At 35.6% G+C, this 57,671-nt stretch carries 51 protein-coding genes, 9 tRNA genes, 1 rRNA gene, 6 pseudogenes and 1 riboswitch (1 of these 68 running past the window's edge); of the genes and pseudogenes, 18 read left to right on the top strand and 49 right to left on the bottom strand.

Annotated elements, in window-relative coordinates:
- Positions 1-821, bottom strand: partial view of an ABC transporter permease gene (locus tag U860_RS0127875; protein ID WP_025151083.1) — the 5' portion only. The gene continues 136 nt to the left of window position 1, outside the view; only the first 821 of its 957 coding nucleotides appear in the window; the start codon lies at positions 819-821; the stop codon falls past the left edge of the window.
- Between the two features lie 103 nt (positions 822-924).
- On the bottom strand, positions 925-2,652 hold the full coding sequence (locus U860_RS0127870; RefSeq protein WP_025151082.1) for an ABC transporter substrate-binding protein: 1,728 nt from the start codon (positions 2,650-2,652) through the stop codon (positions 925-927).
- Positions 2,653-3,002: 350 nt separating this feature from the next.
- Here U860_RS0127870 and U860_RS32135 point away from each other — a divergent pair, with 350 nt between their 5' ends.
- A complete protein-coding gene (locus U860_RS32135; RefSeq protein WP_033719971.1) occupies positions 3,003-3,200 on the top strand; it encodes a hypothetical protein in 198 nt (65 codons plus the stop codon).
- 15 nt (positions 3,201-3,215) lie between these two features.
- Here the strand turns inward: U860_RS32135 and U860_RS0127865 are convergent, their stop codons facing one another.
- The 7 genes from U860_RS0127865 to U860_RS36115 form a co-directional block, all read right to left on the bottom strand.
- A complete protein-coding gene (locus U860_RS0127865) occupies positions 3,216-4,361 on the bottom strand; it encodes an ABC transporter permease (RefSeq protein WP_025151081.1) in 1,146 nt (381 codons plus the stop codon).
- An 11-nt stretch (positions 4,362-4,372) separates the two neighbouring features.
- The gene (locus U860_RS0127860) at positions 4,373-5,569 is read right to left on the bottom strand and encodes an ABC transporter permease (RefSeq protein WP_025151080.1); all 1,197 of its coding nucleotides are present in this window, start codon (positions 5,567-5,569) and stop codon (positions 4,373-4,375) included.
- A 15-nt stretch (positions 5,570-5,584) separates the two neighbouring features.
- Positions 5,585-6,517, bottom strand: a complete 933-nt coding sequence (locus U860_RS0127855) for an ABC transporter ATP-binding protein (RefSeq protein WP_025151079.1) — start codon at positions 6,515-6,517, stop codon at positions 5,585-5,587.
- Positions 6,518-6,656: 139 nt separating this feature from the next.
- Entirely contained in the window at positions 6,657-7,313 is a 657-nt protein-coding gene (locus tag U860_RS0127845; protein WP_025151078.1) for a response regulator transcription factor, read from the bottom strand.
- The gene (locus U860_RS0127840) at positions 7,310-8,503 is read right to left on the bottom strand and encodes a sensor histidine kinase (protein WP_025151077.1); all 1,194 of its coding nucleotides are present in this window, start codon (positions 8,501-8,503) and stop codon (positions 7,310-7,312) included. Before U860_RS0127840 ends, U860_RS0127845 begins: the two co-directional genes overlap by 4 nt.
- Before the next feature lie 153 nt (positions 8,504-8,656).
- A complete protein-coding gene (abc-f, locus tag U860_RS0127835) occupies positions 8,657-10,588 on the bottom strand; it encodes a ribosomal protection-like ABC-F family protein (protein ID WP_115610360.1) in 1,932 nt (643 codons plus the stop codon).
- Between the two features lie 74 nt (positions 10,589-10,662).
- Positions 10,663-10,797, bottom strand: coding sequence for an RAxF-45 family protein (locus tag U860_RS36115; protein WP_002139888.1), 135 nt, complete (start codon positions 10,795-10,797; stop codon positions 10,663-10,665).
- 419 nt (positions 10,798-11,216) lie between these two features.
- Here U860_RS36115 and U860_RS35435 point away from each other — a divergent pair, with 419 nt between their 5' ends.
- The gene (locus U860_RS35435; RefSeq protein WP_002175366.1) at positions 11,217-11,345 is read left to right on the top strand and encodes a hypothetical protein; all 129 of its coding nucleotides are present in this window, start codon (positions 11,217-11,219) and stop codon (positions 11,343-11,345) included.
- 21 nt (positions 11,346-11,366) lie between these two features.
- Entirely contained in the window at positions 11,367-12,251 is an 885-nt protein-coding gene (locus U860_RS0127820) for a DUF4931 domain-containing protein (RefSeq protein WP_002175367.1), read from the top strand.
- A 34-nt stretch (positions 12,252-12,285) separates the two neighbouring features.
- Here U860_RS0127820 and U860_RS0127815 read toward each other — a convergent pair whose 3' ends face one another.
- Entirely contained in the window at positions 12,286-12,819 is a 534-nt protein-coding gene (locus U860_RS0127815; RefSeq protein WP_025151075.1) for a transglycosylase SLT domain-containing protein, read from the bottom strand.
- Between the two features lie 247 nt (positions 12,820-13,066).
- Here U860_RS0127815 and U860_RS0127810 point away from each other — a divergent pair, with 247 nt between their 5' ends.
- The gene (locus tag U860_RS0127810; protein WP_025151074.1) at positions 13,067-14,716 is read left to right on the top strand and encodes a polysaccharide deacetylase family protein; all 1,650 of its coding nucleotides are present in this window, start codon (positions 13,067-13,069) and stop codon (positions 14,714-14,716) included.
- Positions 14,717-14,750: 34 nt separating this feature from the next.
- Here the strand turns inward: U860_RS0127810 and U860_RS0127805 are convergent, their stop codons facing one another.
- From U860_RS0127805 to U860_RS0127780, 5 genes are all read right to left on the bottom strand, one after another.
- The gene (locus U860_RS0127805; RefSeq protein WP_025151073.1) at positions 14,751-15,521 is read right to left on the bottom strand and encodes a TatD family hydrolase; all 771 of its coding nucleotides are present in this window, start codon (positions 15,519-15,521) and stop codon (positions 14,751-14,753) included.
- 746 nt (positions 15,522-16,267) lie between these two features.
- On the bottom strand, positions 16,268-16,624 hold the full coding sequence (locus U860_RS0127795; protein WP_025151072.1) for a YxeA family protein: 357 nt from the start codon (positions 16,622-16,624) through the stop codon (positions 16,268-16,270).
- 130 nt (positions 16,625-16,754) lie between these two features.
- Positions 16,755-17,591 carry a YitT family protein gene (locus U860_RS0127790; RefSeq protein ID WP_025151071.1) on the bottom strand — a complete coding sequence of 279 codons (837 nt, stop codon included), beginning with the start codon at positions 17,589-17,591 and terminating at the stop codon, positions 16,755-16,757.
- A gap of 117 nt (positions 17,592-17,708) precedes the next feature.
- The gene (locus U860_RS0127785) at positions 17,709-18,038 is read right to left on the bottom strand and encodes a PH domain-containing protein (RefSeq protein WP_025151070.1); all 330 of its coding nucleotides are present in this window, start codon (positions 18,036-18,038) and stop codon (positions 17,709-17,711) included.
- Between the two features lie 163 nt (positions 18,039-18,201).
- A complete protein-coding gene (locus tag U860_RS0127780; protein ID WP_025151069.1) occupies positions 18,202-19,179 on the bottom strand; it encodes a LacI family DNA-binding transcriptional regulator in 978 nt (325 codons plus the stop codon).
- Between the two features lie 305 nt (positions 19,180-19,484).
- On the opposite strand from U860_RS0127780, the gene U860_RS35430 reads away from it, so the two are divergent.
- Positions 19,485-19,580, top strand: a complete 96-nt coding sequence (locus U860_RS35430; protein ID WP_002124767.1) for a DUF3948 family protein — start codon at positions 19,485-19,487, stop codon at positions 19,578-19,580.
- A 77-nt stretch (positions 19,581-19,657) separates the two neighbouring features.
- Here the strand turns inward: U860_RS35430 and U860_RS0127765 are convergent, their stop codons facing one another.
- Entirely contained in the window at positions 19,658-20,257 is a 600-nt protein-coding gene (locus tag U860_RS0127765) for a lysophospholipid acyltransferase family protein (RefSeq protein WP_002175384.1), read from the bottom strand.
- 336 nt (positions 20,258-20,593) lie between these two features.
- Between U860_RS0127765 and U860_RS34425 the strand changes: the two genes are divergently transcribed.
- Positions 20,594-20,689 (top strand): DUF3948 family protein, encoded by a 96-nt coding sequence (locus tag U860_RS34425; protein ID WP_081806955.1) that lies wholly within the window; start codon positions 20,594-20,596, stop codon positions 20,687-20,689.
- Positions 20,690-20,749: 60 nt separating this feature from the next.
- Here the strand turns inward: U860_RS34425 and U860_RS32130 are convergent, their stop codons facing one another.
- Positions 20,750-20,890 (bottom strand): YrzO family protein, encoded by a 141-nt coding sequence (locus U860_RS32130; protein ID WP_002175385.1) that lies wholly within the window; start codon positions 20,888-20,890, stop codon positions 20,750-20,752.
- Positions 20,891-20,911: 21 nt separating this feature from the next.
- On the bottom strand, positions 20,912-21,880 hold the full coding sequence (locus U860_RS0127745) for a DMT family transporter (protein WP_025151068.1): 969 nt from the start codon (positions 21,878-21,880) through the stop codon (positions 20,912-20,914).
- A gap of 127 nt (positions 21,881-22,007) precedes the next feature.
- On the opposite strand from U860_RS0127745, the gene U860_RS0127740 reads away from it, so the two are divergent.
- The gene (locus tag U860_RS0127740; RefSeq protein WP_025151067.1) at positions 22,008-22,874 is read left to right on the top strand and encodes a LysR family transcriptional regulator; all 867 of its coding nucleotides are present in this window, start codon (positions 22,008-22,010) and stop codon (positions 22,872-22,874) included.
- Positions 22,875-23,129: 255 nt separating this feature from the next.
- Positions 23,130-23,231, top strand: a complete 102-nt coding sequence (locus U860_RS34415) for a DUF3948 family protein (protein ID WP_002091422.1) — start codon at positions 23,130-23,132, stop codon at positions 23,229-23,231.
- A 65-nt stretch (positions 23,232-23,296) separates the two neighbouring features.
- Here U860_RS34415 and U860_RS0127725 read toward each other — a convergent pair whose 3' ends face one another.
- Positions 23,297-24,244: a helix-turn-helix transcriptional regulator gene (locus U860_RS0127725; protein ID WP_025151066.1), complete on the bottom strand. Its 948-nt coding sequence runs from the start codon at positions 24,242-24,244 to the stop codon at positions 23,297-23,299.
- Between the two features lie 132 nt (positions 24,245-24,376).
- On the opposite strand from U860_RS0127725, the gene modA reads away from it, so the two are divergent.
- From modA to U860_RS0127710, 3 genes are all read left to right on the top strand, one after another.
- Positions 24,377-25,183: a molybdate ABC transporter substrate-binding protein gene (gene modA / locus U860_RS0127720; RefSeq protein ID WP_025151065.1), complete on the top strand. Its 807-nt coding sequence runs from the start codon at positions 24,377-24,379 to the stop codon at positions 25,181-25,183.
- Between the two features lie 5 nt (positions 25,184-25,188).
- Complete coding sequence (gene modB / locus U860_RS0127715) at positions 25,189-25,863, top strand: molybdate ABC transporter permease subunit (RefSeq protein WP_025151064.1); 675 nt, start codon at positions 25,189-25,191, stop codon at positions 25,861-25,863.
- A gap of 301 nt (positions 25,864-26,164) precedes the next feature.
- Entirely contained in the window at positions 26,165-27,016 is an 852-nt protein-coding gene (locus tag U860_RS0127710; RefSeq protein ID WP_002175392.1) for a GRP family sugar transporter, read from the top strand.
- A 66-nt stretch (positions 27,017-27,082) separates the two neighbouring features.
- Here the strand turns inward: U860_RS0127710 and pnuC are convergent.
- A pseudogene (gene pnuC, locus U860_RS34410) lies at positions 27,083-27,277 on the bottom strand (nicotinamide riboside transporter PnuC); the annotation flags it as partial.
- Positions 27,278-27,357: 80 nt separating this feature from the next.
- On the opposite strand from pnuC, the gene proC reads away from it, so the two are divergent.
- The 4 genes and pseudogenes from proC to U860_RS34405 form a co-directional block, all read left to right on the top strand.
- Positions 27,358-28,161, top strand: a complete 804-nt coding sequence (gene proC, locus U860_RS0127705) for a pyrroline-5-carboxylate reductase (protein WP_025151063.1) — start codon at positions 27,358-27,360, stop codon at positions 28,159-28,161.
- 1 nt (position 28,162) lies between these two features.
- On the top strand, positions 28,163-28,996 hold the full coding sequence (locus tag U860_RS0127700; RefSeq protein WP_025151062.1) for an aldo/keto reductase: 834 nt from the start codon (positions 28,163-28,165) through the stop codon (positions 28,994-28,996).
- Between the two features lie 150 nt (positions 28,997-29,146).
- A riboswitch (SAM riboswitch) is annotated at positions 29,147-29,251 on the top strand.
- A gap of 134 nt (positions 29,252-29,385) precedes the next feature.
- Entirely contained in the window at positions 29,386-31,026 is a 1,641-nt protein-coding gene (locus tag U860_RS0127695) for a peptide ABC transporter substrate-binding protein (protein WP_025151061.1), read from the top strand.
- 4 nt (positions 31,027-31,030) lie between these two features.
- Positions 31,031-31,231, top strand: a pseudogene (locus U860_RS34405) (peptide ABC transporter substrate-binding protein); the annotation flags it as partial.
- A 46-nt stretch (positions 31,232-31,277) separates the two neighbouring features.
- Here U860_RS34405 and U860_RS36110 read toward each other — a convergent pair.
- Positions 31,278-31,539, bottom strand: a pseudogene (locus U860_RS36110) (hypothetical protein).
- A gap of 260 nt (positions 31,540-31,799) precedes the next feature.
- Positions 31,800-31,961, bottom strand: a pseudogene (locus tag U860_RS0127685) (AraC family transcriptional regulator); the annotation flags it as partial.
- Positions 31,962-32,134: 173 nt separating this feature from the next.
- Here U860_RS0127685 and U860_RS0127680 point away from each other — a divergent pair.
- On the top strand, positions 32,135-32,602 hold the full coding sequence (locus U860_RS0127680; RefSeq protein ID WP_025151059.1) for a YusW family protein: 468 nt from the start codon (positions 32,135-32,137) through the stop codon (positions 32,600-32,602).
- A gap of 16 nt (positions 32,603-32,618) precedes the next feature.
- Here U860_RS0127680 and U860_RS0127675 read toward each other — a convergent pair.
- From U860_RS0127675 to U860_RS0127645, 7 genes and pseudogenes are all read right to left on the bottom strand, one after another.
- Positions 32,619-32,915: pseudogene (locus U860_RS0127675) on the bottom strand (peptide ABC transporter substrate-binding protein); the annotation flags it as partial.
- A gap of 100 nt (positions 32,916-33,015) precedes the next feature.
- Complete coding sequence (locus tag U860_RS0127670) at positions 33,016-33,528, bottom strand: hypothetical protein (RefSeq protein ID WP_002175401.1); 513 nt, start codon at positions 33,526-33,528, stop codon at positions 33,016-33,018.
- A gap of 295 nt (positions 33,529-33,823) precedes the next feature.
- Positions 33,824-35,398 carry an LPXTG cell wall anchor domain-containing protein gene (locus tag U860_RS0127665; protein ID WP_025151057.1) on the bottom strand — a complete coding sequence of 525 codons (1,575 nt, stop codon included), beginning with the start codon at positions 35,396-35,398 and terminating at the stop codon, positions 33,824-33,826.
- Positions 35,399-35,588: 190 nt separating this feature from the next.
- On the bottom strand, positions 35,589-36,848 hold the full coding sequence (locus U860_RS0127660; RefSeq protein ID WP_029953135.1) for a multidrug effflux MFS transporter: 1,260 nt from the start codon (positions 36,846-36,848) through the stop codon (positions 35,589-35,591).
- A gap of 117 nt (positions 36,849-36,965) precedes the next feature.
- Entirely contained in the window at positions 36,966-38,684 is a 1,719-nt protein-coding gene (locus U860_RS0127655; protein WP_025151055.1) for a DUF3981 domain-containing protein, read from the bottom strand.
- Between the two features lie 78 nt (positions 38,685-38,762).
- Positions 38,763-39,296, bottom strand: a complete 534-nt coding sequence (locus tag U860_RS0127650) for an MFS transporter (protein WP_002175405.1) — start codon at positions 39,294-39,296, stop codon at positions 38,763-38,765.
- Positions 39,293-40,729, bottom strand: coding sequence for an FAD-binding oxidoreductase (locus tag U860_RS0127645; protein ID WP_025151054.1), 1,437 nt, complete (start codon positions 40,727-40,729; stop codon positions 39,293-39,295). Before U860_RS0127645 ends, U860_RS0127650 begins: the two co-directional genes overlap by 4 nt.
- 199 nt (positions 40,730-40,928) lie before the next feature.
- Between U860_RS0127645 and U860_RS0127640 the strand changes: the two genes are divergently transcribed.
- Complete coding sequence (locus U860_RS0127640) at positions 40,929-41,840, top strand: NAD(P)-dependent alcohol dehydrogenase (RefSeq protein ID WP_025151053.1); 912 nt, start codon at positions 40,929-40,931, stop codon at positions 41,838-41,840.
- A gap of 217 nt (positions 41,841-42,057) precedes the next feature.
- Here the strand turns inward: U860_RS0127640 and U860_RS0127635 are convergent, their stop codons facing one another.
- On the bottom strand, positions 42,058-42,831 hold the full coding sequence (locus U860_RS0127635; protein ID WP_081806952.1) for an SDR family oxidoreductase: 774 nt from the start codon (positions 42,829-42,831) through the stop codon (positions 42,058-42,060).
- Between the two features lie 529 nt (positions 42,832-43,360).
- Between U860_RS0127635 and U860_RS0127625 the strand changes: the two genes are divergently transcribed.
- Positions 43,361-44,662, top strand: coding sequence for a DUF5068 domain-containing protein (locus U860_RS0127625; protein WP_025151051.1), 1,302 nt, complete (start codon positions 43,361-43,363; stop codon positions 44,660-44,662).
- Between the two features lie 105 nt (positions 44,663-44,767).
- Here U860_RS0127625 and U860_RS0127620 read toward each other — a convergent pair whose 3' ends face one another.
- From U860_RS0127620 to rrf, 19 genes and pseudogenes are all read right to left on the bottom strand, one after another.
- A complete protein-coding gene (locus tag U860_RS0127620) occupies positions 44,768-45,334 on the bottom strand; it encodes a DUF4256 domain-containing protein (RefSeq protein WP_025151050.1) in 567 nt (188 codons plus the stop codon).
- A 180-nt stretch (positions 45,335-45,514) separates the two neighbouring features.
- Entirely contained in the window at positions 45,515-47,485 is a 1,971-nt protein-coding gene (locus U860_RS0127615) for a S9 family peptidase (protein ID WP_025151049.1), read from the bottom strand.
- Between the two features lie 191 nt (positions 47,486-47,676).
- A pseudogene (locus tag U860_RS37070) lies at positions 47,677-47,903 on the bottom strand (transposase); the annotation flags it as partial.
- Between the two features lie 111 nt (positions 47,904-48,014).
- Entirely contained in the window at positions 48,015-49,817 is a 1,803-nt protein-coding gene (gene glmS / locus U860_RS0127605; RefSeq protein ID WP_002175412.1) for a glutamine--fructose-6-phosphate transaminase (isomerizing), read from the bottom strand.
- A 483-nt stretch (positions 49,818-50,300) separates the two neighbouring features.
- Positions 50,301-51,647: a phosphoglucosamine mutase gene (gene glmM, locus U860_RS0127600; RefSeq protein ID WP_025151048.1), complete on the bottom strand. Its 1,347-nt coding sequence runs from the start codon at positions 51,645-51,647 to the stop codon at positions 50,301-50,303.
- Positions 51,640-53,127, bottom strand: a complete 1,488-nt coding sequence (locus U860_RS0127595) for a CdaR family protein (protein ID WP_025151047.1) — start codon at positions 53,125-53,127, stop codon at positions 51,640-51,642. Before U860_RS0127595 ends, glmM begins: the two co-directional genes overlap by 8 nt.
- Positions 53,120-53,941 (bottom strand): diadenylate cyclase CdaA, encoded by an 822-nt coding sequence (gene cdaA, locus U860_RS0127590; protein WP_002175415.1) that lies wholly within the window; start codon positions 53,939-53,941, stop codon positions 53,120-53,122. Before cdaA ends, U860_RS0127595 begins: the two co-directional genes overlap by 8 nt.
- 248 nt (positions 53,942-54,189) lie before the next feature.
- The gene (gene rocF / locus U860_RS0127585) at positions 54,190-55,083 is read right to left on the bottom strand and encodes an arginase (RefSeq protein WP_002175417.1); all 894 of its coding nucleotides are present in this window, start codon (positions 55,081-55,083) and stop codon (positions 54,190-54,192) included.
- A 300-nt stretch (positions 55,084-55,383) separates the two neighbouring features.
- Positions 55,384-56,529: a glycerate kinase gene (locus U860_RS0127580; protein WP_025151046.1), complete on the bottom strand. Its 1,146-nt coding sequence runs from the start codon at positions 56,527-56,529 to the stop codon at positions 55,384-55,386.
- Positions 56,530-56,657: 128 nt separating this feature from the next.
- A tRNA-Ala gene (locus U860_RS0127575) sits at positions 56,658-56,730 on the bottom strand.
- Positions 56,731-56,740: 10 nt separating this feature from the next.
- Positions 56,741-56,812, bottom strand: a tRNA-Gly gene (locus tag U860_RS0127570).
- A gap of 5 nt (positions 56,813-56,817) precedes the next feature.
- A tRNA-Lys gene (locus U860_RS0127565) sits at positions 56,818-56,893 on the bottom strand.
- A 5-nt stretch (positions 56,894-56,898) separates the two neighbouring features.
- A tRNA-Gln gene (locus U860_RS0127560) sits at positions 56,899-56,973 on the bottom strand.
- A 65-nt stretch (positions 56,974-57,038) separates the two neighbouring features.
- Positions 57,039-57,122 (bottom strand) — tRNA-Tyr (locus U860_RS0127555).
- Between the two features lie 16 nt (positions 57,123-57,138).
- Positions 57,139-57,214 (bottom strand) — tRNA-Val (locus U860_RS0127550).
- A gap of 5 nt (positions 57,215-57,219) precedes the next feature.
- Positions 57,220-57,294 (bottom strand) — tRNA-Glu (locus tag U860_RS0127545).
- A 22-nt stretch (positions 57,295-57,316) separates the two neighbouring features.
- A tRNA-Thr gene (locus tag U860_RS0127540) sits at positions 57,317-57,389 on the bottom strand.
- A gap of 4 nt (positions 57,390-57,393) precedes the next feature.
- A tRNA-Asn gene (locus U860_RS0127535) sits at positions 57,394-57,468 on the bottom strand.
- Positions 57,469-57,477: 9 nt separating this feature from the next.
- Positions 57,478-57,593: ribosomal RNA gene (rrf, locus tag U860_RS0127530) — 5S ribosomal RNA — on the bottom strand.
- Positions 57,594-57,671 lie beyond the last annotated feature (78 nt).

Below are 57,671 nucleotides of genomic sequence, written 5' to 3'. Positions count from 1 at the left end.
TGAATATTACCGATACCTGGCCAGTTGAAAATTTGTTCAATAATAATTGCCCCTGAAAACAATCCTGGTAACTCAAATGCAAGCAATGTAATAGCCGGTAAAATTGCATTTTTTAATGCATGTTTATAAATAACGGTCTTCTCCTTTAAACCTTTTGCTCTAGCCGTTCGAATGTAATCTTGTCTCACAACCTCTAACATACTCGTTCTAAAATAACGAGTTAATGAACCCACTCCAAGAAGAGTTAAAATAAACACTGGTAAAACCATATGCTTTGCAACTTCTATTACGTAAGTAATCCCAGTTGAGTTACTCCCAACATCAATCATTCCGCCTATCGGTAATAAATTAAAGTCAACCGCGAACACTTTAATTAAAAACAAACCGATAAAGAATGAAGGGAATGACATCGCTGCAAAGACACCAATTGTTACAAGCTTATCGAATAAGGAATGTTGCTTTGTCGCGGAAAATACACCGATAATAAGTGCAATTAGCCAAATAAAGAACAATGCAATAACCGCTACAATAAAAGAATTCCAAATAAATTTATTTAATAATGACGTTACAGGTTCTTGATATTGAAGCGAAAAACCAAAATCCCCATGCAATGCATTACCTAACCAATGAAAATAACGCTCAACGATTGGCTTATTTAATCCATATAATTCCCTAAGTTCAGCTGCCCTTTCTGGTGTAATCTTTGGATTTGAATCAATATAATCCCCTGGAAGAAGCGCGAACAAAAAAAAGATAATAATTGACGTACCCAACAGTGTAGGAATCATTTGTAACAACCTACGAACGATATATGTTTTCACCCTTTTTCTCTCCAATCTTATGCCTAAAATAGAAGAACATTTTTTCAAAGCGGTACATTACTAACCGAATGAAAAAATGTCTTCTACTTATACATTCTTATCGTTATTTTTCAATAGATAATACTGGTAAGTTTGCACTAATACTATTGTATTTTTCAGGGTCAATTCCTTTTATATTCCCGTTGTATCCAGTAATTGTTCTACGATAGTTTAATAGAATTACTGGTGGATCATCACTTAACTCTTTATATAATTCTTTATAAATCGGTTTACGTTTTTCAATATCAACTGTCTCAATACCTTTTTTAATTAGCTCATCTACTTTCGCATTTTTATAACCAAGACTCTTCTCATTGACACCAGATAAATATTCACCAGCTGTTTCACTTGGATCACTTGTAATCGGTGTCGAAACAGAAGCCAAATCATAATCACCTTTGTTTACCTTCGAAAGCATAGTATTAAAGTCCATAAATTCAGGATTAAACTCTACACCTATCTCTTTATAATTCTCTTTCGCAATTGGAATTAATAAATCACTATCTTTAGCCGAACTTGGACCGAAATAAGAAAGCTTTAATTTTTGACCATCTTTTTCACGCACTCCATCCGAACCAACTTTCCATCCTGCTTCATCTAATAATTTTTTCGCTTTTTCTTTGTCGTATTCATATTTATTAACCCCTTCTTCCGTATAGGCCCAAGAAGTTGGATGAATTGGTACATTAGCTACCGTACCGTATCCTTTTAATGCTGTATCAACATACTTTTTACGATCTAATCCGTAAATAAGTGCTTGGCGAACCTTTTTATCCTTTAAATACGGCTTATTATTATTCATATAAATATAACTAAATGATGCCGCCGTTTCGATTTGAATGTTCGCGAATTGTAAACCTTTCGCCTGCTCAAGAATTTCATCACCAGTACCTAGGCCAGTGTAGTCAACTTCGCCTGTTTGGAACAATTGTAGTTTCGTATCACCAGCAGTAATTTTATAAATGAAGTTTGGAATTTTCGGTTTACCTGCATAATAATTTTCATTTGCTACAAATCGAACTTCTTGGCCTGGAATATACTTTTCGAATTTATATGGGCCCGCAGCTATCGGTTTTCCATATAACTCTTTTAAATAGTCTAAACTTGTATTTTGTTTATAGTCTTTTCCATAATAAGCTTTTGATAACACTGGACCACCTAAAGCAGTTAGTGTTTGAGAGTTAACTTTTTCAGTCGTAATTTTAATTGTCTGTGGATCTATAACTTGAAGGCCTTCAATAGAAGTTCCTTTTCCTTCTTTATATTCTTTACCACCTTTAACCGCATATTGAGAAATGTCTATTTCACCTTCATATGCCTTATCATGTAAAAGCGTCAATGTGAACGCTACATCATCTGCTGTTAATGGCGAACCATCACTAAATTTTAAATCTTTACGTAAATGGAATGTATATGTTAACTGATCAGAGGAAACATCCCACTTCTCAGCTAATTCTGGAATTGGTTTTCCTTGTTTATCTGTTGATACAAGAGATGCAAAAATAACAGACGTTACGTTTCCATCCCAACCATTTTGCTGGAAGTATGGTAAAAAGACACCACCTGGTTTATTAATTCCAACAACTAACGTGTCTTTTCGATTTTTTGCTTTATCAGGTACTTTCGTCTTATCTGTAGCAGCAATCTTTTCGATTTTTATATTCTTTAAATCTTGCTGTTTAACTGGTTCTGTAGAAGCCGTATCTTCCTGTCCCCCACAAGCAGATAACACAAACGAACTACTCAGTAATACTGAAAATACACCAGCCCATTTTTTTGTCTTTGTCTTCATTGTCCCCACCCTAACTTTTTTTTAATAATTACACCTTATGAACTGCTTGCCTTATGTATGCCTCCCACAGCAACATTTTATAGCCAATCGGAAAAGTCGGTTTTAAACGCAAAAAATAGATGTTTTTGAGGGGTAACAATCTTATTCCGACCTTTCCGGTAGACTTTATGGTTATTAGCTTATATCGTTCACTATATTTTGTCAATTCTTTCTATATAAATATTTTTAAGAATTTTTTAAAAATTATTGATCAATCTTTAATTTAGGTAAACTTAGCAAAAAATTTATTCTATTATCTAATAGCCCAGCATAGAATAATAACAATTAACTACCAAAAAGGGGGCGAAAATATAGACAACCTATTCCAATATGTCCTGCACTATGTGTTATTAACAATCATGATAGTCGGGGCATTATTACTATTCCCATTCTTCCCAAAGTTCGTCCTCTTTTTAGCTTTTTTCGTTATGTTAGGGATCGCAATTATTATCTCTATGAAAGAAGACGATACACAAAAAGAAAGCAGAGTTCAGCGCTTAAAGCTGTAACTCTGCTTTCTTTTTTCAGTCGTAACGTATTCTTGTTAAACCAATTATGAAAAATACTCCTGCAAATAAACTGAGTATACCAATATATCCTCCTATATCTGCTAATGTGCCTCCCCTTACAATTAGCTCCGTAAAGCCACGCATTGCCCACGTTTGCGGAATAAAATTTGCCGCCGCTTGCATCCATACCGGTTCAATTTCGATTGGCCAATAAAGACCACTAATCATACATGTTGAAATTACAACGATATTACCTAGTGCGGACTGCTGTTCTGTTGTTTTTACGATACTTGCCAATAATAAAGCTAGACCAATGACCGCTAATAATAATACTGAAACAAGTGTAATAACCCCTAATAAATTTCCCCACTGCACATCAAATAATGAATGCGTTAATATCATTAAAACACCAAATTGAATCCACCCTATTAAAAAGAAGGAAAGGATATATCCTGCTAGTATTTGAACTTTTGAAACTGACGCTCCTAATAAACGAGACCAAACACCAAGTTGTCTAGCTTTCAAAATAGTTCCCGTCGCACTTAACATGACAATCATGACGAATAGAATTGAAAAACCTGCAGCTCGCCCTGTAACGTTATTTAACTTTTGATCATCATGTAAAATCGATTCTTTTTGAATCGAAACAGGATCTACTTTTGTATAAATTGTTTCATACATCGTTTCCCACGAAGTGTTACTTTTCTTCTCAAAACCTCTTGCTGCACTAACTTCTATCTCCATCTTTTTTAATGCACTTGCTAATACTTGCTCTACAGAAGTTCCACCAGTAAAATCAGCACTAGCTTGAAATTGAATATTTTCTACCTTTCTATCTAGCATACTCTTTTGAAAATCCTTCGGGATGATGATTATACCAGATGATTTCTTGTTTTCGATCCTCTGTTTCCCTTCCTCATACGTTACCTTCTCTATAGAAATTAAATCACTTTTCTTTATTTCCTCGTAATACTTGCTAGATAATACAGAACCATCTTTATCTACTAAACTAATATTTACTTTCGCATTCCCACTTCCACCTAAAAGCCCGCCGAAAATGAGTGTGAAAATAATAGGCATTCCAAACATGAGTATATAACTTTGTGGCCTAATTAAAATTTGTTTTAATTCTAGCCAACAAAGTGCCCAAACCTTCTTCATCATTTCCCCTCCTATCTCGTACGTAAACGTAACGTTCCAATCATAACGGAGATAATTCCTGCACTACATAAACTTAAAATAACAGGAAGTAGCACATCCCAAGATGTTCCCGACATAATATTTAAGAAGCTCGTAAGCGCCCATTTATTCGGAGCAATATTCGCAACTGTTTGAAGTGTATCGGGAAATACGTAAATCGGTAACATTGATCCCCCTAATATAGCCAGTATTTGAATACCCATTCCCCCCATTAAATCTGCCGTTTTTTCCTCACGAATAAAGGCCGCAATTAACATAGATAAACCAGAAACACAAATTGCATAAGAAATTCCCAACACTACTATTTGAGACACGTCTTCGCCCCATTCCACATGAAACATAAAGTGTGTAGCAACTATAAATATTCCAAATTGAATACAGGCAAATAGTAATGTACCTAAAAACTTCCCGAATAAAATTGAAAATGAGCTCGTCGGTGTACTAAACAAACGCGCCAACGTTTCAGTTCGTTGTTCTGTTACAACTGACTTTGCACCTACTGTTATGTTATATAGTAAAAACATGACTAACATTGCTGCGGCATAATATTGCATCGCTGCAACTATTTTTTTACCTATCGTTCCTCTTTCGATGTTATCCGCACTTGTAGTTGCTATCGTCTGTAGACTTCCACTTACCTCTTTTGCAACTTGTGCTACATCACCCTGCTGAGATTTTGCTAATTCTGTTACAACACTTTTAGTAGATACTGCGACTGTTTGAACACGTTCTGAAAAAGAGCGGATCATTGACTCGGCAATTTTTGCTTGTATATCTTTTGATGGGTCTATAAGCACCTTTGGTTCTTTTAATTTTCCATCTTGTACTTGTTCGCTCCATTTATTTGGGATGACAATTCCTACATCGATTTTCTTTTCCTTTAACATATCTTCAAGCTCTTCCTGGGAGTTAACTACCTTTACTTTCACATCATCTTTTATTTCTTTAGATTGCAATACATCTTTTTGAAGGACATCTGCAAACTCATCCGTTCCCTCTTGATAAGAGCCAATTACTGTTTTCGGTAGTCCACCACTATCAAATACATTACTTAACGCTGAACCTAAAATCGCTGTTAATAAAAGCGGCATAAGTATCATCATCATAAATCCGCGGCGATCAATTAAACGGATTTTTAAATCTTTCCATGCAATAATGAAACTTTTCATCTCGCACTAACCTCCTTAATCACGCAGTGAACGTCCTGTTAATTGTAAAAAGAGTGCCTCTAAATTCGGTTCTTGTACTTCCAGTTTTAAAATTTGAGCGTTGTTCTCAACAACTACTGAAACAACTGTGCCAATTGCCTCGCCACCATTTAGTCCAATATCAATCGTGCTATTATCTTCGTCAAAAATAATACGCTCAACAACAGGTAGTGCTTTCAACTTTTGTAACAGTTCCGTACTATAGCGATTTAATTGCAATTTCACTATAAACCCATCTGTCAGACGATTACATAACTCTCTTTTCGTTCCTAGTGCAATTACCTTTCCGTGATCAACGATGGCAATTCGCTCACATAAATACTCAACTTCTTCCATGTAATGACTTGTATAAATGACCGTCATACCTTTTTCATTTAATTTTTTAACAGTCTCTAAAATATGATTTCTCGATTGTGGATCAATCCCGACTGTCGGTTCATCCATAATTAATAACTCTGGTTCGTGCATAAGTGCTGCACCAATATTAATGCGCCTTTTCATTCCACCTGAAAATGTTTCAATTTTATCTTTTCCCCGATCCTGTAAACCGACGTAAGCTAACACTTCCTCTGCTCGCTCTTTTGCAACTTTTCCATTTAAACCGTACATCTTTCCCCAAAAGATCAAATTTTCCTTTGCTGAAAGTGTCGGATACAGCGCAATGTCTTGCGGGACAATACCGATTTTCTTTTTCGCTTCTAATGGATACTCTTTTACAGATTTCCCACCAACTTTTATATCACCACTATCGTATGGAATTAACCCGCAAATCATTGATATCGTCGTTGATTTCCCCGCTCCATTTGGACCAAGTAATCCAAATGTTTCACCCTTTTTTACTTCAAAAGAAACACTCTTTACAACTTCCTTCTTGCCAAATGATTTCGTAATATGATCTATGACTAACATATTGATTCAGCCCCTTTGCATTCATCTACACTTTCATTGTAGAAAAATTTCTTCTTTTCTCCATCACCCTTGAGATAGAAATACAAAATAAAAAAAGCAGCAAATTCCGCTGCTTTTTCACACTTATATATGCCAAAAGTCATGTGTATGTCGTCACGCCGTATCTTACTGCGTATATTGCTGCTTGTGTTCGATCCCTCAGTTCTAACTTACTAATTAAATTAGAAACGTGATTTTTTACAGTTCCCTCTGTAATGAATAACTTTTCAGCAATCTCTTTATTATTTAAGCCAAGCCCAATTTCCCTTAAAACATCTACTTCACGCTCAGTTAATTGTTCTAGTTGTTCTGGCGGGGGGCACTCTACTGCTACTTTTGTCTTTTTTAATTCCTTTACAATTTGCGATGTTATATCTTGAGGAAGCACAGCACCTCCACCGTGTACCGTTAAAATAGCTTGAACAATTGCATCCGTCTCCATGTCCTTCAATAAATATCCGCTCGCTCCTTGCTCTAATGCTTCAAAAATAAGCTCACTATCACTAAAAGTCGTTAACATGAGAACCTTTATATGAGGAAACTCTTCTCTAACTAAACGAGTTCCCTCAACACCATTCATACGAGGCATCCGAATATCCATCAAAATAATTTCAGGCTGTAATTGTTTCACCTTTTGTACGACTTCATCCCCATCACTAGCCGTCCCCACCACTTCCAGTTCCGGACGTAAATTTAATATCATTGCCAATCCATCACGAATCAGTGATTGATCATCAACAATCATAATTCGAATCATAACGCTCCCCCTATTATCCATGTTTTTTCTCGCAGTGGGAATTCGATTTTTAGGCGAAAACCTTTTTCTATTTCACTCTCAAATTGAATGATTCCACCATGCTCCTCTACACGTTCTTTCATATTAAGCAACCCAAACCCAGGGCTTACTTCATTGACTCCCATACCATTATCCGAAATACATAACTTAACTTGTTCCACTGAACAAACTAAACTTACTTCACATAAACTAGCTTTCCCGTGACGTTTTGCATTCGTTAAAGACTCTTGCATAATACGAAGCAACGTAGGCTGTAGTGACAACGGAATCACAACCGGATCCCCTTGTAATTGAAAAGATACTTGTACTTTCGTCGCTTTAGAATATCCATGTAACATTTCACGCATATTCTCTATTATGTTCCCTAGTTTACTTTCCTCTTTTAAGGCATGCACAGAAGCTCTCACTTCTTGAAGTGATTTTCTAGCTAATCCATGACATGTATGTAAAACCTCTTCCGTAGCGTCCGATTTTTGTTTCCATAAAGCCTCTGCTAGTTGTAACTGAACAAGTAAGGCAGTCATATTGTGACCAACTGTATCATGAATTTCTCGGGCAATATCATTCCTCTCCCGAACGGCGGTCAATTCTTCCACCTCTTTAGCATATAGCCGTAATTGTTCATGTGCTTCTTTTAAAGCTGTATGAGATAATGCTAATTTCCCATATTGCTCATCTACCATTTGCCGAGCAGCTGTAAGTTTTTTTATTAAGTTTCCAGCTAAAGCACTGAAAACGATGAACATAAAGTTAATTGCATTACTCTCCAATTCCAGACTCCCTGTATGTTGGTACGTATGCATTATATTTATAAACCAACAAAGAAAGAAAAAAGCGATAAAAAAATAAGTCGTACTTTTACGCCAATCATGAATAAATAATCCTATCGCATCAATTCCAAATATAATTAAATACAAACATGTCTCGGGAAATAAAAATCCTAATAACGCTGTGACAATACCGTTTGCGAGCAAGGTATAAAAAACGAGTTTCCTACCCCCTTTTTCTTTTACAAGTAAAATATGATTCACAATATAAGTGAAAAGTGCAATGCCGACAAAAATTTGTAAATTTGCTGTTTCACGTGAAACATGATTTGCATAAACTAAACAAATCATGACGATTGTAGCAATCCGCGCGTATCCTAACATAAAATTCCCCTCACGTTTCCGTAGCATAAAGCTCATTTTCTTATCATGTTAACAAGAAAATTATACCAATTTTCATCCCTTCGTTATACAAAAAAGAGCAAGCCCTCCCTCAAAATATGAGAAAACAACTTGCTCTTTTTCATTCTAATTTCCTTACTCCACAATATTCTCTAACTCATTATATAAATCTGCTCGTAACAACTCTTTGTTCGTTTTTTCTTCATACAATTGTTCAAGCATTTCAACATCAACTACATTTTCCATTCTACATTCAAGTGCATATATATCTTCTTCTATATGCATTAACTCGTTTTCAACTTTCTCTAAATTTCTAGACTCCTGCTTTTTTATAGGTATCACTTCTAACGCTTTACTCCCTTGCTGCTTCTGTTTCACTACTTGTTTCTCAATTCTTTCTTCCCACTTTTGACGAGCCCATGCATAATTCCCTGCAAACTCAAATAATTTGTGCTCATCAATCCAATATGTTTTTTCAAATAATTTATTTAAGAAATAACGATCATGTGAAACAGCTAAAATCGTCCCATTATATTGTTCAAGTGCTTCCTCTAAAACTTCCCTTGATTCAATATCAAGATGGTTTGTCGGCTCATCTAAAATTAAAAAATTGATGTCTTGATACATAAGTTGCGCGAGCCTTAACCTCATTTTTTCTCCACCACTAAGTTGCGTGACTTTCTTAAAAACAGCTGGACCATAAAATAAAAACCGAGCTAATATATGCCTTGCCTCTCCCTCTGTTACAGCTACACATTCTCTGAAAGCCTCCAGTACATTGTTCTTCATATTCCCATACGCATGCTGCGATAAATAACCGATTTTCACACTACTACCAATCCGAATTTCTCCAGCATCTTGCTGTATTTCTTCTAGTAGTAATTTTAATAACGTAGTCTTTCCTGTACCATTACGTCCAACGATAGCTGCGCGCTCCTGAAAACGAATATGCAAATTTGCTTTCTCGAATAAAACTCTGTCAGCAAATCCTTTACTAACTTCTTTCATTACAACGACATCTTTTCCGCTTCTCTCTTGCCCTTCAAACTGAAGTCCCATCTGTTTTCGTTCTAAAATCGGTCTCTTTAACTTCTCCATACGTTCTAACGCACGTTCCATATTTCTCGCTCTCTTATGCAATCCTTCATTCGGAGGATTCGCTTGATTTGCCCATTCACGTAGACGCTTAATTGCTTCTTTCATTTTCTTTATTTTCTTTTGCTGTTCTTGATAAGCTTGAAATTCCTGAAGCAACCTTTCTTCTTTTTCCTCAATAAACTGTGAATAGTTCGTATGATATACGTGAATTTCTCCATCTTCTAAATCTAAAATTTTCGTTACAACTTCATCAAGAAAATACCGATCATGCGAAATGACCATAACCGTCCCAACATATTCTTTTAAAAACTGCTCTAACCATTCAACTGCAAATAAATCTAGATGATTTGTTGGTTCATCTAATAAAAGTAAATCTGGTTTCTGCAATAGCATATACGCAAGACTTACCTTTGTCTGTTCACCACCACTTAATTCCGTAAATAATCGAGAGCATAGTTCCGTCACTTGTAGGCCGTTTGCTACCTTCATAATATTTGCTTCTATTTCGTAACCACCGAGAAATGCGAATCTTTCTTGAATTACTCCGTATCTCTCCATTAATTTTTCTAAAGCAAATGGTTCCAGCCCTTCCGCCATATTCTTTTCTAAAGCATGCATTTCCCTTTCTAATTCCTTTTCTGCTTTAAAAGCAGAACTTAATACATCATATACGGTTATTCCATCATCAAACTTTGGAATTTGTGCCACATGACCAATACGTGTTCCTTTCTTCATATGGATAGCTCCTACATCCACATTCTCCATCCCTGTTAGAAGCTGAAAGATCGTCGTCTTCCCACTTCCGTTACGACCAACTAAACCAACACGTTCACCATTTTTTATTTCAAGCGATATATTTTCAAATATGATGTTTCCACCAAAGGATTTCGTTATATTGTTCACGCTACAAATTGTCATTTTCCGTACTCCTTTCAATATAAAAAACCATGGGAAAGAAACGTTCCCCATGGTTTTTGGCATAGAAAAAGGAAGCTAAATAGCTCCCTTTTCACACGTTTTATCAAAAATGGGTGAAGAGATTTCTATCGTTCAATAGCTACTATGCAATTGTTAAAAAAGGGCATACGTATCCCGTTAACAACTACATCATGAAAAATCGCACGACAAATATAGATATAATCTAAAAATTTTGCGCGCGTAGCTAAAGAACATTTCATCTCATTCACTCCTTTCGTACGGAATTTAATACTTACTTCTTTATTATACTTTCCCATTTCATGTTTGAATAGTCATTTTTCTGAAAATAATGAAGATAGACTAAACATTTCAATAAGTGACATCAAATCTTACAAGACTGTTATGTTCACGTAATGGAAAGCGATAGTACGAAAAGATGCCTCCCTATACAATAAAGATGTAAACAAGAGAGACAAATAAAGGAGGAAACAATCATGATGAAAGAAATCGTAAAAGCAATCTTTGAGGTATTAGTGAACGGACAAGCAGTTGTAAAAGAACTAAACGAACTATAAAAAGGAGTGAAGAGATATGATGAACATGGTAAAAATGATCTTGCATGCTTTAGTTGATGCGAAAGCAGTTAGCCAAGAATTAAATGAACAATAAAAAGGGGTATATGAATATGAAGAAAGCCATTATTGTAATCGCAAGTACAGCAATTGCTTTATACACAATGAAAAATAGAAAAAAGAAACAAAATGAAAATACTCTATATTATCCATACACATTATTAAAGAAAAAATAAAAGACAAGGTACCCTATTGTAATGAGGATATCTTGTCTTTTATTTTTTGCTCTGTTTCCTTTAAAGGATTTCCCCCTCCCTTTCCCGAATGTATTAGACGGCAGTTTTACACACATTTTAAAGGGGTATAGAGAAATGGATACACAACAACTTTATTTTTTGAATGATATCGGCAAACAAAAACCAGAAAGCATTCGTAACAGAAGCGCTGCTTGTCCTTTTTGCGACAGAGAAAATTTAACTGATATTTTAGCAACCGAGGGCTCTATTATTTGGTTAAAAAATAAATTCCCTACATTAAAAGATACATTTCAAACTGTGCTAATCGAAACCGATAATTGTGATGATCATATCGCAACATATACAGAAGAACATATGAGATCACTAATTCGTTTCTCCATTAAACATTGGTTAGACTTACAGGAAAGTAATGAATTCACATCCGTTATTTTATATAAAAATCACGGCCCATTTTCAGGCGGAAGTTTGCATCATGCACATATGCAAATCATCGGAATGAAATATGTAGACTATCTAGAAAACGTAGAAAAGGAAAATTTCCAAGGGGTAATTGTACAAAAAAACGAGCGCATTGAACTTAATATTTCAGAGCGTCCCATTATCGGTTTTACTGAATTTAACATCATCATTGAAGATATTTCATTTATAGATGAAATGGCAAATTACATTCAGCAAACTGTATGTTACATATTAACAGATTTCCATAAAGGGTGTAGTAGTTATAATTTATTCTTCTATCACCTGAATGGAAAAATCATTTGTAAAGTTGTTCCCAGGTTTGTAGTTTCACCATTGTATGTAGGATATAAAATACCGCAAGTTTCTACAAAACTTGAAAATGTGAAAATACAACTATCGCAGTATTTCACAAGACAAAAGGATTAAACTATTCAAAAAAAACAGAGTAGGTATAGAAAACCTACTCTTTTATTACGCCTTTATTTCGATAGTATACATCCTCTAATCCGACGTTATACTTCATATTGTTATCCGTCCACTCTGGTCCTAAATTCCCTGGCCATCCAGATGTATTCGCTATATATTTTAGTAATGCAAAATCAGTCAAACCTTTTTGCACCCCACGTTTGTACCCTTTCATTAAATGCGGCATTGCAATTTGTGCATTTGTACGTGGATCTTTCAACTCTTCATCTGTTAAATGATCTGGCGCAAGCCCACCACCGCGATGTAATTGAAACAATCCAAATGAAGTCCCGTTATCTCCAACGCTTCTTGGATTTAACCTACTTTCATGTTCGGCAATTGTAAGAGGTATCCATTCCGGAAGATTTACTTTCTTTGCTTCCTCTATAATGATCTGTTTCATCTGTTTTGCTTCCTCTGAATCAACATAGCTTGTCTCATTCATTAGCTTACCCATTCCTTCAGACTTACCTTGGAAATATAAATATACTCCAAGAACAACTAAAAATCCTACAAAGAATTTCTTCACTACCTCTACCTCTTTCTCCGCTGAAATTTGTCCCCTTTCAGCCTTCCCTTTACAATTACCCACACTCTATCACTCTCTTACTCTTTAATCATAGCAAATAATTGTACATATTATCATCATGCTTTAGACCGATTTTGTGAAAAAACATATGATAAATACGTGCAAAAATGTAACTTACATAGACGATAATTATTTTTTTGTATATAATTGTAAATTGAATTACATATATAGAATAGGAGCATACAACATGAAAAAATGCCTAATATTCTTGTTCAGCATTTTACTACTCATCCCTATACACACCTCTGCACAAACGTCATCAAAACCAAAAGTACTTATTTTGTATAGTACAGAAGACGATAAAATTACAAATAATATACAAATCCTTAATACTCAGTTAGGACATTTTACAAATGATATAACAGTAAAAAATTTGAAGGAAGTAAAGGAAGGTACCGAATCATCACCTTATACACATATTGTTTATATCGGAGAGAAAAAAGAAGATTTTTCTATTGCAGCAAAACAATTTCTAGAAAATTTCTCAGGTCCAGTATTAGTTTTAGGACAAAATGTTGAACAATTATCTAATCGTTTTTCTTTCATTACATTGAGAAATGATGATGTACGGGTTAATAAAATTGAATATCCAGCACATAAGCTGAAAAACACATTAGAAGAAGAACGGTTAATTCAAACGCTTGATACAAATGGAACAGTTCTTGCTAATGCTTTTAGTTCAAATGGAACCCACCCATTAATCATTCAGCAAGGAACATCTTATTATGTTGCAACTCCAAACCTTTTTAATTGGATGTCTCATTACGTCGGTGAAATGTTATTTTCTTATTTCGGACAAAAACCTGAAACAAATAAAACTTCAGCTTATTTACGTCTTGAAGACGTTCATCCAGCTGTAGATGTAAAGCAATTAAAGGAAATCGCTGAATTACTAAAAGAGAAGAAACTCCCATATATGATTACTGTTATCCCTGTTTACAAAGATCCAGACACAGGAAAAACAGTACATTTAAAAGATAACTCTGATTTAATCGATGTTTTACAATTTATGCAAGACAATGGTGGCTCTATCGTTATGCATGGTTACACCCATCAATTTTATGATAGTGAAACTGGAGAAGGTTTTGAATTTTGGGATGTAAAAACTGATCAACCAATTCGGCAACCGAACCATGGAAAGCCAAAAACAAAAGACGATTTTCAATCTACAGAGGACTATAATAAATACGTAGAAAACGGAAAAGCTTTTGAAGAAAAGTATATTAAAGAGCATATTGAAAAAGGGATTACAGAGCTTGTAGAAGCTAAATTGTATCCAGTTGCTTTTGAAGCTCCACACTATACAATGTCTCAAAAAGGATACGAGATACTTTCTCAATATTTCTCTACTTATGTGGGACAACTACAACTAAACGATACAACTTGGAAATCTATGCATTCACCAGCTTATACGAGTACACCGTCATTTTTACATGGGATGAAATTAATGCCTGAAACGGTTGGATTTATTGAAGAAGGTAAGCCACAAGATATTGATAAAATGAAAGAACGTGCTTTATCTATCACTAAACTATCCGATGGAATTATCGGCGCATTTTATCATCCTTACTTAGGTGTTCAACCATTAAAAGAAGTATTAAAGGAACTTGAAAGCATTCCAAACGTAGAGTGGATTGATTTACAAAAAGAAACGAATGAAGTAAAAATGAAGGATATTCATATTACTACTAATAAAGACGGTATTCACGTCGACAAGCCAACCACTACAGATGACGTAATTGATTATATAAAACAATATGGATTCTTCCTTATACTTGGGTTCATTATCATCGTCTTTATTTTATTATTAAAACGCGCGAAAAAATTAGAGTCATAATAAAAACACCAAGCAAATGCTTGGTGTTTTTTTATTATGACTCACTAACTCTATAAAATTGCACCGTATTCTCATATATTTGCTCAGTAACTTTCTCTACTGATATTTTTTTTATTATACTAATTTCTTGTAATACATCTTTTATCATATAAGGATGTGTCATCGTATCCTCCTGAAATTCCCACGGTCCATCTGTTTCTACCATCATATATTCAAGCGGATAATACGAAACGATTTTTCTAATTTTCTCTTTATGTAAAACATCCGGTGTGATAGAAATATAGTAACCGTTCCCCATCATCCGTTTCATCGTTTCTTCACTTCCTTTAAACCAATGGAAGTGTGCACGTGAAACCTTATATTCTTCAAGTAAATCGCATACAATGTCAGCATCTTCATAAACTGCGTGCAAAATAATCGGCAAATCATACTCACTAGCTAGTTCTATAAATCTTTTCAATACGGCTATGTATGAATTTACAGTAATATCTTCATCTTCTTTCTTTAAATAATATGGGAGTCCCACTTCACCAATCGCAATGATTTCCTCAACATGAGCTTCAATTAATTTAAATATACGCTCACATTCTTCTTTATGAACCGGTTGCTCCGGATGAAATCCTATCGCCGGGTATATAAAGGGATACTTCTTTGCTAATGATAAAATTTCCTTACATGATTGATAATTCATAGATACTGCAACAAGCCCCTTTATCTCTTTACTATTCCCCACATCTTTAAGTAATCTGCTTTTCTCTTCATCTTTGTATTGATCAACATGTATATGACTATCAATCCATTTCATCTTTATGCCCCCATAAAAAAAACAAGAAAGGATTTCCCTTCTTGTTTTTCATCTATATTATTTAACAACTAAGTTTGTTATTATATCAAATAATCCAATACACACTACGGCAACAGTAAAGTAGCTACAGAAATCTTTAATTGGAAACTTCACTACTTCTTCTTTACGCATCCCATTTTTCTCCCTTCTTACTATATCCCTAATTATTTTATCTATTTGTATCTATTATGCAAAAAATATGACAAAATTACTATCGAATTAACTTACGTAAACCTTACAATATTGTAAGGTTTAAAAAAAGGGCCTCATCTTAAGCTAAGATGAGGGCTATTCAAAGTTAGTTGGTTTTTCGTTCTTCATTAACATTACAAAACAGAAAGTAAAAAATTAAAACTTTATATTTGCATTATATTTAGTTTACTAACATCTAACTATCGAATTACATTACAGGAGGCTTACATGTTTGTAAGATATGTGTAATGTAATTCGATAGTTCTTCTTACGTATATTTCGTAAAATAAAGTTAGAAAGCGAACCAAATAAGAAGAGCACTCACATAACCAAATTACATTGCTAGTAGCCTACTCTTCTTATATCTTTCACTTATGCTACTTCAGTGTGTCCCCTTCCCCTTTATATAAAAAATGCCCTAGTTTATATGAACTAGGGCATTTTTTTACGTACAACAATATACCCCCACCTAGTATTTTGCCTTTCGACAAAAAAATAGATGGGGGTATATTTTGCTATCTCATCGCCAAAAGCTTGCTCTTCGCATTTATTGGAATGCTTGCAGTCTCAATCTCTTCAATCGGCTCACCATAGCGACCTTTCGCAAAAACTCTTAACGCCTCGTCTGTCTTTAGCATATGTTTCACTGTTTTCTTTATTTTTTGTTCTCTTCCACGTTCATCAAATGCAATAAATTCATATTCATACCATTCATCACCAACGTGCTGACCAATCGTATTTACAATTGTATAGTACTCTTTCGTCGTATAAAGCGGATTATATTTATCAATAACTGGTCCAAGTTTCGTAGGTAATAACAATACCACTATCGCTATCATCGCTATTACAGTAGTAATCATTTTTTTCTTCATAATATTGATCTTCCTCCTCTGCAGGATACTTATACATCCATTCTAAAGAGCAGGAAATGAGTCTACCATTCAATCCCCTTACATTTTTGTAAGAATAAAAAAAAGATGAACGAATTTTCTCGCTCATCTTCTAACTCGCTTTAAAGCCACCGCCAAGTACATCGCGTACATCGTGAATGACAACGAAGGCATCTTCATCGACTCGACTAATAACTTGCTTTAACTTAACAAGCTCTTGCTTATTAATAACAACATACAATACTTCTTTATTTTTACCAGTATATCCGCCGCGCCCCTCTAACACAGTAACACCGCGTGTCATGTTGTTCGTAATGGTCTCGCGAATTAAGTCTGGTTGATTCGAAATAATCGTAACAGCCGTTTTTGTATCCATACCTTCTACAATGAAATCAATCACTTTCGCTCCGATGAATACAGCAACAAGTGTATACATTGCCTTTTCTTGTCCTATTATAAATACAGAACCAGCAATTACAACGATATCAATAATAAGCACACCTTTCCCAACGCTCCAACCTAAATATTGGTTTGCTAACCGTGCTAAAATTGCTGATCCTCCTGATGTACCTCCAGCTTTGAACATACATCCTAATCCGATACCTACAAATACACCAGCAAATAAAGCTGCTAATAATGTATCACCATTTACTTGATACTGAATGTGCTCTGTAACATATAAAAACAAAGATGTTTCCACAATACCTATAATTGTGTAAATCATCGTTTTCTTATCAAAAAATTTATAACCTACAGCTAATAAAATTGCATTCAAACCAAAATTTACAATTCCTGGTGACCAATCAAATAAATAATAAGTAACAACCGTTAGACCGATGATTCCGCCTTCTGATAAACGGTTTGGAATTGCGAAGTAATTAATACCAATTGCAAATAGTAATGAACCGATTGTAATTAATGCGATTTCCTTCACACGTTGATTAACCATAGTTCATACCTCCCCCCATTTGACATTGTATCACTATCTCCTAGAGGTTTAGAAGTGGTTTTTATTACGCATTTTTTCTCATAATGACCATGACATTATGTTTAAACAAGGGGGTGATTAATTATTCATATTTGCTCTAACTGTACGAACAAATCGCTCCACGTTCCCTTTCTGAATATACTTAGCTCTAACCATTTCATGATTACAAGTAAATTCGAAACATGGACGGAAATCTATGTCATCTATATGCAAATACGAATACTCTTCAAATATTGCAGGATAGCACGGAAATTTCCCGTAAAAAAGGAGACGTCTAGTAGTGGCTGCGAAAATCCCATGTCGGTAGGCTAAAGCGAAATCACCCTTCTCAAATATCCCTACCACAAAAGCTAAAATCTTTTCGTCATCCTCTACATATTTTTTCATACTCGATAAAAGCTCATTCATGCATATTCCTCCAAATTCTATTCATTGTTTTAAACACTTGAAAAGAATCCATGGATTATTACAGACCGGTTTAACTCTTTTATAAAGTATGAAACGCGTTTCCTGTCAAAGGCATTTCAAAAAAAATAATCCGTTATGCGATTATACACATAACGGATTCCAGCTAAACGGTTGAGCGTTCCACAAGTTCATACGGAATTTCCACCTTTTCTTGTTTAGAACTCTCGTCGCTCACTTGCCGATAAAACATTTCAAAAGCTGTTTTACCTATCTCCTTTAAATTTTGATCAATAGTTGTTAATTGTAGCACTTGTGAGATCGGCTGATTATCAAAGCCAATAATCGCTAAATCTTCAGGAACTTTTATACCTAACTTTTCAACTTCTGTCATGATTCCAATAGCAACTTCATCTCCTGCTACTATTAATGCTTCAGGGCGACTCTTCATCTCCTTTAACCTATGAGCCACTCTTACACCATCTTCCAATGTAAAGCATTCTGTAAAAATCCATTCTTCAATGACTTCCTCATCTATGGATTGCAATTGCTGTTTATAAACATCAAAACGCTTTTGACTACTCGGCCCTAACTTTCTTCCCGTGCAATAACCAATTTTTTTATAACTTTTCTCAATAAGATAATTCATTCCTAATTGAAAAGCTGCCGAATGATTTGTATATACACTTGAGATATTCGGAATATCATTATCTTCACAGGCAATAATTGTCCCATAAGAAGCATAGGGCTCGATCGTTTCCCAATCATTTGCACGCGAACAAATAATAAGACCATCTAATTGCTTTGTTTTCAACATATGTAAACTTTTCATTTCTTCTTTTTTGTTGTAATTCGTTTGGCAAAGAAGCACTCGATAATTGCGAGCCAATGCGACCTCCATCATTCCACCCACCATCGCATCAAAACATGGGTGATTAATATAAGGTAAAATCACACCAACAATATTCGTTTTCCCTTTTGATAAATGGACAGCATTTGCATTTTGTGAGTAATTCAATTTCTCAACTATTTCTAAAACAACTTTCCTTTTTTCTTCGCTTACATATGGATGATCATTTAACACCCTTGAAACAGTCGTAACTGAAACCCCAGCCATCTTTGCAATATCTTTAATATTAGCCATACACTCACCTCTACTTTTAACTTAATGAATCCCATGAACATATGTCAAATCTTCTAATCATTACACCTCCATTCGTTTTTCTTACAAAAGTGTAATTTTCCTGTAAGCTAATTCGATAGTGACTCTCCGTAATATTTCATACAATTAAGTCAGAAACAGGGCAACAACCATTTGAAAAGGAGCGGATCTATATGATGAACAAAATGAAAACGAACAATTTCTTAAATACAATGGGCATGGTATTATCCACTCTTATCGATGCAAAATCTGTTGCTTCTACATTAAACAAGTAAGGAGAATTCACAATGAATAACATGACTTTTAACAAATTAGATTTTTTAGGACTAGCTAGCGGCTCGATTCTTCTTACTGCTTTCATTTACGCTGCTACGCTTATATAATTTTGTGTCCCCTTTCCCCTTTATATAAATAGTAATAGAAAAGACGACCGTCTATGCCCGGTCGTCTTTTCTTATTTTTAATTTGTCTGCAAAATTCCCTTTAGTTCTTCAAACTTTTCATTTAATTGATCTGTCATCATTTTCATAGCTGTTTTTCGATCCACTTGTTCTCCAGCATCGATTTGAATTGGGTCCCCAAAAACTAATCGCGCTTTTTTTCCTTTTATCAATTCTTTTACACTCGATGGACCAATATAAGCTGCTGGTACTAACGGGACGTTAGAACGCATTGCAATTGTAACAGCACCAGCTTTTAATGAAACGTCTTCTGATGACCTCGTCCCACTTGGAAAAATCCCTACTACTTTTCCTTCTTTTAATAAACGAGAGGGGATTTTTAGTGTACTTGGCCCTGGATTCGCACGATCTACGGGGAACGCATTTACATTTTTAAAAAACCAATTTTTGAATTTACCTTCAAACAATTCTTTTTTTGCCATGTAATGAATTTGGGTTGGATACATTCCTGCCGCTAACATTAGAACATCCATAAAACTTGTATGTGTGCAAGCAACAACATAAGGGCCACCTTCGGGTAATTTCTCTCTCCCTTGTACTTCTACTTTCCCAGCCATTTTAAATATATATTTCAACGAAAATGTAATTGGTTTATACATTTGTTTCGTTCCTTTCTGAACATCCGAAGTATAATCGTTTTCTTACAACGATTATAACACTAAGTTATAGTAGTTGGTAATAAAATTAAGTATTAATTGTTAAATTTCAATTCTTACAAAAGTGTAATTTTCTTGTAAGCTAATTCGATAGTGACTCCCTTCAATATCTTATATGATTAAGTCAGAAAGTAACAACAACCATTTGAAAAGGAGCGGATCTATATGATGAACAAAGTGAAAATAAATAATTTCTTAAATACAATGGGCATGGTATTATCCGCTCTTATCGATGCAAAAACTGTTGCTACTACATTAAACAAGTAAGGAGAATTTATAATGAATAACATGACTTTTAACAAATCAGATTTTTTAGGACTAGCTAGCGGCTCGATTCTTCTTACTGCTTTCATCTACGCTGCTACGACCCTATAACTTTGTGTCCCCTTTCCCCTTTATATAGAAGAAGACGACCGTCTATGCCCGGTCGTCTTCTTAAATTTTTCTTTCCTTTAATTCTTTTAGAAGCTGTATCAGTTCAGCTTGTTGTTTTATCTTCTTACGGCCATTTCGATTAATTGCTGCAAGCTCGCAAGCAACTCCAACGGCAAAGAAAAATACTAAACTTTCTAACATGTAAAATCCTCCAATTGCCTATTAAACGGCTTGGCGTAATTGCTCTTCTTGTAAAACTTGCTTACTTATATTTTCTTCTTTTCTTTGACAAACGTTATTACGAATAAGCGCTGTAATAACAAGTAATGTTCCTACAATATCAAACATTGTTATTTTATATCCTTGCATCATCATAATAACTAACGTAGTAATTGGCACAAAATTAATAAATAAAATCCCATTAATTGATGATAAGATTTTCACACCGTAGTTCCAAGCAAGTAGCGCTACAATACCTGGTAACGTCATCATAAATAACAAATCATATTTCACAATAGAAATCGTTCCCATGCTTGGAACTGATACATATCCAAGTGCCGTAATGATTATTGTTATAACCCCTGTAACTGCTGTCCCAAATACACAAGTTAATGTTGAGTAACGTAATGTTGACCAATCGCTACACGTTTGACCACCCATCGTATAAATAACCCATCCTACAACACCAATAAATATGAATGCTAGTGAAAACATGTTATCTTTCAATGTTAAAAAGAAACTCATGTCACCTTTGGTAATAACAAATATAGCCCCTATAAACGCGATAATCATGCTCGTTATCATATACTTTTTCGGTTTTATATGCTTGTATCCCCATAAAATACAAATTGAAATCATCGGCATAAGTGCTTCCATAATAGAAGCTACCATTACACCTGGCTTTCCCATTAACATTTGTCCTAGAAAAACTAATACATTATATACAGTAAACGCCATTGTTCCAAAAAAGACGAGTAACTTCCCTCTTCCTTCTAAGCAAAATGATTTCTTTCCTTCTTTCAGCAGCAATAATGCAATCAGTACAATTGCTACCGCCCCATAACGAATAGATGAAAAATAAAATGGATCTATGTATTCTAGTGCGTGATCAGCAACAGGAAACATCGCTCCCCATGACATACTCGCAATTAAACATGCTAAAGCACCTATTATCATTTGACCTTTTCTCACCACAATCCCCCGCTTCTTTCTTTTTGCACAAAGAGAATTGTAAAAGAAAAAATATATCACGTAAAATGATTCAAAATGATGTTAACTATCATTTATAATGATAGTTAACATCAAGGAGGAGCATAAAATGGAATTACGAGACTTACAAATCTTCCAGAGCGTTGCTGATCGCGGTAGTGTAAGTGGCGCAGCAAAAGAATTAAATTACGTACAATCAAATGTAACAGCACGTATTAAACAGTTAGAAAACGAATTAAAAACACCGCTCTTTTATCGCCATAAACGAGGCATGACTTTAACAGCTGAAGGAAGAAAAACGCTTGTTTATGTTAATAAAATTTTGCAAGATGTTGAAGAGCTAAAACAAGTATTTTTAGACAGTGAAACACCATCTGGTATATTAAAAATCGGTACAGTCGAAACAGTCAGTACATTGCCTACCATCTTATCTTCTTACTATAAAAGCTACCCAAATGTCGATTTATCATTACAAGCTGGTCTAACGGAAGAACTTATTAGAGAAGTACTCGATCATCAATTAGATGGTGCCTTTATATCAGGTCCTATTAAACATCCACTAATTGAACAATACGATGTTAGTACCGAGAAATTAATGCTTATTACACAAAATAAAGCTTTTCATATAGAAGAATTTACTACGACGCCCCTACTCGTTTTTAATCAAGGATGTGGATACCGTTCCAAGCTAGAACGATGGCTTAAAGATGAAGGTTTGCTGCCAAAAAGGATTATGGAATTTAACATATTAGAAACAATATTAAATAGTGTGGCGCTCGGTCTTGGGATTACACTTGTCCCCCAATCTGCGGTGCAGCACCTTTCTACAGCAGGTAAAGTACATTGCCATCCAATTCCCGAAAAATACGGCAGTATTTCAACTGTTTTCATACGCCGTAAAGATAGCTACATGACCAATTCGATGCGTAGCTTTTTAAAAACAATTACGGAGCACCATCATATCAATATGCTTTAAAAGACATTCTTACACGAATGTCTTTTTTTCTTACAAAAGTGTAATCCTCTCGTAAGCTAATTCGATAGTTGCAACTACCTATATTTCATATAATTAAGACAGAAAGCAGGGCAACAACAATTCGAAAAGGAGCGGATACACATGATGAACAAAATGAAATCAAACAAATTTTTTAACACAATGGGCATGGTGCTATCCGCACTTGTCGATGCAAAGGCTGTTGCAACTACATTAAACAAATAAGGAGAGATTATGATGAACAACATTACTTTCAACAAATCAGATTTTATCGGACTTGCAAGTGGAGCAGCTCTTCTTACGGCTTTCATTTACACACTTGCTCAAAGTCTCGTTTAACAATTTATTTCCCCAAACCCCTTTATATATAGAAAAAGCTGCTCGTCTTATAGACAAGCAGCTTTTTAGTTTGTTTCATATATAATTTGGCCTGTTTTGCTTATATCATATCCACCAATTGCTTTTAATTCATTATGAAACTCTTCAGATTGCAAAACTTCTTTCATAACCTCAATAAGTTCCTCATTTTCTTTATTCTTCAGAAGTACTAAATCATATTGTTCTTTCCTTATCGGAATAAAGTCTACGTTTACAATTTGCGAAAACTTTTCTGATCCTACTCCAACATCAGCCTTTCCATTCGCAACTTGCGAGGCAACACCAAGGTGATTTGATTCTCCCCATTCATATCCGCTAATATCTTCTTTATTTAATTTTTGAATTCGCAATTGCTCATCCACTAACACCCTAATACCAGAACCTTTTTCTCGATTTACAAATCGTATAGATGACTGAGATAAATCAGCCCATGTTTTTATATTTTTGGGATTTCCTTTTTGCACATAAAACCCAACATTTCTTGCTAATAAATTAATCATAATACATGGTTGTCCAACTAAAATACGTTTTACGTAAGGAACATTATATGTACCCGTTTCACCATCAAACAAATGCAAACTAACGACGCTTCCTTCTCCTTGGTACATCTTCACTAAACTCGTTAAACTACCTTGATACGCCCTTAATATATTAGAATTTGGCAAACGATTTTCTATATGTTTTGCCAGCATATCTAACGTTAGTTCTTGACCACTAATGATGCGTGTATTCGAACTACTAATTTCGTCCTTCTTTACAGGAGTAACTTGTACCTTACCTGTTTTCATTTGCTTTATATATTGTTCTAGATCCGCTGCATCAATGCGCATTTGTCTACCAACCCTATAAGAAGGGAGTTCGCCCTTTTTAATTAAGTCGTATACAGTTAATTTTGATACTTTTAATCGCTTTGCTACTTCTTCCGTTGTGTAGGAATGATGATCCATAGACGATTCCTCACTTTCTCCCTTCATTGTAACAAAGAAAAGAATATTTCTCCTAGTTTTTAAAAACAATCACATATTTCTAAATATGTTCAATTATAACTATTTATAATTAAATATAATTAGTTATAATTAATATGGTAAACGAAAGGGGATTTTTTTATGAACAAATTCACATTACGATCCATTGGGGTACTTATACTTTCTTTTCTTCTTATATTCAGTGCAGCTTGTTCAAGCGGAGAAAAGAAAGAAAGATCAGTTGCTAAAGAAGGAAAAACAGTAGAGCTTACTATATCAGCTGCTGCAAGTTTACAAGATGCATTAAAAGAAATTGAAAAGCAATATAAAGAGAAAGAACCAACTATTAAGCTTTCTTTTAACTTCGGTGCTTCCGGTGCACTTCAACAACAAATTGAACAAGGTGCGCCTGCTGATTTATTCTTCTCTGCAGCAGAAGATAAATTCCAAACCCTCGTTAAAAAAGGAGTCATTAATGAAAAAGAAGGAAAAAATCTTCTTGGAAACGAACTAGTTCTAGTCGTTCCTAAAAATAGTTCTCTTACAAAATTTCAAGATTTAAAAGATGAGAAAATCAAAAAATTAGCACTCGGTACACCCGAATCTGTACCTGCAGGAAAATATGCAAAAGCTTCTCTCACACATGAAAATCTTTGGAATGACGTTCAAAATAAAATCGTATTTACAAAAGATGTTCGCCAAGTGTTAACATATGTAGAAACAGGTAATGTTGATGCCGGTATCGTATACAAAACAGACGCTCTCGTTTCAGACAAAGTAAAAATTGGAGAGGCGGCAGCAGCTGATTCCCATGAGCCAATCCACTATCCTTTAGGTGTTATAAAGGAATCTAAGCATAAGAAAGAGGCGACTTCATTCTATGAGTATTTGCAGTCAAAAGATGCACAATCTATCTTTAAGAAATACGGATTTACAATCCTGCCATAATTACTATGAGCTTTGATACAATTTTGTCACCTGTCTTTCTATCCTTACGAGTAGCTGCATGCGCCACCGTTATCGTTACGATTTTGGGAACGATTATTGGACGGGCGTTAGCACGCTCCTCGTGGCGATATAAAGTACTACTAGAAACCATCTTTTTATTACCGATGGTACTTCCACCAACTGTTATCGGCTTTTTTCTCATTATCATTTTTGGAAATAACAGTCCCATTGGAAAGTGGATTGAATCATTATTTCAGCAGTCCATTATGTTTACATCTACTGCTGCTATCATTGCTTCTACAGTCGTTGCATTTCCGCTCATGTATCAATCAGCAAAAACAGGATTTTCTATCGCAAATGTACAAATTGAAGATGGCGCGCGCGACCTTGGTGCAAGTGAGTATCAAGTTTTTCTACACGTTACACTCCCGCTTGCATTCCCCGCACTACTTAGCGGTATGATTTTAAGCTTTGTTCGCGCACTCGGTGAATTTGGTGCCACTTTAATGTTTGCAGGAAATATACCAGGCAAAACACAAACGATTCCAACGGCAATTTATATGGCTATCGATGCAAGTAATATGCAACTCGCTTGGACACTTGTCATCATAACGATTAGCATGTCACTTCTATTTTTATTATGTATTCAACTCATTAATAAGCGAATTACCACTTCCTAAAGCAGCTTTCGACAAAGGCTGCTTCTTTATTTCCTAAGAAATAAAATATATCGCTATAAAATAACTGAATCTTATTTTTTATTAAAATATACATTCTATTTGAATTTACTTTCTAAAATAGTCAATTTCCTGTTATTATATGGAGGTGTTTCAAAAAATGAAGAAATGAAAACGCATTTATATCGTAAGTTCTTCATCCTGTTTTAGCGATCGGTAATCTTCTACTCTATTAGTGGGGCATTACCGATCGTTAGAACGATATGTAATTATATTGGTATAGAAAACCGAAGGGAGTCTTGTAATGGACATTTTATTAGCGCTTCTTCCTGCAATCGCATGGGGAAACATCTTATTAGTAAGCGTAAAAATGGGCGGTGGTGCATATAGCCAAACGGTAGGTATGACAATCGGTGCTCTATTCTTCGCAACAATTATGTATGTATTTACTCAACCAGCTTTAACAATGACAATCTTGATTGTTGGTTTTATTTCAGGTTTATTCTGGGCTTTAGGACAAGTAAACCAATTAAAAACAGTTGAAAAACTAGGTGTTTCAACTACTGTAACTATTTCCACTGGTATGCAACTTGTTGCAACTTCTATCTTTGGAGTTATCGCTTTTCGTGAGTGGACTACTACTACAACGATTGTTCTGGGAACGATTGCAATCCTATTAATCGTAGTTGGTGTTGTATTCACATCACTAGATGATAAAGAAAATGCACAGCCACCAGGACAATTGAAAAAGGGACTTCTTACTTTAATTGTTTCTACTTTCGGCTATCTTGTATATGTAATTATTATTCGTTGGTATAACATTGATGGTTGGTCTGCTATTTTACCACAGGCAGTTGGTATGTTTGTTGGTGCAGTTGTACTGACATCTAAACATAAACCATTTAACAAATACGCAATTCGTAATGCTTTATCTGGTTTACTATGGGGAACAGGAAACTTATTCTTACTTCTTTCACTACCACGTGTCGGAGTAGCAACAAGCTTCCCATTATCTCAAACTGGAATCGTTATCTCAACATTTGGTGCAATTGTCTTCTTAGGTGAAAAGAAAACAAAACGTCAATTGATCTTTATTGCACTAGGTAGTGTTTTAATTATCGGCGGCGCCGTATTACTTGGTATGACGAAATCATAAATTTATACTATATTTAAACCCCCTGAAGCGTATATGCTTCAGGGGGTTTTTTATTGCAATTATTTTTTAAATATAATTATTTATATGATTTTGTTTTTTATAGTTTCTCTTCCATTCTAGCAAGCCATCAATACATAAAAACAGATTAATAACAGATAATATTAGCATGACGTATAAGCCAGTTGAAATATAAATCACAATGCTAACTATGTTATACAAAATCCATAAATGCCAATTTTCTAAGATTTTTCGGCTTAGCAAAAGCCTTTTCTTTTTACAAGAAGCTCTTAAAAATGGTATCGTTTTTTATAACATTTTCTCATTAGAAAGGAATAAAGGATATGCCTAATAAACATCGAATTTTATTTATTGGTGCCGGCCGTATGGCAGAGGCTATATTTTCCGGATTACTCAAAACTAGTAAAGAATACATCGAAGAAATTATCGTTTCCAACCGAAGCAATGTAGAAAAACTAACGCAATTACAAACTCAATATGATATATCGATTACAACGGATTGGAAGCAGCATATTAAATCTGTAGATACAATTGTTTTAGCAATGCCGCCTGCTGCACATGAACAGTTATTAAAGGAGTTATTTCCTCTTCTAACCGACCAATTTGTCGTAACAGTTGCTGCTGGAATCGGACCATCTTACCTAGAAGAAAGACTTCCTCAAGGGACACCTGTTGCCTGGATTATGCCAAATACAGCTGCTGAAATTGGAAAGTCTATCTCCTTATATACGACGGGACATTCCGTAGATGAAACACATCAAGAAACGTTACAACTTCTTTTAAAAGGCATCGGTACCTCGCAATCTTGTACCGAAGAGGAAGTTCACCAACTTACCGCAGTTACTGGTAGTGCACCTGCTTTTCTCTACCACTTTGCTGAAGGGTTAATTGAAGCAACGAAAAGCTATGGAATTGATGAGGAAACAGCGAAACACCTTGTCATTCAAATGATTGCTGGCTCTGCCGCTATGCTCCAGCAAAATCAGGATCCAGCTGTGCTCCGCGAACAAGTAACAACACCTGGAGGTTCAACCGCCGAAGGCTTAAAAGTTCTATATGAAAATAATTTTTCAGAGGTCATTCAACAAGCAATTGAAGCAACCAATAAAAAAGCTAGGGGGAATTAATATGACTTTAATAAGTTTAAACGACTACACAACATTACATAATGGCGTGAAAATGCCTTGGTTCGGTTTAGGTGTTTTTAAAGTAGAAGACGGTACAGAAGTAATTAATTCTGTAAAAGCAGCTATAAAAAATGGATACCGTAGCATCGATACTGCTGCGATATATAAAAATGAAGAAGGCGTTGGTCAAGCAATTCGCGAATCTGGCATCCCTCGTGAAGAACTATTCATCACTTCAAAAGTGTGGAATAGTGATCAAGGTTACGAGTCAACATTACAAGCATTTGAAACTACATTAGAAAAATTAGGTCTAGAATATTTAGATTTATACTTAGTACATTGGCCTGTAAAAGGAAAGTACACTGAATCATGGAAAGCTTTAGAGAAGCTTTATAAAGATGGTCGTGTTCGTGCTATCGGTGTGAGTAATTTCCATATTCACCACCTGCAAGACGTATTTGAAATTGCAGAAATTAAGCCAATGGTTAACCAAGTAGAATACCATCCACGTTTAGCGCAAGAAGAATTGCATACTTTCTGTAAAGAGCATGGTATTCAGCTTGAAGCTTGGTCACCATTAATGCAGGGACAACTACTGGATAATCCAACATTACAAGAAATTGCTGCAAAATATAACAAATCAACTGCACAAGTGATTTTACGTTGGGATCTACAAAATGCAGTTGTAACAATTCCTAAGTCTATTAAAGAACACCGTATTATTGAAAATGCGAATATCTTCGATTTCGAATTAAGCACTGATGATATGAAGGCAATTCAAGCTTTAAACGAAAATCATCGCGTTGGTCCAGACCCAGATAACTTTAACTTCTAAATAGGAGAACCACTGTACATATGCAGTGGTTCTTTTTTAAAAACTGAAAATTTAAACTATTTTACATTCAATTGACACTTCATTCTCTAAGGTGTAAGATTTTGAATTATCAAAGAAACAAAAAAATGAATATAGTCAATTTGTTTACTCATTGTATCAAGAGAGGTGGAGGGACTGGCCCTTTGAAACCTCGGCAACAGGTTCATTTTGAATACTGTGCCACTTCCTGCAAGCTTTATGCTTGAAAGATAGAATGAGGGACTTCGTTTATATACGGGTGCATAACTTGTACGTAAAAATCCCTCTTTCTCAATACGAAAAGAGGGATTTTTTATTTTTCATTCCCTCATCATCATCCAATCTTATTAATTATTTAGGAGGAAAATCAAATGAAAAAGAAGTTTGTACCCGGTATTGCATCAGTTGTAGGAGTAAGTATTTTATTAACTGGTTGCGGTAGTTATAAAAACGAAGCGAGCGGAGCAAATGCAAAAGATGAGGCACCTAGTAAGCAAGTTTTAAACTTATCTTCCCCTACCGAGATTCGAACAATGGATACGGCTCGTGCTACTGATACTGATTCTGGTCAAGTAATGAGAAACGTATTTGAAGGTTTATATAATCTTGGTGAAGGTAATAAACCTGTTCCTGGTGTTGCAAAATCTCATGAAGTAAGTGGTGATAAAACGAAATACACATTCCATTTACGAGATTCAAAATGGTCGAACGGCACACCTGTAACAGCGAAAGATTTTGTCTTCGCTTGGCAAAGAGCTGTCGATCCAGCAACAGCCTCTGAATATGCTTTTTTATTCTTTGATATTAAAAACGCTAAAAAAATTAACAGCAAAGAGCTTCCAGCCGATCAACTTGGTGTAAAAGCAGTTGATGACCATACATTTGAAGTAGAATTAGAGCGTCCTGTTCCATACTTTATTAGCTTAACGGCGTTCCCAACATTTCTACCAATCAACGAGGAATTCTTTAAATCACAAGGTGATAAGTATGCTTTAGAAGATAATAACATCTTGTACAACGGAGCTTTTACACTAAGCGATTGGAAGCATGAACAAAGCTTTAAATTTAAGAAAAACCCTACTTATTGGGATAAAGATAATGTCAAACTCGAAGAAATCAATTTCAACGTTGTGAAAGAAAAATCAACGGAAGTAAATTTATTCGAATCGAAACAATTAGACCGCATAAAATTAACATCTGATTTCGTTGATAAGTATAAAAAGGATGGAAACTTTAAAGAACGTCCAAACGTAGGTGTACAATTTTTACGTATGAATCAACAAAACAAAGTACTTCAAAACGTCTCTGCACGTCAAGCAATTGCTCAAACAATTGATCGGAAATCCTTTGTAAATACGTTATTAAATGATGGCTCTATACCAGCTTATAGTCTCATTCCGAAAAATTTTGCAAAAGGTCCCGATGGAACAGACTTCCGTGCTGCAAACGGCGATTTAACAAAAATCGATACAAAATCTGCACAAGAATTATGGAAAAAGGCAAAACAAGAACTTGGATCTGAAAAAATAACATTAGAACTATTAACAAGTGATGGTGACCTTGAGAAGAAAACAGGGGAATTTTTAAAAGGACAATTAGAAAAAAACCTAGATGGCTTAACGATTAATATAAAACCTCAGCCGCGTAAGCAGCAGGTTTCATTATTATTGAAAGGTGAATATGAAATTGGAATTGACGGTTGGAGCCCTGACTTTGCTGATCCAATTACATTCCTTGAACTATTTACAACAAATAATCCTTACAATTTAGATCATTACTCTAATAAAGAGTTTGATGACACAATTGAGAAAGTCAAAACTACTTTAGCTGGTGATGAAAAAGCCCGCTTTGAAGCATTACTAGCATCAGAGAAAATATTATTTAAAGACTCTGTTATCGCTCCTCTCTATCAAAAAGGAGAATCTTATCTTGAACGTTCTTATGTAAAAGGAATTGTGCAAGTTGACTTTGCAGGCCAGTTAAACTTCAAGTGGGCAAAAATCGAAAAATAAATTCATAGAAACAGATTTAGCCGGTGATGAAAAAACTCGCTGGGAAGCAATGAAGCAAGCTGAAAAAATCTTATTACAAGATGGTGCTGTTGCTCCTTTATATCAACAAGGTCGTTCTTACCTACAACGCGGATTTATTAAAGGACTTGTAACAACTGACTTCGGCGGTGAGTTTAACTACAAATGGACAGAAGTTGCAAAATAATAAAACCCAGTAAAAAGGTATCCACATGAAGGATACCTTTTTTACTCTATACTTCTTTAACTACAGAACTTCTTCCCTTTACTATACCTTTTATACATATAACAATTACTGCTACCAGTTGTGTAACTAAAATAATAAACAATAATGAAATAATATTTTTCTCTAAACTAACTCCGTCGAATATTATTGTATAATAACCATTTGCTGCGTATGTTACGGGAAATAATCCCGGAGAGTATACCTGTATTTCCGAATACAGTGATAAGTATTTGTTTTAATGATAAGAAGACAAAAAGGACTATTGTCAGCTCTCTTTTTGTACTGAACTAAAACTCATAATAAATATAAACATCAAATATGTTTTCCATATCAGAGAAGGTATATGTCCTGACCAAAGACAACTAATTAAATAGTTGATTCCCATAATGCACGAGGATACTACTAAGCTAATACTTATCAGTTTCACACATTTGAGCATATCTTTTCTCCCTACTTTTTATTTTTCTACTTCTTCAAATTGCAGATTTGCCGGCTCTTCTAAAAGCGTTTCATAAAAGCTTTCTGCCAAATCCGTTACACTCATCCCGATATAACTTTGAAAAATACGATGAAAATAATACATCGATACTGTACTGTAAGATGCCACTCTTTCTATCGTAAGCTCTTCATGCAAATGATTCTCTATATATTCGATTGCTTTTTTTATCATCTCTTTATACTCTTCATCCATTTCAGTACCTCCCCACAACTTCAATTTTCCATATACATACAAATCCTATTTGATTTAAATTGCGGATTAATCCTTGAAGCTATGAGAAAATAATTTATTTTCAACACATACATAATTACATGAAATTGGGAAAAACTTTTATAGAATAAAGTTACATTAAGGAGGAATTTATGATGAGAATTTTACTATCAGCTTTATTAGCTCTTATGCTAGTACCTGCATTAACAGGATGTAAAGCTCCTGCAAAACAAGATACAACTTCTAATAAGAAGACGACAGAAGAGGCAAAGAATGAAGCTCCTGCAGATTTAAAGCTAAACTTTAATGAATTTGATTTAAAAGCAGACTATCAAGATACGAAGAAAGACTACGAAGCTGATTATAAAAATGTAGCAGCAGATAAAAAAATGGAAGCAAAAATTGAAGACCATAAAACAGATGTAAAGTTCACAGGCGACGAGGCTATTACAAAATTAAGCCCTCTTCTACAAGAATTAAAATTTGATAAAAACACACCAGATCAAGAGGTAATTGATCAAGTAGTAAATGTATTCAAACTTGATAAAGACTATCAAAAATTCGATTTAAAAGTTGTCTTCTCTGATGGAACGAAAAAAGAATATAAAAGAGAAGTAAAATAAAGAAGTAGGCGGTTGCCTACTTCTTTATTTTTGCATATCTTAAATCTGACTTAGATCCAACATAATATTGAAGTCCCGGTACTGATCCTTTTTGTAAGTAGGAATCAGAAGGGAATATAATTGGGATTAACGGTGAATCTGTAAACATGATATCTTCTGCTTTGTGCAATAAATCAAAGCGTTTATCTTCATTTTGTTCAACTTCTGCTTCTTTTACTAAAGCGTCAAATTCTTTATTATGCCATTTTGCATAGTTATTCGAGCCATCACCTGCATATAAATCTAGTTTGGTAATTGGATCTAAAAGAGAACCGACCAAACAATGTCAGAATTTCACAAAGAGCAGAAAGTATTAGTATGCGAGGATGAAGACGGAGATGGTAAGAAGAAAAAATAACCTTGTGCATGCAAGGCTATTTTTCCGTTTCTGTTTGAAAACGTTTATAGTATGTCGATGCTGTTGAAAAATTAATTTCTATATCACGAATTAGCGATGAGTCTTCTTCTTCTGCTAACTTCTGCAATTTTTTCATTGCTTGTTCTGACTCATTTAAGAAGCCAACATATAATTCATGTTCTTGTTCTTTCGACTTCGGTACACGAATTTCTTTACGCATATGATCAATATCTTCTAACATGCCCGTTGTTACCTTTTGCACGTCTTCCTTATATTTAGCAGTAGTTATTTCCTTACCGCCCTTTTCTTTTGCCACTTCAAATAACTGTAACGCTTTATTAATTTCTTTGTTCATCTTCACATCATACTTTTCATGTACCTCGCGATACACTTTCATATCTTCTGTCTGTTCAGTAGATTGCTCTACCTTTTCTTTCGGTTCTTTCGTATCTTTCGTGTCTTTATTTCCATTACATCCCGCAAGAAGGAGCATACTCCCAAGCATTGCAATACCGAAAATCTTCTTCATCTCTTATTCTCCTTTTATCTACATCTACTACAAATTACAGTTTCTCTTATCTCCACTTGTTTTATTATACCGAGAACATCCTAAATTTTGCACTTAAGATGATTTCTTAATATATATACCAACATTTTTGTCACAGTATCGTCACTTTATTCAAGTAACTTTTGCACACTTTACTATGCCACCTTCCAAAACTGTAAGCACACATAGAGAACAAAGATATAGATATAAAAAGACCCGGTAATAACTTTACCAGGTCTTTTTAAACGGAAAATTTACTATGTATCTTTACCGCTTCTTATTTATTCACATTCATACGACTACGTTTATATACGAGAACACTTCCCGCCAGCATAACAACACCCACTAATGTAAGTAAATTATCATTTTGTGAAGCACCCGTTTTTGGCAAAGATACTTTATCACTCACTTTTACTGGTGTTGGTGTTACTGGTGTTGGTGTAATTTGATTCGGTTTACCGATTACTTGATTTGAATTTGGCTCTTTTGTATTAGGTGTATTATTTCCAGTTCCTTTCCCTTCACCATTATTATTTCCTGCTGTATTTTTATCATCTTGCTTTTTACAATCTTTATTTTCTACTTTTTCAATCGCTACTTGTTTCTTTACAGTTTGATCTCCACGTTTTGCAGTAAAGGTCACTTTTAAATCTTTTAAATTCTTAGCCGTTTCACCAACAATTTGGAAGTACAATACAGATCCTTCTCCTGCTTCCATTGTTTGCACTGGGATTGTCGCTATATTTCCGTTCCATTTAATATCTAGCTTCATTGCCCCTTCACGAAGCCCTTCTTGTAAAGAAGCATCCTTTAAATAGTCAGGAATTTCCGCTTGCTTATAATGATCAGGAATTGTTAATTTAATATCTTTTGGAACATCAATTTCCACATCAAATCCCTTTAAGTCCTCAATTGTTAAATTCTGAGTTGTTAATAAGAAATCTAGTGTAAATTGATTTTCCTTTAAATTCTGTACACATGTTGTTGCCTTTACCTTCCCTTCAAAACGTATATCTTTGTTCATTTCTGAGAAATCAATATTGGCACTTCCTTTAATTTTCCCAAGAGGCTCATATTCATTATTCGCATGATCAATTAAATATAATTCGATATCTTTACTTACTTTTTCACCTGCTACATTTCCTAGAACAGGTATCTTAATATTTTTTGTAACTGTTTTGCCCGCATCCATTTCTGGCAATTGAATTGCAATCGCCTTAGAACCGTCCTCAAGTTCTACTCCATGGACATCTTTAAAATCTCCATCTAACCCCTTTGGTATAGCTATACCAAGATAAAGGTCAATTGCCTTTTCCTGAGATTTATTTGTTACTGTTGCTGTTATATCTAATACATAATGATTTTCTTTCGGGTCCCATTTCGCTTTTCCTACTACATTCCCACTAAAATTAGATATATCTATTGCCTCATCTTCATCTATTTTTGAAGAAGGTGGCGCTAACGGTTTATTAGTAACTTGCTCTGACGGTGTTACCGGTTTGGCAGGTGTTACATTTTTTTGTCCTACATTCTCTTTCTTTTGCTCTTGTTTATTTTCTTCTACTGGTTCCAATTTCTTTTCTACACTAGGTTTTGGTTCTTTTAATTCTTTCTTTTCTTCTGGTTTTATAGTCTGCTCTATTTCTTTAGAAATTTCTTTATTTCCTTGATTCTGATCTTTCTTTTGTTCTGGTTCTTTTAATTTCGCATCCTTATTTTCATTTCCAGTTCCCTGATCTACTTTTTCCACATTTACTTGCTTCACATTATTACCTTCCGGTGCTGCTAACGCTACAACGGGCGATAAAGCTAAAAGTGATACAAGGGTTACTGCACTTACCTTTTTAAACATAAAAAATATTCCTCCCCTATTATTGATACCATTCTATTATCTGTATCCCCTATACTCTTTATAGAATATAGGACAGACCCAATATCCATTATAAGTAAAAAATAAACTGAAAACAATAAAATTACCGAATAATCAGTTTTATAATTTTAAAATAAAAAGCAATGACAACGTGTCATCACTTTTTATTTTCCTATACTTCTATATTTGACCCTTTTTGCAAATCAAATTGTTTTTCACTTCGTTTCGCCATAAATAAATAACATAACACGGCTCCCACTTCACAAAGCGCAATAACAACGCCCATAGGCAATGCTGTATTACTTCCACCAATACCTACTAACGGTGCAACAAGTGCTCCTGAAATGAACTGTAATAAACCTAGTAAGGCTGATGCTGTTCCTGCTGCTTGTTTTTGATTTCTCATCGCTAACGAGAAGCCAGTTGTTGATACAACCCCAACACTTGATACGACAAGGAATAACGAGCATAAAACACCAATTAGACCTATTCCCAATACGATTGTAAGTAGTAACGATAGACCACCAACAGCCGCAATAACAATACCGAAAACAAATAAAGTTTTCTCATTAACTTTCCCTGCTAAGCGGCCAGTAATTTGGCTAGCAATAATAATACCAATACCGTTAATCGCAAAGAACAAACTAAACTCTTGCGGTGATGCCCCGTATATATTTTGCAACACAAATGGTGAACCAGAAATATAAGCAAACATTGCAGCCGTTACTAATCCTTGCGACAATGCATATCCCATAAACAAACGGTCTTTCAGAAGCTTTCCGTATGTTGCCAACGTTCCTGACAATCCACCTGTCTCTCTTTCTTCAGGAGGTAATGTTTCACGTAATACGAAAGTAGCTGATATTAGCATGAATACACTAATTGCTCCAAGAACGATAAAAACGCCGCGCCATGATGTGAACTGTAATAATTGTCCCCCAATAATCGGTGCCAAAATAGGTGCCGCTCCGTTTACTAACATAAGTAGCGAGAAAAATTTCGTCATTTCAGAACCTGAATACATATCACGTACCATTGCACGTGATATAACAATCCCAGCAGATCCTGAAGCACCTTGTAAGAAACGTAAAAGCACTAAACTCCAAATAGATGGTGCTACAGCACAGAGTAAGGAAGAAGCAACATAAATAATAAGAGCGATAATGAGAGGTTTGCGCCTTCCGTAAATGTCACTAATTGAACCAACAAATAATTGTCCTACTGAAAGCCCAAGCAAACATGCAGTTAATGTCAGCTGCGCGAGAGATGCTCCCGTTTGTAAATCATCCGTTAACTTTGGTAAAGAGGGCAAGTACATATCAATAGATAATGGCCCAATTGCCGTAAGTGTCCCTAATACAAGAATCATCCATAACCTGTTTGTCTTTACAGGTTTATATACTTCGTGATTAACTCCATTCACCTTTTCCATTCACCCTTTCATATAAATGTCGAATCGTAACAATTATAGTTACAACATAAATATACGTCAAGTATCCCGTATTTTCCTGTTTAATAATGTAAAAAAAGCGATAGAATCTCTATCGCTTTACTTTTTCAAATTGCTATTTGTAAATTTAGATACGGATGACATCGCCTCTCCTGTATCTAAATATGTGATTTGAATTGGATCCCCCACTTCTGTAAACATAGCATATGGAAATTTCTTCGCAGGTATCATAAATACTTTTTGTTCATTCTCTAACAGTACGTACACAATCGTATTTTCACCTGATTTTTCTTTATATACACGTTGAACAGTACCTTCTTTTTGCGCTTCTTTTCCATTTGAAGTCGGTCTAAATGAGTCACCACTTCCGCTCAGCGCATTTTTATAATTCTCAAGTGCTTCTTTTTGAGTCGAACCTGTCGCAAATACTTTTGCATTAGAAGCATATATAACAGTATGAGCACGTACTAATCCCCCGTCATCAATAACCGGTACAATCCAAGAAGGTTTACCGTATACGTTATAAATAACCGGCATCGTTCCATGCCATTTCTCTCTCTTAAAGGAATTATCCACTACTTCTGTAGCAGCCGAACCATCCATAATTCCCTTTACTTCTTTTCCGTTATAATAATACAGCTTTCCTGTACGTGCATCGACTAATGAGTAACCGAGGGCAGAATCTACTCCTTCTTTCGGAGAGGTGAAATCAGTAAAGTAATATAAAGTTCCATCCTTACCGAAGATTGGTGTAACACCTTCCTTTGTCCCCCACTCAGTCGGAATCTTCATATCAGTTTGTGAGAATTTCGTATTCCAAAATCCGTGAATATATTTCCCGAAGTACGTATTTAACGTAGATGCTGTTTCATGATTTAATACACCATCAACAAATTTAGGTGCATTCCCTTTATCATATCGCTTTACATCACCTGTTTGTGCGTCAACAACGACAACGCCTTCTACTTCAAATCCTGATCTTCCTGAAATAAACTCACCGTACGTCATTGTATAATACGGTTTCCCTTGATCATCAATTTCAAATTTTGGTTTCCCTTTAAAGATTAAATCTGGCTCTGCTTTTCGAACAACGCGTTCTAACTTATTACCGAAAAACATGCTTGGTACATACTTCATTTCATATCCAAGATGTAATTTCGCTTCCGCATCAGGATTTGTACCTGACATCGTTACGTAGCCTGGTATTGTTCCTGCCTTACGTGCTTTAAAGAAACCTGAAACTTCAATTGGTGCTACATACAAGGCTTCACCATTTACCATTTGTGGTGTTAATTCCCCTAGCTCAAAATAAGCTACTTTCGGAATATCACCAAATACCTTTTTCATTTTATTTTCCGCTGTTTTAGGCGGCACTGTAAACGGTTGATCATTTTCAGTAAATGGCTCTGAAATATCTTTCTCTACCTTCACAACAGAATCATATTTCTTTTGCGAGATTACTATATCATGTAAATAACCAAAATAACCGTAACTTACGAGTAATACAAGCATTAGAAGCCCCTTTAAAGTACCTTCTAATTTCCCTATCTTATCTTGTGAAAATAAGACAATCCCAATCAAGATCGCTACTGCAACAGAATAATGAGTAAGAATTGAATCTACCCGATCATCAATTAACCAAAAATATTCATAGATTGCAATACCAATCCAAAATAAAACTGGAATAACTAAAATAGATGATTTCTTACCCTTTACAACCTTCTCATCTCCCCCTTTATCCACTGCGCGAAGTTTATTACCGCTTCTTGTCCATGGAATCAAAAATAAAGTGAGAATAGCTAAAACTAAAAATTTCATCAAAGGCAATGTCCCCTTTTCTTTTGTCTTCTCCATAAGTATAACAAATAAAGGGGAATCAGGTAAAAATGGGAATGATTATACTTTTTTACTACTTAACACAAATCCACTCACCATATACAACACTGAGGCAATATAAAAAATTGTGCCAATCGTAAAGAAATCCACTAAATAGCCAGTTGCGATAATTGCTACTGCTCCTCCAATCGATGTCCACACGTGATATTTTCCAATTTCATATCCAGCTTTCTTCTGTTCTACCTTTCGTGCTAACGATGTTTTCTCCGTATTACGCTGCACAGCACCTAGAACACCCATTAAAATTTGGAGAATATACACATGCCAAACTTCTGTTACGATTGGGAAACAAAGCATCAATATAGCCATAGACCAAGCGTATATAATTAATAACTTTCTATCACCTACTCTATCGGAAATTCTCCCAACTAACGGATATACTAGGGCTGAAGTTAAAGCAAATAAGCCGTATGCCCAGCCAAACTGCGAGAAACTATTTCCAACATTCCGAAGCAATAGTATATAAAACGGAAATACCATACTACCAGCCATCATAATAATGCTTTGTGAGGCTACAAATCTTCTATATGTCATTTGCTATACTCCTTATAAAATAAATTCACAAATCTTTCCCCCGGGTCTACTTCTTTCTTCTTCTGAAGGAATTCTTCTATGCTAGGATACGCTTTCTTTAGCTGCTCCTTTGCCGGATAAGAATAATACGGCAAATAATAACTTCCATTATGCTTTAAAGTAACATCGATCATCTTCTGAATAACTACTTTTGTTTTCTTTATTTCATCCTCAGAACGTCCTTGATTAATTAGAAGCACAAGCGCAAACATATCATCTTTCGCATAAGATAGCACCGCATTCTCATTCTTTTCTACATAGCGAATTGTAATGTTAAGAAGATTTAATTCCTCTTCATTTAAAACACTTCGTAAATCATCTATATACTCTGCAAAACCATCTATTGGTACAAAGTACTCTTGTAAAACTTCGGTCAAGTTTGGATTATCGTATTCCATAAAAGCACTATCAGATCTCATTACATTATTCCGAGTTTCGTACTTACCATCTGTACGTTCAAAATAGCTTCTTTGTATATCCCAAAATACATTCTTTCCCCAATCACTATAACGTGATAATCCAAGCAAAAATTTTGGTGCAGCTATAATAGTTTCCTCTTTTAATTTACTGTACTCTTTCAGCTTCTGTTGATCTTCTGCCAATACATAATCTGTCACATACATTTCTTTCAAGAACGAATTCGAGGCCACAGAAATACGTCCTAAATGCATCCGTATATTCTCGTCCTTTTTCACCTTCTCCTTAAAATATGAAGAGTACTCCTTATAATCTATTACCTTCGTATGCGTTTCATATAATTCATCATTCGTTAACTTGAGCGTCACATCTAAAATCACGCCAAATAATCCATATCCCCCAATTACATACGGAAACAAGTCAGCATTTTCTTCTCTACTTACATTACGTACTGTACCATCTGCCATTAACAATCTGAACGACTCTACTGTATCAATCAATGCTTCATGACGAATATCACGCCCATGTACATTTACACTTAACGAACCGCCAACAGTAAAAATATTTTGAGATTGCATCACCTGAACCGCAAGGCCGTATGGATTTATTTTCTTCTGAATGTCATTCCATGTCACACCGCTTTGTACCCTAATCCTCTTCTTCTCCGGATTAAACTCTAATATTTCATTATAGCCTTTCATATCAAGCATCGTACCGTTCGGATAATACGTCTGTCCGCCCTGGCTATGTTGCATACCTGCAATGGAAATCTTCTCTCCAGAAACATTTGCATCTTGCACCAGCTTTTTTAACGAACTCTCATCCTCAGCATTTTCAACGCGTTTAATCTTTGTTGGAAGCAACTTCCCTACATCGCTCATAATAGGATGATCCAATTGCTCTTTATATGTATGTATAGATGTCGCGAGCAACACTGTATACGTTACAATTACAACCGCTATTTTTCTTTTTTTCAAATGGCACTCTCCTCGTTTGAAATTCTAATCTCACTAGTACTTCTTTCTATTCTTATTGTACCTACTTTCTTAAAAGGAAAATACTACACTGTAAAAAGAACTATCTTTCTTTTACTTATTATGAAGTGAAACTATAAGCATGATTTAAAAAACATTTAAATATGCTATAGAGGAAAATAACTTAATTCAGGAGGTCACTATGAAAGCAATTATTTGCACAAAATACGGGCCACCTAACGTTCTCAAGCTTCAAGACGTAAAGAAACCTACTCCTAAAAAGAATGAAGTATTAGTTAAGATTCACGCAACAAGTGTAACAACCGGAGATTGTAGAATGCGAAGCTTTACTAGTCCCCTTTTATTTTGGATTCCTATGCGAATTATATTAGGTTTTAGAAAACCGAGAAAGCCTATACTCGGTGTAGAGTTATCTGGTGAAATTGAGGAAGTAGGAACAGATGTAACTCAATTCAAAAAAGGAGATCACATCTTTGCATTAACAGGACTTAACGTTGGTGGTTATGCTGAATACACATGTGTACATGAAAGCGGATTGATAGCATTAAAACCTACCAATGTGACGTATGAGGAAGCTGCAGTTATTCCTTTCGGCGGAACTTCAGCATTATATTTTTTAGGAAAAGGGCACATAAAAAAAGGACAGCAGGTACTTATATATGGTGCCTCCGGATCAGTAGGTACCGCCGCTGTACAACTTGCTAAACATTTCGGCGCGACTGTTACAGCTGTTTGTAGTAATTCAAATTTTGAGTTAGTAAAATCTTTAGGGGCTGATAACGCAATTGATTATACGAAAGAGGATTTTACTGAACGAGGCGAACGCTACGATATTATATTTGATGCAGTTGGGAAGCATCAAAAACAGCATTGTAAGAAAGCACTAGCTCCTAACGGTAAATACGTGTCAGTCAATGGAACGATGGCAAAAGTGAGCAAAGAAGATATGCTTTTACTAAAAAAGCTAACCGAAGCAGAAAAACTAAAGTCAGTTATTGATAGAACGTACCCATTAGAAGAAATTTTAGAAGCTCATACGTATGTGGAAACAGGACGCAAGAAGGGAAGTGTCGTGATTACTATAGGAACATAAAAGTTTTCGAGCTAGATTTCATCTTTATCCCGCATTAACGGGCAGTAAGACTCCTACCTCAAAATTCGGCTGGAGCAAAGAAGATAGGTGGGAGATCAACTGCCCGTAAACGCCCGATTGGTTCAACTAATAATCAGTGGGGGATGAACAACCCCCCACTAATTAAAGTTTCACTTTATAAAATACCCCTTTAGATCTATCTAAAGGGGTTAAAAACTTATCTTTTAAATCCACCTTCTGAATGAATAACTTGCCCTGTAATCCACTCTGCTTCTTCGCTCACTAAAAACTTAATAAGCCTCGCTGCATCTTTCGGTTCACCTATTCTACCGAAAGGAAACATCGGTTTTAATCCTCTTTTTATCTCTTCTGTCATCCACCCCGTATCAGTTGGACCTGGATTAATTGCATTAACAGTTATACCTAAATGGGCTACCTCTGCTGACAAAGTACTAGTGAGAGCATCAATAGCTCCCTTCGTTGTTGCATAGGCTAGCTCTCCAGCCATAGGTCCTTTAAACTGTCCCGAAGTAATATTAACGATTCTACCACCAGATTTCTTCTTAAATCCACGTGCAAACTTACTACTTAACAATGTAGTCCCGCGAACATTTACCATATAATGCTTGTCTAATTCTTCTGCAGTCAAATTTGAGAAATCATTATTCTTAGAGTATGCCGCATTATTAATTAATATATCAGGGTACCCCATTTGTTCAGTAACTTTATTTATAAGCTGTTCCGGTGCATCGTTCCAAGTTAAATCTAACTCCATACTTGATACTTTCACACCGTTTTGTATTAGCTCTTCTTTTAATTGTATTTGTTCATTTTGATCAACGCCCCAAGGCATCTCTTTATCATACTTCGTCCAATACGTAAAAAATATATCGTATCCTGCTTCAGCTAATTCTTTACAAATCGCTGCCCCAATACCATCTAGACGACTAACACCTGTAACAACTGCTACTTTATTTTTTAATTGATTCATAATATACTCCTCCAAATTAAAGGCCGCATATTTTATATAAGAGATATAAACTTTCCCGCAAAAAAAGACAGATACATAAAATAGGCATCTATCCTTACAAAAGGGATGTACAAGCCAAATATGCAGTCCTTGAATGATTTATAGATAGTTAAATAAACCCTCACTAATGAGAGAGAAAAATTCATCAATCCAACTTCTAATCATTACAAGTTCATCCACATATCTAGTCTTTATCCCCTTTCAATATATCTCTATTTTTCATTCTAACAAAAAGATGGAATATTTCAAATAACAAAGATGATTTCACTTCTCCTGTAACAAAACACATTGTGATTCACCTACATATAAGCTTTGACTATGTTTCTATTCACAATAACCATTAAGATATTAAAATAACAAAAATAACCAGAAAATTCTGGTAAATAATGGTTTGTTTTTTTATAATAAAACATGGGGCTAATGTGAGATATGTTGTAAATGGTCTGATTATACAGACTCATCTAGTTTTAAACAAATAGGGGGAAGAGAAATGTCGAAAAAAGTAATTTCTTTATTTTCTACAGTAATCGTAGCAGCCTTTCTAATAACTGGCTGTGGTCAAAGCGATACGGCAAATAAAGATCAAAAAGAAAATGCGACCAAAGAAAGTAAAACAGAAAAAACGGATACAACGAAAGAAAATAAACCTGAAGATAAAAAATCCGAAGATAAAAAAACTGAAGATAAAAAGACGGAAGATACAGCTACTAACTCAAGCGATTATTCCAAGCTGATCTCCTATATGGAGAAAGAAACAGGTGGTAAAACAAAAGTTCTTTTTGAAAATAAGGAACCACAAATCTATAAAGCGGAGGATATTTCAGTATCACTTAATAGTTATACATTAGTTGAATTAAATGGCTTCCATACAGACTTTAACATCCCTTTTAATAATCAAACAGACGGTGGAGTTATTCTTGCAAATTATAGTGTAAAAAATAATTCAACTAAAGATATTTACTATATGCCGGCATTGGACATGTCATTTACTGGTGCTCAGAAAGTCTATAGTAACTATAAAGATTTAATCCCAAAACAAGACCAGCTACCATCCAAGCTTGCTCCAACAAATGATTATTTAGTAAAAGCAGGCGAAACCATTTCTGGTTATATCGCTTATCCATTTGGAAAAGATGATTTAACAAAAATTTCAAGCCTATCAACAGTCTCCGTCAAAGTTCCAACTGCACAGGCTAATAAAGGAAAATTTGATGCCCCAATCGGTAGCCCTGGAAACTTTTCGTTAAGTTTGAACAAACAAGGCACTGAAAAGGTTGTAGCAGATAAAACTTTCTACCAAGATAAAGCTACCGCTAATAACATGGGCGATAAAAAAATGTTAAAAGAGAAATCAAGTATTAATAATAGTCAAGAATTAGGTGCTGTTAATGTTACATTAGATGGATACCAATTTACTCAATTCACACCAAATTCCGTCGAAGCTCCACGCTTTGCAAATTTCAAAAATGGTATTGTTCTATTAACAGTAAAATTCAAACTTGATAACAAAGATGCTCAAGACGTTGCGCTATCTCCTATAAGCTCTACATTAAGAGTTAATGATGGTACACAATATACGCTTAGCGAAGGCATGCTTTTAAATTACGACTATAACGCTTCCGTTAAAACTGGAACATCTGGAGAGTTACTGCAAGTATACACATTAGATCAAGAACAATATGAAAAAATTTGGAAAGACAAAACCTTTGAGATTGAGTTAGGACCTATGAGAAATAAAGAGGCAAAAGATATTTCACAAGGTAAAAAAGCTAAATTTACATTACCTAAATAAATTACTAAATATATAATAGAAAAGGCATATAACATATGAATGTTATATGCCTTTTCTATTTTTATAAAAACAAGTCTTAACACAAATTTTTTATTTAAGCCAAACTTAAACCTTTAGTGAACCACGGAAACCTCTGGCAGCATAATAGGAATCTGCTCCATTGTGATACACAAAAACGTGCCCAAAGCGATAATCACAAAAAATGGCACCGCCGAGTTCTCTAATATCTGAAGGTGTTTGTACCCAACTCGATGATTTCATGTCGAATTTTCCAAGCTTTTGCAAATCTCGATATTGTTCTTCGTTTAATAGTTCAATACCCATTGCAGTTGCCACATCAATAACGTTATTTTCTGGTTTATGTTTTTTTCTTGACTCTAGCGCTTCAAGATCATAACAAAGGCTTCTGCGACCTTTAGGACTTTCCGCTGAACAATCATAGAAAGTATACTCGTCCTTCTCTTTATCATAACTAACGACATCTGGTTCGCCACCCGTTATTTCCATTTCGTTAAGTGACCATAATTTCTCAGTATTAGCATTCAGCTTCGCTTCAACTTTAGCCCATTCAAGACCTTCATGGCGATTCATGTTCTTCTCAAAACGAGCTTTCAATACATTAAATAACTCTTCACGTTGTTCTACTGATAGCTCATTTTTATTCTCTGTCATATTAGTCCTCCGAATTGTGTTTACTTATAATGTTTTATAATAAATTTGCTCAATAATTGTTTGAATGCAGTTTACAATAAATTATATAATTTATTGAGTCTCTTTTTCAACAATCTGTCCTTTTAACGAAACAACTCGTTGTCACTTAAAACTTCCTTATATATCCTATGAGAATATCCATTATAAAGCCCTAAAATCCTTCATACTTTCTCCAAGAATATAATGTGAAAACCACATCAAATTCTGCTTCATAATAGCCACATGAATTCCTGGCTGGTCAGAACTATATGCCATTCCTTTAAATATAATTAATTCTGTATCAATTTCCATATCCTTTAATCCTTGATATAGCTCATATGCATTTGTAGTTGGAATTCTTGCATCCTTTTCACCATGTTGGATTAGGGTAGGCGTACAGGCCGATTTAATATATGTCATTGGTGATGCTTTAGCATATATATCTGAATCATTCCATGGATTATCTCCTAAATACATTCTAATAAAGTAAGGTATATCTGTATTTACATAATGGGTGCTCCAGTTAGTAATTCCGCCTCCAACTGAAATCGCCTTAAATCTACTACTAAATGTAGAACAGAAAGCTGATATATATCCCCCGTTGCTCCATCCCATAACCCCTACTCTATCTTTATCTACAATCCCTTCTTCAACTAGTTTATCCACTCCGGATATAACATCCTCGTAGTCAGCAATTCCCTGTTTTCTATAGTTTGCTTTTAAGAATTCATTACCATAACCAGAACTTCCCCTGTAGTTTGGTTCTAAAACTATAAAGCCTTTTTCGATAAACTGTTCAATAGGATATTTCTCATTAAAACAGTCTGAAAATATTGGAAAGGATGCCCAAGCTGGACCACCATGGATTACCACTAATAAGGGATATTTTTCATTTGCGTCAAACTCTACTGGGGTTGATAAAACACCCTCTATTTCAAGACCATCGCTACTTTTCCATGAGATTATTTCCCTATTACTTTTAAGCTTTCCTTTGAAAAGACTGTTTTCATTCGTTATTTTTTTATCGTCTAAATAGATTTCGAAAATCTCATTTGCTATAGCCTTATTATAGGATATATGATTTCCATCCCTTGTTATAGAAGCATCCATTATAAAGCTATCTACTTGTTCACTTAACATTTCCACAGTGCCATCCTCAGATAGCAACCCAATAAAATAATTAGTTTTGTTCTGCCATCTAATTAAAATTCCTTTAGCTGTCCACCGTAATGGAATAACCGTGCTATCAAAATCTGTTAAAGGTTGAATTAACTCTCCACTATTAATATCATATACCTCTAATGTACTGTCTTGTATATGAGTCTTATAGTAATCCTTCTCCCTTATGCTTGCTAAGTAGCATATTTTGCTGCCTTCAGGAGAAAAACAAACGCTCCCTCCCAACAACTTATCTATATTCAGCTGTTGTAGCTCTCCAGCTTTAATATCTAATATGTATAGATCTCCATTTATATAATCTCCCATATTTGAGCTTGGTGTAGCCATAAATACAACCTTTTTCCCATCATTTGAAATATCAAATTCATGGATATGAAAATCCTTTCCATTAGTTAGTTGATAAACAACGCTATTTTCGTGTTCATATTTATCATTTTGTATCACTTTTTCTATTTCAATGTAGTATAAACAATTATTTTGATATTCCTTACCTATATGATCGAAATCCCCATATAGTTCCTTGCGTTTCTTTATCACCTCGCATTCTTTTGACTGTGCAACATAATAAAAACCTTTACCAGTAGGCTCCCATTTGAATGTACTGATCCCTTCTTTCTCATCAGTAATTTGAACCCCATCATAACCATCTATTGACTTAACAAAGATCTGATTTTTATTATCCCCATCACCAACTGGGCTAAGGTATGCAATGTTCTTAGAATCTGGAGACCATAATGGGTGTGTACTATCTATATCCCCGGTTGTTAGTGGATAGCTCTGCTCCTTATCTTTTTCATATATCCATACATGATTCCTATATGTATTGTCTGTCCAATTAGCTGTCTTTTTAACAAATGCTGCGTTTTTGCCATCATCACTTATGTTTGTACCTGATAAGGTTGGTAATGAAATAATCTCTTCTATACTTAAATATGTTTTTTCTTTCACTTTCATTAATAAGCCCCCTCGTAATGTCTAGGTTCGATAAAACCTCTGCCCTATGCTTGAACCCCTTTAGAACTGTGTTTAGCTTTCACCACTGTAATACCTTGGCCTTCAATGCTTTTCAATGACTTACTTGTCCAAGTTCCACTATCATTCACAAGATTTATAAGCAGTCGATCATAAATAGTTTTCCATTCACAAATATCCAAAACAAGAACAGAAAATTCAGTCAAATAAAAGTAGTTCCGTTCCAAATCCGATAAAAACTCATGTTGTCTGCCGGTTTTTATACCTTTTAATCTTGTTGACCGCCCTAATGAAGAAACCTTCTGAATTTTAAGCCAAGGCTGCTAATCTGCCCCACTCCTCGTCCTCTACCCTCTTTAATCCACTTATCGATTTTAGATGTTCTTTCTCTTTTCGACACAAAAATACCCCTTTAGATAATCATATCCAAAGGGGTAAAGCTTCACAACTTTTTTATAAACGTCGCGACTTTATTTCAAATCCACAATAAACTCGTTACTCTACCAATCTCCTACTCAACCGTAACAGATTTAGCTAAGTTACGTGGCTTATCAACGTCACACTCGCGGTGAAGTGCTGCGTAGTATGAGATAAGTTGTAATGGAATAACTGCTACTAGCGGTGCTAGTGCTTCATGTACAGCTGGTAATACGAAGCTGTCTCCTTCCATTTCTAAGCCTTTCATTGAGATGATACATGGGTTAGCTCCGCGTGCTACTACTTCTTTCACGTTACCGCGAATTCCAAGGTTTACGTGCTCTTGTGTAGCAAGGGCGATAACTGGTGTACCGTTTTCGATTAAGGCGATTGTACCGTGTTTTAATTCTCCTCCAGCAAAGCCTTCTGCTTGGATGTAAGAGATTTCTTTTAGTTTTAACGCACCTTCTAAACCTACGAAGAAGTCTACGCTACGTCCGATGAAGAAGCAGTTACGCGTTGTTGCTAAAAATTGTTTTGCTAATGCGTCCATTTCTTCTTTTTGATCACAAAGTACTACCATTGCGTTTGCTACAAGTCCTAATTCATGTGTTAAATCGAACTCAAGAACTTCACCTTTTGCTTTTGCAATGTCAGCTGCTAAGATTGAAAGCACTGCAAGCTGAGCTGTGTATGCTTTCGTCGATGCAACTGCGATTTCTGGTCCTGCGTATAATGGAAGTGTATAATCAGCTTCACGAGAAAGCGTAGAACCAGGTACATTTGTAATTGTTAATGCTTTATGACCCATTTCATTTGTTTGCACAAGTACTGCACGGCTATCTGCTGTTTCACCACTTTGTGAGATGTAAATGAAGAATGGTCTTTCTGTTAATAATGGCATGTTGTAAGAGAATTCACTTGCTACGTGTACTTCAACTGGTACTTTCGCAAACTTCTCAATGAATTGCTTTCCAACAAGACCTGCATGATAGCTTGTTCCGCATGCGATGATATAAATACGATCGCTATCTAAAATTGCATTACGGATATCTGCATCCAGTTCAATCTCGCCATTTTCACCTTGGTACTTTTGAATAATATTACGGATTACAAGTGGTTGCTCATCGATTTCTTTTAGCATGAAATGAGGATACGTTCCTTTTTCAATATCACTTGCGTCTAATTCCGCTGTATAAGGTGCACGTTCAATCGTTTCACCTTGTAAGTTTTTAATTGTAATGCTTTCTTTTGTTACGATTACGATTTCTTTATCCATTAACTCGATAAATTGATCTGTAACTTGTAACATCGCCATAGCGTCGCTCGCCACAACATTAAAGTTGTCACCAACACCTACTAATAGCGGGCTTTTGTTTTTAGCAACATAAATCATGTTTGGATTTTCAGCATCAAGTAGTCCGATTGCGTAAGAACCATGTAAAAGAGATAATGTGTTACGGAACGCGTCTTCTACACTTAATCCTGTGCTTACTTGTTGTTCCATAAGCTGTACGATAACTTCTGTATCTGTCTCACTTACGAACGTTACATCTTGTAAATATTCCTTTTTCACTAACTCATAGTTTTCAATTACACCGTTATGAACTAGTGTAAAGCGTTTTGATGTACTTTGATGCGGATGCGCGTTTACTTTGCTTGGAACACCGTGTGTAGCCCAGCGTGTATGACCGATTCCCACACTTGCTGCTACATTCTCATCTACGATTTCGCGAAGTTTTGCAATACGACCTTTTTCTTTGTATACAACAACACCGTTCTCTGCTTGTACTGCAATACCTGCTGAATCATATCCACGATATTCTAGCTTTTCTAAACCTTTTAATAAAATTTCCTTTGCATCTTGCTCTCCAATAAATCCTACGATTCCACACATGTTTAGTCGCCGTTACAAATGCTTACACTGCTCTGCGAACATGTAACGACATAGTCCGATACCATTTATTTATATTAAAAAAACGGATTACATATTGCTAGCCCTGTAAGCTTGTAACGGCTTTCACCTTCCTCTCAATTGGGTTTAAGTCCGTATACACTTATACAGTTAGTTTTCATCCGTTCCTTTTCTCTCATCACACTTTCACCTTTGTCCACTAAGTCACCTTAATGTTTTAAGTAAAAGCTTACGGTTGTGATAAACAACCGGGAGTCATCCGCCGAAATCTCGATAAACTCCACCTCGTCAACTACACTACTTGTAGTTCTGGCGCTTTTATAATTTACAATATTTACTTTGAGAAAAAGAACAAGACCATCTTATAACAAACAATATAAACCGTCAATGAAATTTTTTTCATTGTCTATAAAACATATGAAAAAGGAGCACTTCTTGTGCTCCTTTTAAAACAAATTCAGCAAATTATTCAGCGCCAACTTCAGCTTTCACAACTTCTACAATACGGTGTACATAAGCATCACAAACTTCTTGTGTTGGTGCTTCTGCCATTACACGAATAAGTGGCTCTGTTCCAGATGGACGAACAAGAATACGACCATCTCCGTTCATTTCTTCCTCTACAACACGAATAATCTCTTTAATTTTTTCATTTTCTAATGCTAGTTTTTTATCTGTTACACGAACATTTACTAGTAATTGTGGGAATTTCGTCATCTCACCTGCAAGCTCAGATAATGGTTTTTTCGTCATTTTCATGATGTTTACAAGTTGAAGTGCACTTAACATTCCATCACCAGTTGTAATGTAATCAAGTAAGATAATGTGACCTGATTGTTCTCCGCCCAGGTTATATCCACCACGCTTCATTTCTTCCATTACGTAGCGGTCACCAACTGCTGTTTTATCACTTGTAATACCATTTGCTTCAAGTTCTTTATAGAAACCTAAGTTACTCATAACTGTTGAAACAACTGTATTATGTTTCAATTGACCAGTTTCTTTCATGTACTTCGCACAAATGAACATAATTTGATCGCCATCAACGATGTTTCCTTTTTCGTCTACTGCGATTAAACGGTCTCCGTCACCATCAAAAGCAAGTCCGATGTCAGCACCTTTTTCTTTTACTAATTCAGCTAATACTTCTGGATGTGTAGACCCTACACCTTCGTTAATATTCATACCGTTCGGTGAAGTTCCCATTGTTGAAATGTCAGCTTCTAAATCTGCAAATAAATATGGAGCTAAAGAAGATGTAGCACCATGTGCACAATCTAAAGCGATATGTAGACCAGAGAAATCTTCCTCTACAGTTTGTTTAATGTATTGTAAATATTTTTGTCCACCTTCAAAGTAATCACTCACTTGTCCAAGGTTAGTACCTGTTGGACGTGGTAATTCGTCAACTTCTTTGTCTAATAACGCTTCAATTTCTGCTTCTTGCTCATCCGTTAATTTAAAACCGTCTGAACCGAAGAACTTAATTCCGTTATCTTGTACTGGATTATGAGATGCAGAAATCATAACACCTGCTTGTGCATCTAACGCCTTTGTTAAATAAGCCACACCTGGTGTAGAAATAACACCAAGACGCATTACTTCTGCTCCAGTTGATAATAGACCTGCTACTAAAGCTCCTTCTAACATATGTCCAGATACACGTGTATCACGGCCGATAATTACTTTTGGACGGTCTGTATCTTTTGTTAATACATAGCCTCCAAAACGTCCAATTTTGAACGCTAATTCAGGTGTTAACTCCTTATTTGCAACCCCGCGTACTCCATCTGTACCAAAATATTTACCCATTATGATTCGCTCCTTTTTCTTGCTCTTTTTGATTATCTACTGTTGGTTCTTTGCTCGGTTCTTGACCGGTTTCTTTGTCTTTGTCTTTATCTTTATCTTTTTCTTTTTCCTGATCCTTTTCTGGATCTGGTTCAGGATTTTTTGGCTTTTCAGTTTGATTTCCCTGATTGTTTGTTGAATCCGGGTGTTCAACATTACCCTGTACTTCTTTATCTGGCTTTTCTTTCTTCACAATTGTAACTTTAGCACTTTTTTGTTTTGGCTCGATCGAAATATTACCAGGACCGCTTACTTGAATAGAAATATCTTTTGTTCCCGGAGATGCATTTTGTAGATTAATCACCGCTGTTATTTGAGCAGCTGTTATTTTATCTACTATACTTGCTTCTCCTGAAATATCAACGCTTATCTTCCCATCCTGCGGCGAAAGTAGCTGAGCAGTAACATCGTTCGGAATTCCATTTTTTTGAATCGGGATACCATCAATAGTTTTACTTTTCGTTTGCTTTACTTTTTGTACCCCTACCGAAACCTTCACTTGATTTGGTTTTGCACTTGTGACACCTTTTGGCAATAAAACAGAGGCATCGAATGTTGTAGAATCCGTCAATTGACTAAGATCTACCTCGACCCCCTCTATAGATTGTATATTATCCAAAATGTCTTTTGGACCAGCTATCGTTACTTCTCCTGGTTCAACGTTAATATTTGTAACAGCTAAACCTTCTGGTAAATTCCCTTTTTTCGCATATGTTAAAGGAACTGTTTTTTCTACGTTATTTGCTGTAGCTTGTGTCGCTACATTCACTGTTACACTTATTTTAGATGGATTCGTTTTTACATTTAAACGTTTTCCTTCTTTATTGTACAATGTAACCTCCGCTGTTTTTGTAACGGTTTTATTAACACCTTTTAAATCTATATATGCCTTAGCAGATGAAATACTTTCTATTTCTTCTTTTGTTCCAACTACTTCAACAGTGTCAGGCTTAATACTTGATTTCTCAACGGTAGCACCTGCTGGCATCTGATCTTCATTGGATAATTTTAAATCTACATGAACATACTTTTTCGCTTTTTCATGAAGAGTGACTTTAATTGTTGATGGTTGAACTGTCCCTTTCACTTCATCTGGAAGCCCGTTCGCTTTTAAAGAAACTTCATAAGTTCCTTTTGGACGGCCTTCTAAATCAACTGGTATATCAAATTGTCTTTTGTTTTTTGTTGCAGCAACCGCTGCTTTGGGACCTTCTAATTTTACCTTGACTCCCTCTGCTGGAATACCACTTACAATATACTTCTCTTCGTCATACTTAAGGTTAATAGCATAATTAGTTAATGTTTCTTTCCCTTCATTTACGAAAGGTAATACACTCGATGTCGTATTTTTGTCAGTTAAAGTTGCTGACATAAAAAGCATACACGCCAATAGTAATGAGATTCCTTTTAAAAACCAATGATTCTCCATTAACTTATCCATGACGCTTTCTCCTCCAATTCCATAAAGACGAAGAAGTCGTTTTTTCGTTCCCACTAAATTCTGCTAACAACATATCCTTCAGCTGTTCTGTCTTCAAATCACGATGTAACTTACCGTTTTTCGTTAAAGAAATTTGACCTGTTTCTTCCGACACAACTACTGTAATACTATCAGTGACTTCACTAACTCCCATTGCAGCGCGATGTCGTGTTCCTAACTCCTTCGAAATAAAAGGACTTTCTGATAACGGAAGATAACATGCTGCTGCTTTAATTGTACTTCCTTGCATAATTACTGCTCCGTCATGAAGAGGGGTATTAGGGATAAAAATATTAATGAGTAATTCCGATGACACATATGCATTCAGCGGAATACCCGTTTCTACATAATCACCCATCCCAGTCTCTTTTGACAAAGTGATTAATGCACCAATTCTACGTTTTCCCATATATTCCGTTGCTTTCGCAATCGCTGTTGCAACAATTTCGGGTTCATCTTCCTCGTGAGTTCCCACACGCGAAAATAAGCTCCCCCGTCCTAGCTGCTCAAGTGCTCTTCGCAATTCTGGCTGAAAGATAATAATAACGGCTAAAAATCCCCACGTTAATACTTGTTCCGTTAGCCAATATAGCGTATGCAATTCAAGTAAAATACTAATCATCCGGACGACAATAATAACTGTAATACCTTTTAAAAGTTGCACAGCTTTCGTACCACGGATTATGAGAATTAGCTTATATATAATAAACCATACAACAGCAATATCTAATGCCGTACTAAGATATTTCAAAATGGTCGTATCTTCAAAAGGCATGCTAACCCTTCCTCCTACTTACGAGCAATTCTATCCATATATTGAAATATTATTTTATGCTCTATCTGTATGTATTTCCAACAACTAGTTAATTATACCATACATGAAACAAACGACAATTACAAACGACCCCCTTCAGCTTAAATTGGTAAGATGTCAAACTTTCTTATCCTACAGTATAATATAAGTCATTATTATACGCCTATTTTCAAATAAAAAAAGCAACTTCTCAGTTGCTTTTCTTACATTTATTTTAGTTTTTCACCGAATAAAGAACCCATTAAAGCAACCGCTGTTGTCGCTGTTCTGTTTCTCTCATCTAAAATCGTATTTACTTCAACAAATTCAGCAGATGTAACAATATCAGCCTCTGCTAACATCTCCATCGCTAAGTGGCTTTCACGATAAGATAGACCACCAATTACAGGCGTTCCAACTCCTGGTGCATCATGAGGATCAAGCCCATCTAAATCTAATGATAAATGAACACCATCAGTATGAGACAAATACGCAATTGTTTCTTCCATAACAGCTGTCATACCCATACGATCAATTTCATGCATTGAGAATACTTTAATACCTTCATTGCGAATAAAGTCTTTTTCTCCTTCATCTAATGCGCGTGCACCGATAATTACAACGTTCTCTTTTTTCACCTTCGGGTATGCCTCGTATAAATTTACAAGTGCAGGATGTCCATAGCCTAAACTTGCAGCAAGTGACATACCGTGAATATTTCCAGATGGTGAAGTTTCTTCTGTATTTAAATCACCATGTGCATCATACCAAATAACACCTAAATTTTTATAATGTTTCGCTACACCAGCTAGCGTACCGATAGCAATACTATGGTCACCACCTAATACAAGTGGAAAACGACCTTCTTCTATAATATGATCAACCTTAGTTGCTAACTCGTTACATACAGTTGCAACTTGTGTAAGGTTTCTTAGTTTTGTATTTTCATCTACTTCTTTTTCTCTCTCTATACATATATCTCCCATATCTTTTACGTCATATCCAATTTGTTCAATTCTTTCAACTACCCCTGCATAACGGATCGCGCTTGGTCCCATATCAACCCCACGACGCATCTGTCCTAAATCCATTGGAACTCCAATAACTGAGATTTCTTTTTTCATAGATAGTATCCCCCTTTTATGCCTTCACTAAATATTTTAAATCTTTTATATAGTCTGACTCAACTCGACATTTTCCTGCATGGATATACAATTTATGCACTTATATTTGCGTGGAAATCCAAATTTTAAGACTATTCTATGCATAAAATTAACTTAATGAAACAACTAGCTTCCCTATCAACTAATACAACAAGCTAATAATCAGTGCATTTTTCCATCCCTCACTGATTATTAGCTCTCACCAATCGTGCTTTTACTAGCTGCCCGCAAATGGAAGGATAAAGAAAAACGCTTCTACATTTAGAAGCGTTTTTCTGACGCTAATTTCCACACTGCTGCAATATTTTTCGCTGTCATTTCGATATTCGCTTCTGCTACTTTATATGCCTCTTCTAATGTCATTGGACTTGCTGTAGTACTAAATACTGCATCAATTCCCTTTTCATAAACAGTTGTATAATTCGGAGATACTGATCCACCAATAGCAATTACAGGAATATGAAGGCCTTTCGCACGCCCCGCAACACCAACAGGTGCCTTTCCATAAGCCGTTTGTTCATCTATTCTGCCCTCACCAGTTACAATAAGATCAGCACCTTCTATACGCTTATCAAAATTTGTATAATCTAATACAATTTCAATTCCTTTTCGTAGTTCTCCCTTTAACACTGCAACGACAGCTGCTCCCATTCCTCCAGCTGCTCCAGCACCAGACATTTCAGATACATCAAAAGATACATACTGTTTAAGTATATTAGCATAATGTTTTAAATTCTCATCTAGCTCTTTCATCATCTCTACATTCGCACCCTTTTGTCTCCCAAATACAAAAGATGCTCCCCTCGGTCCAACTAACGGATTGTCCACATCACATGCTGCCTCTATCTTTATGTTCTCTAAGCGTGAATCAATCCTAGAAAGGTCAACAGTAGTAATGAACTGTAATGTCCCTCCAGAAGGCTCTATTACTTCACCTTTCCCATTTATAAACCTTACTCCTAAAACTGAAAGCATACCTGCCCCACCATCATTTGTAGCACTTCCTCCAAGTCCTAAGATAATATGTTTTGCTCCTTGATCTAGCGCATGCAATATAAGTTCTCCTGTCCCTTTCGTCGTTGTAATAAGTGGGTTTCTCTTTTCAATCGGAACGTGTTGTAGTCCTGATGCTGCTGCCATTTCAATAAATGCTGTCTTCTTATCCTTAGACATACCGTAAAAAGCCTGTATGCTCTCTCCAAGCGGCCCTGTCACATTAAGTGATATAATTCTCCCCCTTGTAGCATCAACAAGGGATTCGACCGTTCCTTCGCCTCCATCTCCAATCGGTACTTTAACGTACTCTGCTTTAGGAAAAACTGCTGCAAAACCTCTTTCAATAGCTTCACATACCTCCATGGCTTTCAAACTTTCTTTATATGAATCAGATGCGATGACAACTTTCATAATTATCCCCCGTTCCTTATTTACACCTTTTCTTCATTTTAAACGACAAATACAAAAGTTGCCTTTCCCAGTAAAATTTAAGCACAAAAAAAGCTTACATCATTTGATGTAAGCTTTCCCCATTTATATGGAGCCTAGCGGGATCGAACCGCTGACCTCCTGCGTGCAAGGCAGGCGCTCTCCCAGCTGAGCTAAGGCCCCTTAGTAATTAAGCGGAAGACGGGATTCGAACCCGCGACCCCAACCTTGGCAAGGTTGTATTCTACCACTGAACTACTTCCGCGAAAATGGTGAGCCATGAAGGATTCGAACCTTCGACCCTCTGATTAAAAGTCAGATGCTCTACCAACTGAGCTAATGGCTCGTAAATGGCTGGGCTAGCTGGATTCGAACCAGCGCATGACGGAGTCAAAGTCCGTTGCCTTACCGCTTGGCTATAGCCCATTAATATTTACTAGTATGGTTATCTTTTCAAAAAAATAAACCTTCTCAGGTTATTTTTAAAAAAATGGTGGAGGGGGGCAGATTCGAACTGCCGAACCCGAAGGAGCGGATTTACAGTCCGCCGCGTTTAGCCACTTCGCTACCCCTCCGACATTTAAAAATATATGGTGGAGGATGACGGGATCGAACCGCCGACCCCCTGCTTGTAAGGCAGGTGCTCTCCCAGCTGAGCTAATCCTCCAAAAGTGGTGACCCGTACGGGATTCGAACCCGTGTTACCGCCGTGAAAGGGCGGTGTCTTAACCACTTGACCAACGGGCCAAAAATTTTAAAACTGTTCCCAAGCTTCCAACCGGGCTTGAACCGGTGACCTCTTCCTTACCATGGAAGTGCTCTACCAGCTGAGCTATGGAAGCATAATGGCTCCGCAGGTAGGACTCGAACCTACGACCGATCGGTTAACAGCCGATAGCTCTACCACTGAGCTACTGCGGAATAATATTAGCCTGGCAACGTCCTACTCTCACAGGGACAAGGTCCCAACTACCATCGGCGCTAGAGAGCTTAACTTCCGTGTTCGGTATGGGAACGGGTGTGACCTCTCTGCCATCATTACCAGACTTTTATCATTATAAACATTCTTTTCAGAATATCAAGAAGAAATTTAAACATATATTCCTTCAAAACTAGATAACATT

This window comes from Bacillus sp. H1a (genome assembly GCF_000633475.1).
Classification (GTDB): domain Bacteria; phylum Bacillota; class Bacilli; order Bacillales; family Bacillaceae_G; genus Bacillus_A; species Bacillus_A paramycoides.
The sequence above is the reverse complement of the archived record's forward strand: the minus strand, read 5'-3'. Positions and strand labels throughout refer to the sequence as shown.

What these genes read in the sequence shown, in the direction of transcription:
- U860_RS0127805 (WP_025151073.1), bottom strand. Translation starts at nt 15,521, where the DNA reads ATGAAATGGATTGATAGTCATATACATGTTGATCAATACAAAGATGAA.
- U860_RS0127665 (WP_025151057.1), bottom strand. Translation starts at nt 35,398, where the DNA reads ATGTTTAAAAAGGTAAGTGCAGTAACCCTTGTATCACTTTTAGCTTTA.
- U860_RS0127740 (WP_025151067.1), top strand. Translation starts at nt 22,008, where the DNA reads ATGGAATTACGAGACTTACAAATCTTCCAGAGCGTTGCTGATCGCGGT.
- glmM (WP_025151048.1), bottom strand. Translation starts at nt 51,647, where the DNA reads ATGGGTAAATATTTTGGTACAGATGGAGTACGCGGGGTTGCAAATAAG.
- U860_RS0127790 (WP_025151071.1), bottom strand. Translation starts at nt 17,591, where the DNA reads ATGGTTAATCAACGTGTGAAGGAAATCGCATTAATTACAATCGGTTCA.
- U860_RS0127625 (WP_025151051.1), top strand. Translation starts at nt 43,361, where the DNA reads ATGTCGAAAAAAGTAATTTCTTTATTTTCTACAGTAATCGTAGCAGCC.
- U860_RS0127785 (WP_025151070.1), bottom strand. Translation starts at nt 18,038, where the DNA reads ATGAATGAGCTTTTATCGAGTATGAAAAAATATGTAGAGGATGACGAA.
- U860_RS0127865 (WP_025151081.1), bottom strand. Translation starts at nt 4,361, where the DNA reads ATGAAGAAGGTTTGGGCACTTTGTTGGCTAGAATTAAAACAAATTTTA.
- U860_RS0127695 (WP_025151061.1), top strand. Translation starts at nt 29,386, where the DNA reads ATGAAAAAGAAGTTTGTACCCGGTATTGCATCAGTTGTAGGAGTAAGT.
- rocF (WP_002175417.1), bottom strand. Translation starts at nt 55,083, where the DNA reads ATGAAAAAAGAAATCTCAGTTATTGGAGTTCCAATGGATTTAGGACAG.
- U860_RS0127810 (WP_025151074.1), top strand. Translation starts at nt 13,067, where the DNA reads ATGAAAAAATGCCTAATATTCTTGTTCAGCATTTTACTACTCATCCCT.
- U860_RS0127580 (WP_025151046.1), bottom strand. Translation starts at nt 56,529, where the DNA reads ATGAAAGTTGTCATCGCATCTGATTCATATAAAGAAAGTTTGAAAGCC.
- U860_RS0127700 (WP_025151062.1), top strand. Translation starts at nt 28,163, where the DNA reads ATGACTTTAATAAGTTTAAACGACTACACAACATTACATAATGGCGTG.
- cdaA (WP_002175415.1), bottom strand. Translation starts at nt 53,941, where the DNA reads ATGCCTTTTGAAGATACGACCATTTTGAAATATCTTAGTACGGCATTA.
- U860_RS0127725 (WP_025151066.1), bottom strand. Translation starts at nt 24,244, where the DNA reads ATGAAGGGAGAAAGTGAGGAATCGTCTATGGATCATCATTCCTACACA.
- U860_RS36115 (WP_002139888.1), bottom strand. Translation starts at nt 10,797, where the DNA reads ATGAAATGTTCTTTAGCTACGCGCGCAAAATTTTTAGATTATATCTAT.
- U860_RS0127860 (WP_025151080.1), bottom strand. Translation starts at nt 5,569, where the DNA reads ATGAAAAGTTTCATTATTGCATGGAAAGATTTAAAAATCCGTTTAATT.
- U860_RS0127870 (WP_025151082.1), bottom strand. Translation starts at nt 2,652, where the DNA reads ATGAAGACAAAGACAAAAAAATGGGCTGGTGTATTTTCAGTATTACTG.
- U860_RS0127635 (WP_081806952.1), bottom strand. Translation starts at nt 42,831, where the DNA reads ATGAATCAATTAAAAAATAAAGTAGCAGTTGTTACAGGTGTTAGTCGT.
- U860_RS0127680 (WP_025151059.1), top strand. Translation starts at nt 32,135, where the DNA reads ATGAGAATTTTACTATCAGCTTTATTAGCTCTTATGCTAGTACCTGCA.
- modB (WP_025151064.1), top strand. Translation starts at nt 25,189, where the DNA reads ATGAGCTTTGATACAATTTTGTCACCTGTCTTTCTATCCTTACGAGTA.
- U860_RS0127640 (WP_025151053.1), top strand. Translation starts at nt 40,929, where the DNA reads ATGAAAGCAATTATTTGCACAAAATACGGGCCACCTAACGTTCTCAAG.
- glmS (WP_002175412.1), bottom strand. Translation starts at nt 49,817, where the DNA reads ATGTGTGGAATCGTAGGATTTATTGGAGAGCAAGATGCAAAGGAAATT.
- U860_RS0127840 (WP_025151077.1), bottom strand. Translation starts at nt 8,503, where the DNA reads ATGTTAGGATACGCGCGGATTGCTACAATCGTCATGATTTGTTTAGTT.
- U860_RS0127820 (WP_002175367.1), top strand. Translation starts at nt 11,367, where the DNA reads ATGAGGATATCTTGTCTTTTATTTTTTGCTCTGTTTCCTTTAAAGGAT.
- U860_RS0127660 (WP_029953135.1), bottom strand. Translation starts at nt 36,848, where the DNA reads ATGGAAAAGGTGAATGGAGTTAATCACGAAGTATATAAACCTGTAAAG.
- U860_RS0127795 (WP_025151072.1), bottom strand. Translation starts at nt 16,624, where the DNA reads ATGAAGAAAAAAATGATTACTACTGTAATAGCGATGATAGCGATAGTG.
- proC (WP_025151063.1), top strand. Translation starts at nt 27,358, where the DNA reads ATGCCTAATAAACATCGAATTTTATTTATTGGTGCCGGCCGTATGGCA.
- U860_RS34415 (WP_002091422.1), top strand. Translation starts at nt 23,130, where the DNA reads ATGAACAACATTACTTTCAACAAATCAGATTTTATCGGACTTGCAAGT.
- U860_RS34425 (WP_081806955.1), top strand. Translation starts at nt 20,594, where the DNA reads ATGAATAACATGACTTTTAACAAATCAGATTTTTTAGGACTAGCTAGC.
- U860_RS0127710 (WP_002175392.1), top strand. Translation starts at nt 26,165, where the DNA reads ATGGACATTTTATTAGCGCTTCTTCCTGCAATCGCATGGGGAAACATC.
- U860_RS0127615 (WP_025151049.1), bottom strand. Translation starts at nt 47,485, where the DNA reads ATGAAAGTGAAAGAAAAAACATATTTAAGTATAGAAGAGATTATTTCA.
- U860_RS35430 (WP_002124767.1), top strand. Translation starts at nt 19,485, where the DNA reads ATGAATAACATGACTTTTAACAAATTAGATTTTTTAGGACTAGCTAGC.
- U860_RS0127670 (WP_002175401.1), bottom strand. Translation starts at nt 33,528, where the DNA reads ATGAAGAAGATTTTCGGTATTGCAATGCTTGGGAGTATGCTCCTTCTT.
- U860_RS0127780 (WP_025151069.1), bottom strand. Translation starts at nt 19,179, where the DNA reads ATGGCTAATATTAAAGATATTGCAAAGATGGCTGGGGTTTCAGTTACG.
- U860_RS0127845 (WP_025151078.1), bottom strand. Translation starts at nt 7,313, where the DNA reads ATGATTCGAATTATGATTGTTGATGATCAATCACTGATTCGTGATGGA.
- modA (WP_025151065.1), top strand. Translation starts at nt 24,377, where the DNA reads ATGAACAAATTCACATTACGATCCATTGGGGTACTTATACTTTCTTTT.
- U860_RS35435 (WP_002175366.1), top strand. Translation starts at nt 11,217, where the DNA reads ATGAATATGAAGAAAGCCATTATTGTAATCGCAAGTACAGCAATTGCT.
- U860_RS0127620 (WP_025151050.1), bottom strand. Translation starts at nt 45,334, where the DNA reads ATGACAGAGAATAAAAATGAGCTATCAGTAGAACAACGTGAAGAGTTA.
- U860_RS0127595 (WP_025151047.1), bottom strand. Translation starts at nt 53,127, where the DNA reads ATGGATAAGTTAATGGAGAATCATTGGTTTTTAAAAGGAATCTCATTA.
- abc-f (WP_115610360.1), bottom strand. Translation starts at nt 10,588, where the DNA reads ATGGGGAACGTTTCTTTCCCATGGTTTTTTATATTGAAAGGAGTACGG.
- U860_RS0127855 (WP_025151079.1), bottom strand. Translation starts at nt 6,517, where the DNA reads ATGTTAGTCATAGATCATATTACGAAATCATTTGGCAAGAAGGAAGTT.
- U860_RS0127650 (WP_002175405.1), bottom strand. Translation starts at nt 39,296, where the DNA reads ATGACATATAGAAGATTTGTAGCCTCACAAAGCATTATTATGATGGCT.
- U860_RS0127765 (WP_002175384.1), bottom strand. Translation starts at nt 20,257, where the DNA reads ATGTATAAACCAATTACATTTTCGTTGAAATATATATTTAAAATGGCT.
- U860_RS0127655 (WP_025151055.1), bottom strand. Translation starts at nt 38,684, where the DNA reads ATGAAATTTTTAGTTTTAGCTATTCTCACTTTATTTTTGATTCCATGG.
- U860_RS32130 (WP_002175385.1), bottom strand. Translation starts at nt 20,890, where the DNA reads ATGTTAGAAAGTTTAGTATTTTTCTTTGCCGTTGGAGTTGCTTGCGAG.